This is a genomic window from Pseudomonas sp. yb_5, assembly GCF_043103865.1.
Classification (GTDB): domain Bacteria; phylum Pseudomonadota; class Gammaproteobacteria; order Pseudomonadales; family Pseudomonadaceae; genus Aquipseudomonas; species Aquipseudomonas putida_Y.
Genome location: NZ_JBICKE010000023.1, coordinates 1 through 56498 on the forward strand (window position 1 = coordinate 1; position 56498 = coordinate 56498).

Consider the following 56498-nt stretch of genomic DNA (forward strand, 5'->3'; position numbering starts at 1 on the left):
AGGCCGGCCCTGCTGGCCAATCTCTACCCGCCGTTCACCGATGCCGCCGCTACCGTATTCGCGGGTAAACCCGCTCCTACGCCCGATCGGGGTGGAGACACATCGGTGATTGACCACAGGCCCCTGTAGGAGCGGGTTTACCCGCGAAAGGGCCGGTACAAGCCACTACATGATCAGACCAGCTCCGCCCGCTTCAGCTCACTCTTCAGATAGGCATAGTAGATGGGCCCCGCCACGACACCAGGCAGCCCGAACGCCGCCTCGAATACCAGCATCGCCAGCAGCAATTCCCATGCCTTGGCACTGATCTGCCCACCCACGATCCGCGCGTTGAGGAAGTACTCGATCTTGTGGATGACGACCAGGTAACCCAGCGCCGCCGCCGCCACCCAGATCGACAGCGACAGGCCGACGATGGTGATCAAGGTATTGGACATCAGGTTGCCGATCACCGGCAGCAGGCCCAGCAGGAAGGTCAGCACGATCAGCGTCTTGGTCAGCGGCAGGTGCACGTCGAACAGTGGCATCACCACGGCCAGGAAAACGCCGGTGAAGATCGTGTTGAGCAGCGAGATCTTGATTTGTGCGAACACGATGTTGCGAAACGCCTTCACCAGCAGGCTAAGACGCTCGAACAGCGCCGCCGCCAGGGGCTTGCGCCGGGAAACATCGGGAATGCGCTGCAAAGCGATGATGGCGCCGAGGATCATGCCGATCAGCAGCGTCACGAACATGTGTGCCATGCCCTTGCCCACCAACTGCAAATCGCTCAGGTGACTCTTGATCCAGTCGCCGATGGCCACCTTGAACTCTGCGGCACTGGCCGGCAGGTAGCCCTCGATGAAGGGTGGCAACTGACCGCGGGCCTGCTCGACCAGGGCAATGAACTTGTCCAGCGAGGCACCGGGGTTTTCCGCCTCGTGCAGCAGGAAGCTGAAGGCACCGGCAATCAGCAGTGTCAGGGTGCTGACCACCAAAGTGCCGAGCAGCGCCACGGCCAGCCAGCGCGCACGCTGGCCAGCAAACAGCGGTTGCAGGCGCGGGGTCAGCATGTTGACCAGTTCGAACACCAGAAGACCGGCCAGCAGGCTGGGCAGCAACTTCAGGGGCAAAGCCAGCAGCAGCCCGGCCATGACGATGATCAGGCTGGCCAGGGTGATCTGACGGGGGGTAAAGGTCATACAGCCTCGACGGCAGACAGCGGGAATGCCGCAGTCTGCCAGCCTTGGCGGCGCAGGCATAGGCGCAGGTCATTTCTTCTTCAGGCAGTCACTCATGAACGCCTTGCGCTCGTCCCCCTTCAGGGCTTTGGTGGTGGCGTCAGCATTGCAGGTCTTCATTTTCTCTTGCTGGGTGTGTGGCACATCCTTTTTCAGGCAGGTGCTCATGAACGCTTTGCGTTCATCGCCCTTGAGGGCCTTGGCGGTGGCGTCGGCGTTGCAGGTTTTCATTTTTTCCTGCTGCGCGGTATTGGCAGCGAAACCTTGGGCACTGAACAACACCGCCAGCGCCAGTAACGGGATTTGCAGCACTTTCATGGAGTGGTCTCCTGGGCTCCGCGCCCGATGCACGGGGTCGAGCTGAGTGTAGCCAAGAATGTTCAGCGCCCCGCCCGCGCCTGCCGGCGGTACTGCTCGGGCGTACACCGGGCCTGGCGCTGGAACATGGCGATGAACGCCGAAGCGCTGCTGTAGCCAAGGTCGAAGGCAATGGCCTGAATCGGCAGGCCGGCTTCCAGCGCTTCGATGGCACGCAGAAAACGCAGGCGCAGGCGCCATTCGCCAAAGCTGATGCCCAGTTCGCGCAGAAACTGGCGGGCCAGGGTGCGTTCGCTGACGTGCACGCGGGCGGCCCAGTCGGCCAGCGGGCGGTTGTCCCCCGGCTCGGCGCTGAGCGCGCCGAGCACCTGGCGCAAGCCATCGCTGTGGGCAAACGGCAGGTAGCAGGCCAAGGTGGGCGCCAGCAGCAACTGGTCAAGCAGTACCTGTACCAGGCGCTGGTCACGCTCGTCCTCGGCCACCTTGAGATTGCGCCGGGCGAAGTCACCGAGGATGGCCTTGAGGATGTCACTGATCATCAGGCTGCACGGGCGCGCTGGCAGGGCTGCGCACAGGCTGCGGTCGAGGTAGATGGAACGATAGACGATGGCCTGGGGGTTGTAGCAGCCGTGCTCGGTGTCGGGCGGCACCCAAACGGCGTAGTGCGGCGGCGACAGGAAGCGCTGGCCGGCCACATCCAGATGCATCACGCCGTGGGCGGTGTAGTTCAGCTGGCCCCAGGCGTGTTGGTGCACGGCGCTGTGGGTGTCGGCAACGAACTCGTCGTGGCGGAAGTACACCGGGGCCGGCAGTTGGGTGAACTGGGGGATATCGAGGTATTTACGCGGCATGCTGTCTGCTTTGCAGGGTCGGTTGTCTGGATAGAAGTATAGGCTTGTAGACAGACATTCGATAATACAGGCCTATCGAGGGCCTGCCTTGCTGGCTTTCGCGGGCTCGCCCGCTCCCACAGGATCTGCGCCAGCCTCCAGGTCTGTGTATCCCCGTAGGAGCGGGTTCACCCGCGAAGGGCTGCAAAGCAGCCCCATTCCAGCCCCCAACGAGTACCCTGCTGCATGAATTACCTGTTCCCCCTCACCGCCATCCTCATCTGGGCCGGCAACACCGTGGTCACCAAGATGTCGGCTGGCGCCATCCACCCCGCGGAGATCGGCTTCTACCGCTGGCTGCTGGCCGCCTTGCTGTTCACCCCGTTCCTGCTGCCCGCCGTATGGCGCAACCGTGCAGCCATCCGTCCGCACCTGGCCAAGGTGTTCGTGCTCGGCGTGCTGGGCATGGCGATGTACCAGAGCCTGGCCTACTTCGCCGCTGGCATCACCAGTGCCACCAACATGGGCATCATCCTCTCGCTGATGCCGCTGATGTCACTGGCGCTGTCCATCGTCTGGCTGGGCCAGCGCCTGAGCTACGGTGCCTTGTTGGGCGCGGTGGTGTCATTCTTTGGCGTGCTTGAAGTGGTCAGCGCCGGCCACCCCGCCAGCCTGCTGCAGCAAGGGCTGAACAGCGGCGACCTGTTGATGCTGGTGGCCACCTTGGCCTATGCGCTGTACAGCTTCCTGCTGAAGAAATGGCAGCTGCGCCTGCCGCCGATGCAGCTGTTGTACCTGCAGATTCTGGTGGCCATCGTCGTGTTGCTACCGCTGTTCCTGCTGTCGGACAAGACCGGCCTGAACAGCCACAACATCGGCCTGGTCCTGTATGCCTGCGTACTGGCCTCGATGGTCGCGCCACTGGTGTGGATGCAGGCCGTGCACCGTCTGGGGCCCAGCCGCACCACGCTGTTCTTCAACCTGCTGCCGCTGGTCACTGCGCTGATCGCCGCCGTGGTACTCGACGAGCAACTGGCCAGTTACCACCTGGCTGGCGGCTTGCTGACCCTGGCCGGCGTAGTGCTGGCCGAACGCTGGACCACGCCGATCCGCCGCCAAGGCGCTTGAGCTAAAGCCCTGCCGCCTTGAGCCGGGCGGCATGTTCGGTGAACAGCCGCACCGGCTCGGCGCCTTTGCCCACTGCACCGAGTGACTGGTTGACGATGTCCAGGTGATCGAGCGGGTAATCGTCGCCGATCACCTGCCCCAGGTGCGAACTGAAACGCCCGACCATGCCATCGCAATGGCCCTTTTCCTTGATGAAGCTGCGTGCGAACAGGCGGCAGAAGCGGCTGCTGCCGTCGAAGCGGTTGCGCCCCTGGTCTGTCAGGCCCGGTTGCAAGGTGCCGGACCAGGAGTAATAGCGTACGCCATTGACCTCATAAGCCCCTTCCCCACCCCAGGTTTGCGGCAGGCCCTGTGGATAAGCCTGGTTGAACAGTGCCACCCCGGCGCTGGTCAGCGACTGGTGCGAGGCGTGCACATCTACCGGCAGCGGCTCACGACGCCAGCCGGTTTCCAGCCACACCAGCAGCACGGCAAACCCATGCAGCACAGCCTTGAGGATGCGCCCCTGGGGTGAATCGCCCGGTGCCGTGCGTTCCAGGTGGTCGGCCAGCTCGGAGCCATGGTTGGGCCCCGCCACCGAGGTGACCGACGCCACCCGCCCCGGCCGTTTGGCCGCTGCGTAACGCGCGCTCAGGGCGCCCTGGCTGTGGCCGATGAGGTTGACCTTGTCGACGCCGGTACGTTGGCAAATGTCGTCAATGATCGCCAGCAACTGTTCGCCGCGCACCTCGCTGGAATGCAGCGGCGAAACCTGCACCGGAAACACCTGCGCCCCGCCCTTGCGCAAGGCCGGCACAATGCCGAACCAGTAGGGGTAGAGCACCATCCGGACAAACCCGAGCATGCCCGGCACCAGCACCAGCGGGTATCGCGTGGCCAACTCCTGCTGCATTGCCGCAGCTCCTTTGCGTGGACGACGGGTCAACACTACAGCGGCCATGATGACCATCGCAATCGAACTCTTGGCGCGCGCTGTGGTTCAAAAACCACACAGACCCTTTGCAAGGAGCGGGACCATGTACAAGCAGACCCTGGCAATCCTTCTGGCAAGCGCCACCCTGGCCGCCTGCGGCAGCCGCCCGGAAAACCCGGTGGATTACGTTACCTACCGCGACGAGCCGCTGGTCAAACAGGTGGAGCACGGTATGACCATGCAGAAGGTCATCGCCATTGGCGGCAGCCCGTCGAGCGTGATCGACCTGCCGCACGGGGGCACCTGCAACGACTACATCCTCAACCACGCTGGCAATCAGCAACCCTACTACGTGCGCTTCGATGCCACCGGCCATGTCGATGCCAAAGGCTTCAAGACCTGCAAACAACGCCAAGAGGACAGCGACGCCCTGCATGGCGCGTAAGCCTGCGCTCCAACCTGACCCTGACCCCTGCTGGAGATAACCATGAGCAATGTTGAACTGACCGATGTGAAAACCCTGCGCGAGCGTGCACGCCAGCATGTGGAGCAAGGTGCAGTGACCGAGGGTTACCACGCCGACCGTGAGCAGATCCTGCGCCTGCTTAATGAATCGCTGGCCACCGAACTGGTCTGTGTGCTGCGCTACAAACGCCACTACTTCATGGCCAGCGGCATCAAGGCCGGTGTGGCTGCCGAGGAATTTCTGGAACATGCCAACCAGGAAGCCGAACATGCCGACAAGTTGGCCGAGCGCATCGTGCAACTGGGTGGGGAACCGGACTTCAACCCCGACAACCTGACCAAGAACTCGCATGCCCAGTACGTGGCCGGCAACTCGCTGAAAGAGATGGTGCTGGAAGACCTGGTGGCAGAGCGGATCGCCATAGACAGCTACCGGGAAATCATTCAGTACATCGGGGATAAAGACCCGACTACCCGTCGTATATTCGAAGACATCCTGGCGCAGGAAGAAGAGCACGCGGACGATATGTCCGACCTGCTGCAAGGCCTTTGATTTCTGACACTCTCCTGGGGCCGCTTGCGGCCCCTTGCTATTTCCGCGCGTTCACTGTCGCCGGCGCCTTGCCTGCCTTCATCTGCTGCAACAACGGCGTGCACTGGTTCGGGTCATCCCCGCTGCTGGGCGCGATCAGCGCCAGCAACCCTGCCGCCGGCCCTGCAACCACACCCAGCGCAACCATCCCTGCGCCACGTAACGCCAGCGGCAGCGCCTGCACACCGGCGTTCGGTCTGGCGAACGATCCGCGCACATACAACGGTGAACGCAGCGAGAACAACCGCAGCCCTTTCGATTCCGGGGTGATGTTCAAATCCAGTTGCTCGGAAGCGAAATTCGCCGTGCCGTCGATGTAGATGATCGCGTTCTCGGTATCGAAGATGAACAGCCGCGTAGTCGCCAGGCCATCCTTGATGCCAACATCGGCCGCCGCACAGTTGATCTTCACGTCCTCATCACCAAACAGCTTGCCGACCACATAGTTGCCCACGTTCAACCCGGCAATTTCCATCAGGCTGCGGCTGATGGCGCCATCGTTGATCAGCATGCGCAGGTCGCCATTGGCTGTCCCCAGCAAGGCGGCTACCGAGTTGCCACGGCCGCTGATATCGGCGTCGCCATTGAGCTCACCAAAGCTGGTCTGCATCGGTGCAAAGGTGGGGAACAGTTGTTTGAGCTTGAAGCCGCGAGCAGTCAACTTCGCACGCCCCTGCAAGGGCACACTGCGCCCGTCCAGGCGGATGTTGGAGGCCAGGCTGCCGCCGGCCACGCCAAAGCGCAGGGGCTCCAGGCGCAACAGGCCGTCTTCGAGCATCACATGGGCCGACAGATCATTGAACGGCAGTTGCGCGCTGTGCACGATGCGCTTGCCAGCGAAAGTGACGTCAGCATCCATCGCGCGCCAGCGCTCGGTGCGAAACGCCTCCACTGGCAGCACCTTGCCCACAGGCTGCTTGCTGGCACCGCCGCGGGCCTTCTGTTCGGCATTGGAGTCGGCGCCGATCAGCGGCGCCAGGTCCTTGAACAGCAACTGGTTCGATACCAGGTTACCGGACAGTCTGGGCCGTGGCTGGCTGGCAACGAAGGCCAGGTCCCCGTGGATATCGCTGTCGCCGATCTTGCCGTTGAAGCCCTGGTAATTGAACGTCGCCCCTGGCGCCGCACGCAGGTTGGCGCTGAGGCGACCGTCGGTGGAATAGGCCGGGGTGTCAGGCAAGGTGACCCCGGTCAAGGGGTAGAGGTTACCCAGGCTGGCACCCGACAAACGCAGGCGCAGGTCGAGGGCGCCAAGATTACGCGGGTCGGTGAGGGTGCCGGCGAGGACCACATGGGTGTCAGCGATGCGCACGTCAGCCTGCAGAGGGAACGGCTGGCTGGCGTCCTGCAGGGCCAGCAGGCCACCGATCTTGCCGGTGCCGGACACTGGCTGGCCTTTATAGCGGCCCTGGGCCTTGAGGCCGAAGGCATAGTCCTGCGCACCACCGACCTTCTCGGCGCTGGCCTTGCCGACAATCTCACTGAACGGGATTGGTTTGCCAAGCGGGTCGATCTGCACCTTCATGCTGGTTTTCAGGGTCTGGTCGTCGAAGCTGACATTGCCCTGATCGAAGCCGATGGCGCCGATGTCCAGCTGCCATTTGGAAGGTTCAGCGTTTTCATCCTTGGGGCCGAAGTCGAAGACCCAGTTGGCACGGCCATCGGCCAGGCGAGTGAGGCTGGCAGTGGGCTTGGTGAGGTTGATGCGGGGTATGCTGATTTGCTGGAGCACCAGCGGCAGCGGCGCCAGGCGAAACTCCACGCGCTCAAGGCCGACCATTTTCGGCTCCTTGAGCCACTCGGGGTTGCCCAACGTCAGGTCTTCGGCAATGAAGTGCGGCCAAGGCACCCAGGCACGCCAACCGCCCTCTTCGGGCTCGGTACGCCAGTGCACGGCGAGGTTGCCGTTGATCGCGAAGGGCCGATGCAAGGCTTCGGAGACCTTCTCGTTGAGCAGTGGCTTGACGCGGTTCCAGTCGAAGGTGGCAATCACTACCACCAGGATCGCCAGCACGGTAAGCAGGCTGGCGAGGGTCCAGACGAGGATTCTGGCGGGACGCGTCATTGCGTAAATCTCCTTGCGGCATGACAGAAAACAGGCGCAGCGATGGCCTCAATAACTCCGACTGATGAAAACCCGTGAGGTTTTATCGATGGCGCCATGATAGCGAAGTTTTTCCTGGCCTCTTGCTCAGGAATTCGGCGCACCAGGACGTACCTGTTACCCACCGCCAACAATGCCATGGGGTTTCCAGAACGCCTGTAATGTCCGGAATAGAGGCCTTTCCAACCTCTATCAATATGGTCGATTGTTACCATTACCCATATGAACTTCTCTCTGGCGTTACGCGGCGTAGCATTGGCTCCGTACCCACTTTCCAGCCCCCGAGAGGAGCACCGAAATCATGAAACGCCATCTGCTGACCCTGACCCTGTCCCTTCTGGCCGCCAACGCTTTCGCCCTGCCAGCGTCCGAGCAACACCTGACATCCGAAGCGCGCTCCAGCGCTGCCGAAATTGCCCAGCCGCTGAAAACCGTAGCTGAAGGTGGTTCCGATCGACTGATCGAACGTACTGGCCGTGTCGCCGAAGGTGGCTCGGATCGCTTGATCGAACGTACTGGCCGTGTCGCCGAAGGTGGCTCGGATCGCTTGATCGAACAAGCTGGCCGTGTCGCTGAAGGTGGCTCGGACCGCCTGATCGAACAAGCTGGCCGTGTCGCTGAAGGTGGCTCGGACCGCCTGATCGAACAAGCTGGCCGTGTCGCTGAAGGTGGCTCGGACCGCCTGATCGAACGTACTGGCCGTGTCGCTGAAGGTGGCTCGGACCGCCTGATCGAACAAGCTGGCCGTGTTGCCGAAGGTGGCTCGGATCGCCTGGTTAAACTCAGCCGTGTGAGCTGATCGCCATGGCCGAAAAGAACAACTTCTGTCACAACGCTTGCTCCCCTCCAGGCCCGGTCCATTGACCGGGCTTTGTTTTTTTATCTAGAGTGCCCAGCCTGACCGTTACAGAAGCCCGCACCATGCTGCCGCGCGCCGAACAGAAGCTACAGACCCGCCAGGCCCTGCTCGATGCCGCCTGCCTGCTCATGGAGAGTGGCCGTGGTTTCGGCAGTATCAGCCTGCGCGAAGTGGCGAAGACAGCTGGCATCGTGCCGACCGGCTTCTATCGGCACTTCTCCGACATGGACGCCCTGGGCCTGGCCCTTGTTGCCGAAATCGACACCACCTTCCGCCAGACCATCCGCCTGGTGCGCCAGAACGAGTTCGAACTGGGCGGCATCACTGACGCCTCGGTGCGCATCTTCCTCGACGTGGTAGCCGCTCACCGCGCGCAGTTCCTGTTCCTGGCCCGCGAGCAGTACGGCGGTGCACAGGCCGTGCGCCAGGCCATTGCCCGCCTGCGCCAGGATATCAGCGACGACCTGGCCACCGACCTTGCGCGAATGAAGCGCTGGCAACACCTGGACAGCGCAGCGCTGGCGGTGATGGCCGACCTGGTGGTCAAGACCGTGTTCGCCACCCTGCCCGAGCTTATCGACAACCCGGAAGCGGGTTATCCACAGGCCCTGACGCCTCAGGAAAAAATCACCCAGCAGTTGCGCTTCATCTTTGTCGGGGCACGGCATTGGCAGGGGCTCGGCAACCCAGGCTACTGAAAACCTCACTTCTGCTACCATGGCGCCCTGCCCGACAGCGACGAGCGCCTAAATGTCCGACCCCCGCCCCACCTTGCCCGAACTGGCCCGCTTCAACCAGCACTTCGCCGAACGTATCGTGCCGCTGTGGCAAGGCCCGGGCTGGAACGCCGACATGGCCCTGCCCTACGAAGCGCTGGACGCCCAGCACCATCCGTTGCCGGTGCAGCGCTACCGCGCCATGGCCTGTGCGCGCCAGCTTTACCTGTTCAGCAGCCGTATCGGTCAGCCGGGTGCCGCCGAGCGTGCCGCAGCCCTGTTTCGCTCGCTGCAAAAGCACTTCCACGATGCCGAGCACGGTGGCTGGTTCTACAGCATCGACGCCCACGGCAAGCCGCTGGACCGGCGCAAGGACCTGTATACCCACGCCTTCATCGTGTTCGCCTGCGCGCACTACTGGGGCAAAGTGCGCGAAAGCCTGGTGGAGTCCACGTTGAATGCCGCGCTGGCCATCATCGACCAGCAGTTCACCCGTGACGATGGTCTCTTCGAAGCCTGCCTGGGCGAAGACTGGGCCGACCTCGGCAGTGGCCCGCTGCAAAACCCGCAGATGCACCTGGCCGAAGCGTTCCTGCAGGTACTGGCTGTGCGTGGCGACGAACATGTCCGCCAGTCGTTGCTGCAACTGTGTCAGGCGCTCGAGGCACACTTCATTGAACCGGCCCATGGCCTGATGCTGGAAAAGCCACGCGGGGTTGTGGATAACTGGTTCGAGCCGGGGCACCAGTTCGAGTGGTTCTATCTGTTGCATACCTCCCCGCTGCTGCGTAACACGCCGCTACATGCCTCAATTGACCGGGCTTTCAGCTTTGCCGAGCAGTTCGGGGTGAAAGATGCGGCAGTGCTGGCAATGCTGAATGTGGATGGCCGGGTGCTCGATGCCTCCCAGCGCATCTGGGCGCAGGCCGAGTATCTGCGGGCGCTTGCGTTGCGCGCGGGTGGCGAGGCGAAGCTGACGGGGCAGTTACAGGCGCTGGAGGCGCGGTTCCTGCGTGACGCCGGCTGGTATGAATGCAGGGATGGTGAGGGGGCGGTTAGCCGGCACGATATGCCTTCTACTACGCCTTACCATTTAGCGACCTGCCTGGAAGGGTTGCTGCGCCCGAGCTGACGTATTTGGCAGGCAAGCCTGCTCCCACAAGCTGCACTGCCCTTGAAGCTGTTGGGTCTTTGTGGGGGCCTCCGCCAATGGGCCGCAAGGCGGCCCCAGCAACAATTATCAGCCCTTGGCCGAACGATCGATCGAGAACCCTGCCCAGTCCTGGCTCACCGGCATCAGTTCCAGGCTGTTGATGTTGATGTGTGCCGGCTGATTGAGGATCCAGAAGATGGTCTCGGCAATATCCTGTGGCTGGATCGGCTCCGCACCCGCGTAGGTAGCATCGTACTTGGCCTGGTCGCCCCCGAAGCGCACCAGCGAGAACTCGCTCTCGCACAGGCCCGGCTCGATGTTGCTCACACGCACGCCGGTACCGCGCAGGTCGCAACGCAGGCTCAGCGAGAACTGCCCGACGAAGGCCTTGGTGCCGCCATACACGTTGCTGCCCGGGTACGGATAATTGCCCGCCACAGACCCGACATTCAGGATCGTCGCGCCACGGCCATGGGCGATGAGCCGTGGCAGCAGCAAACGAGTGGTGAACATCAGGCCCTTGATGTTGGTGTCGACCATGGTTTCCCAGTCGTCCAGGCTGCAGTTCTGCGCAGCATCCACACCCAGCGCCAAGCCGGCGTTGTTCACCAGACCGCGAATCTTTTCAAAGCCGACCGGCAGATGGGCAATAGCCTGCTCCATGGCCTTGCGGTCACGCACATCCAGCACCAGGCCATGCACTTCGGTCTTGGTCGACAGTTCAGCGCACAGGGCATCCAGGCGCTCTTTGCGGCGCCCAGTGAGTACCAGCTTCCAGCCGGCTTCGGCGAAGCGGCGGGCGGTGGCCTCGCCGAAACCGGAAGTCGCGCCAGTGATGAATACGGTGGACGTCATGCTCTGTTCCTCACGGTAGGTTGTCATGGCAGCTTTGCAGCATGCCCGCGCACGGCGCAGGCAGCAAGCCGCTAAGGGGCTGTTCATTTTTTGTTCATACTCGTCAAACCCTTGCTGCAGAGGGCTCGCCGCCAGGTATGCGCATGTTATCCACAAGGCTTTCCCCACGGATTGGGGGCAACTTGTTCACTGCACGGAACCCTTTCAGCGCTCCGTGGTCGGTGGACATCTTTCAGGTGATGGCGCAAGGCTTTCAAGCATGCCGCCTGCAGCGGTCTGTCCAACGTTTTTTCACAGAGTTATCCACAGGCTTTGCGCTGCGCACGAAGTGCACGCAGGGCCTTTGAAAACTGGGGAAAACCATCCACTAAGGGGATATGAACAAAAAATGATCATATCGCTACAGGGCCTGAGTCTAAAGGCATCGAGCGATATGCCACCATGTTTTCCACAGGCGGCTCCACATTATCCGTGGAAAAGATATGGCCTGTGGAAACAATGGCTTGCGGGGGAATATTGGCGTGTGGCGAGAGAAGGGAACGACAAGTTTTCCACATTGGGAAGGGGCTGCATTGCAGCCCCTGCATACCACTCAGTGCCCACCAAGATAAGCGTTACGCACTTCCTCATTGACCAACAGTTCCTGCCCGGTCCCGGTCATGCGAATCTGCCCGTTGACCATCACATACGCCCGGTCCGACAGTTTCAGCGCATGGTTGGCGTTCTGCTCCACCAGGAAGATGGTCATCCCGGTCTTGGCCAACTCTCGCAGGGTAGAGAAAATCTGCTTGACCACGATCGGCGCCAGCCCCAGCGAGGGCTCGTCCAGCAACAGCAACTTCGGCCGGCTCATCAGTGCCCGGGCAATCGCCAGCATTTGCTGCTCGCCACCGGACATGGTCATGGCCCGCTGGTTACGCCGCTCCTTCAACCGCGGGAACAGCTCGTACATGCGCTGCATGTCTTCGTCGGCATGCTTGTCGCCAATGGGGATGGTCCCCATCATCAGGTTCTCTTCGACGGACATGTCGGGAAACACCCGGCGCCCTTCCGGCGACTGGGCAATGCCGTTGGAGGCGATGTAGTGCGAGGATTTGCGGGTGATGTCGGTGCCGCGGTACACGATACGCCCGGATGCAGCCCGCGGCTGGCCGAAAATCGACATCAGCAGGGTCGACTTGCCGGCACCGTTGGCACCGATCAGGCTTACAGTCTCGCCCTCGTTGATGTGCATCGAGACTTTCTTCAGCGCCTGGATCGGCCCATAGAAGACGTCCAGGTCCTTCAGCTCGAGAATGGGTGCACTCATACCAGTTCCTCTTCGTCTGCACCCAGGTAGGCGGCAATCACCGTCGGGTTGTGGCGGATGTCCTGCGGCGCACCTTCGGCAATCACAGTGCCGTGGTCCAGCACCACGATATGGTCGGAAATGCTCATGACCATACCCATGTCGTGCTCGATCAGCACCACCGTGATGTCGTGCTCGTCACGCAGCACACGGATCATGCGGCTGAGTGCCTCGGTTTCCTGCGGGTTCAGGCCCGCCGCCGGCTCGTCCAGGCAGATGATCTTCGGCCGCGTGCACATGGCCCGGGCAATTTCCAGGCGCCGCTGCTGGCCATACGACAGCTCGCCGGCCAGGCGGTTGGCGCAATCGACCAGGTCGACCACTTCCAGCCAATAGAAGGCGTGATCCAGTGCATCGCTTTCGGCCTTGCGGTAGGCCTTGGTGTTGAGCACCCCGGCCAGCAAGTTGCGGTTGACCCACATATGCTGGGCCACCAGCAGGTTCTCCACCACCGACATTTCCTTGAACAGGCGAATGTTCTGGAAGGTGCGCGCCAGGCCGGCGCGATTGACCAAGTGGGTACCACCGAACATCTTGTAGTACATACGGTTGGCAAAGCGCGCAGGCGATAAGAAGTCGGCCGCCTGGAAGCGTTCGCCGAGCAGTTGGATGACGTTGGTGTGGCTGCCACGCACGTTCAGCTCGATACGTCCGCCACTGGCCTTGTAAAAGCCGGTCAGGCAGTTGAACACCGTGGTCTTGCCGGCGCCGTTAGGGCCGATCAGGGCAAAGATCTGGTTGCGCCGGACCTTCAGGCTGACGTCGCTGAGCGCCTTGATGCCACCGAACTGCATCATCAGGTTGTCGACCGAGAGAATGATATCGTCGCTCATGGCGCCACTCCTTTACGCGGGGTCACACCGGCACGGCTGATGCGGATCAGCCCACGCGGTCGCCAGATCATCATCAGCACCATCAGCACGCCGAACAACAGCACGCGGTACTCGGAGAAGCTGCGCAGCAGCTCCGGCGCCACGGTCAGCACGAACGCGGCGATGACCACGCCCACGGTCGAGCCCATTCCGCCCAGCACGACGATGGCGAGGATCAGCGCCGACTCGAAGAATGTGAATGACGACGGGTTGACGAAGCCTTGGTAGGTGGCGAAGAACACCCCCGCCAGACCGGCAGTCGAGGCACCCAGAGTAAAGGCCGACAGCTTGACCAACACGTGGTTCAGGCCCATCGAACGGCAGGCGATCTCGTCTTCGCGCAGCGCTTCCCAGGCCCGGCCGACCGGCATGCGGGTCAGACGATGCTTGATGTACAGCACAGCCAGCACGACCATGAACAGCACCGCGTAGATGAACACGAACTTGAGGCTGGCGTTGTACTCGAAGCCGAAGAACTCGTGGATCGGCACGCCGCCATCCTTGGCCCGGCGGCCGAACTCCAGGCCGAAGAGAGTGGGTGAGGGCGCCGGCATGCCGTTGGGGCCACCGGTGAACGATAGCCAGTTGTTCAGCACCAGGCGGATGATCTCGCCAAAGCCCAGCGTCACGATCGCCAGGTAGTCACCGTGCATGCGCAACACCGGGAATCCGAGGATGCACCCCGCCAGCGCCGCAGCGATGGCCGCCAACGGCAGCACGCTCCAGAAGCCCAGCCCCAGGTATTGATAACCCAGCGCCAGGCCGTAGGCACCGATGGCATAGAACGCCACATACCCCAGGTCGAGCAGGCCGGCCAGGCCGACCACGATGTTCAGGCCAAGGCCCAGCAGTACGTAGATCAGGCCGAGGATGACCACGGTCAGCAGGTACTTGTTGGCGAAGATCGGGAAAACGATGGCAATCACGATCAGCGCAGGGATGATGTAGCGCAGGCGCGACTTGTAGTCCGGGGCGGTCACATGCACGCCCGAGCCACCGCTGTCGAAGCCCAGGAGCATGCGTTGCCCGGGGGCAGTCTGCAGGAACAGGCTGAGCAGGAAGCGCCCAACCATCACACCGCCGACCAGCCAGGCCACGCGGCGCGGCTCGGCATTGAAGGTGTAGCCGTCAAGTACCACGCCAACGACCGGACCGAACACGATAAGTGCCAGCAGGCCAGCGACAATGGTCTCCAGCAGGCTGCGTTTAAGGTCGAAACCCTTGGTTTCGCTAACAGAGGCAGTTTTGGCAACGGACATGTTCACACCTTAGCCACGAGCGGGCGACCCAGCAGGCCTTGTGGGCGGAAGATAAGGATCAACACCAGCAGCGAGAAGCTGAACACATCCTTGTAGTCGGAGTTGATCAGGCCTGAGAACAGCGACTCGGAAATACCCAGGATGATCCCGCCGAGCATCGCACCCGGCAGCGAGCCGATGCCACCGAGCACTGCGGCAGTGAACGCCTTGATACCGATGATGAAACCGGCGTAGAAGTCGAAGGTGCCGTAGTTCATGGTGATGAGCACGCCTGCCAGGGCGGCCATCACTGCACCGATGACGAACACGTAGGAAATCACCCGATCGGTGTTGATACCCAGGATCGAGGCCATCTTGCGGTCTTGCTGGGTGGCACGGCACATGCGGCCGAGCTTGGTGTACTTGATCACGTAGGTCAGCAGGCCCATGCCGACGAATGCCGCCACCAGGATAAAGATCTTGGTGTAAGTCAGTTGCACGAAGCCGGTTCCGACTTCGACACGCATGGCGCCTTCCAACAGGGTTGGCACGCCTTGCTGGCGGGCGCCCTGGCTGATCTGTGCGTAGTTCTGCAGGATCAGCGAAATGCCGATGGCACTGATCAGCGGTGCCAGGCGGGTGGAGTTACGCAGCGGTTTGTAGGCGATGCGCTCGATGGTGAAGCCATAAACGCCGGTGACGACGATGGTGAACAACAGGGTGCCCAGCATCAGCAGGGGGAACGATTCGACACCGAAGTAAGCCAGCAATGCCAGGCTGATCGCCGCGAGGTAAGCGGAGATCATGTACACCTCGCCGTGCGCGAAGTTGATCATGCCGATAATGCCATAGACCATTGTGTAGCCGATGGCGATCAGGCCATAGACCGACCCGAGGGTCAGACCGTTGACCAGTTGCTGCAGGAAAATACCATCCATAACGCAATCTCACCTGATTGAGATTGCACGAGCGCCGACCACGGCGCGGGCCACCTGTGCGGGGCCCTCGCAGCGCAGAACTGTGCAGATCTACGAATAAAGACAGGTACCGCGGGGCTTTGGGCCCGAGCAACAGCCCGGGCCGCGGGCCGTTGTTATTTTTGTTTTTCCAGCTGGTGGTATTTACCGGTCTTGTCCCACTGGTAGACCACGTAGTCGGAGACGGTCAGGTCGCCCTTGCTGTCCCACTTCTTCTCGCCCATGACGGTCTGCACCGGGTTGGCCTTGAGCCACTTGGCAGCGTCTTCGCCCTTGTTCGACTTCGCGCCGTTGAACGCGGCAGCCAGGGCCTGCAGCGAAGCGTAGGCGTACAGGGTGTAGCCCTCAGGCTCAGTGCCGGCCTTGCGGAACTCTTCCACCACCGCCTTGCTGTCTGGCAGCAGGCGCGGGTCGGCGCCGAAGGTCATGTACACGCCGTCCACGTATTGCGCGCCGCCGGCGGTGGACACCAGTTCGTCGGTGACGATGCCGTCATCGGACATGAACTTGACGTCCTTCAGGCCCTGCTCGCGCAACTGGCGAACCAGCGGGCCGGCTTCCGGGTGCAGGCCGCCGAAGTAGACCACGTCGGCACCGGTAGAGCGGATCTTGGTGACCACCGCGCTGAAGTCTTTCTCGCCACGGGTCAGGCCTTCGTACAGCACGGGCTTCACGCCGCGCTTTTCCAGCTGCGCCTTGGTCGCGTCAGCCAGGCCCTGGCCGTAGGTGTCCTTGTCGTGCAACACCGCGATCTTCTTGCCCTTGAGCACGTCGACGATGTAGTCGCCAGCGACGATACCCTGCTGGTCGTCACGGCCGCACATGCGGAACATGGCGCTCAAGCCGCGCTCAGTGACCGCTGGGTTGGTGGAGCCTGGAGTGATGGCAATCACGCCCGCCTCGTCATATACCTCGGACGCCGGGATCGTGTTGGAGGAACAGAAGTGGCCCACCACGCCGATCACCTTGTCCTGATCGACCAGGCGGTTGGCCACGGACACGGCTTGCTTCGGTTCACAGGCGTCATCGCCTTTGACCAGAACGATTTTCTCGCCATTCACGCCACCGGCGGCGTTGATCTTGTCGGCCGCTGCCTGCGCACCTTTCATGTACTGCTCGCCAAACGCTGCGTTTGCCCCGGTCATGGGGCCCGCTACACCGATCTTGACGTCGGCCTGAACATACGAAGAAACACCCAGGGCCGTAGCTACGGCCAGAGCCAGGAAACCTTTCTTGTAAAACGTCTGCGACATGAGGTGGTGCTCCTAGAGTTTTTTTGGTTGGCACTACAACTTCTCAGCCTGGTACTCCGAGCAAGGGTCGTGCCATCGGTTTTGTCTTCCGGGAAAACACACTGTGAAGGGTGCCTGTAGGCGACGGGCGGCCTTTTCTTTATTGAGCGTGCAACCGTCTGCCACGCGGCAGGCGCCACCATACATACAGACAAGGAGCAACCGTCGAGTGCCATCATTGCAACCCTGGCAAGTGTTTACGTGCAACCGACCTGTAACAGCGGGACGTCACCGAACTGCACACCGCTGGTGCACGATTGCTACAGGCGGCACCGTTTCAAGGCTAGCTTGTGCACGGAAAAACACCTCTGTTTAGGCCGTTCCGGCCTCTTCGCGGGCAAGCCCGCTCCTCGTCCCCGCACCGTGTAGGAGCGGGCTTGCCCGCGAAGAGGCCGGAACAGCCACACAAGGGGTAAAAGGCTGGCACAATGTCTGCCAATCGCCGCTTCCGGAGCCCCCTTGATGAGCGAAAGCGCATTCGCCGAGCGCATCGTGCACAACCTGCTCGACACCGACTTCTACAAACTCACCATGATGCAAGGTGTGCTGCACAACTACCCGGACGCCGACGTCGAATGGGAATTCCGCTGTCGCAACGGTGAGGACCTGCGCCCCTACCTCGGCGAAATTCGCAATCAGCTCGAACGGCTTGGCGACCTCACCCTGGACGATGGCCAGCTGACCTTCCTCGAACGCATCAGCTTCCTCAAACCCGACTTTTTACGCTTTCTGCGCCTGTTCCGCTTCAACCTGCGTTACGTGCACGTCGGCATTGAAAACGACCAACTGTTCCTGCGCCTGAAAGGTCCATGGCTGCATGTGATCCTGTTCGAAGTGCCGCTGCTGGCCATCATCAGCGAAGTACGCAACCGCAATCTGCACCCGCACATGCGCCTGGCCGAGGCGCGGGACCAGTTGTACCGCAAGTTCGACTGGCTGCGCGCGCATGCCAGCGATGACGAGCTGGCCGAACTGCAGGTGGCCGACTTCGGCACCCGCCGGCGCTTTTCCAGCCGCGTGCAGGCGGAGGTGGTACGGGTGCTGCGCGACGACTTCCCCGGCCGCTTTGTCGGTACCAGCAACGTCGACCTGGCATGGAAACTGGATATCAAACCGCTGGGCACCATGGCCCACGAGTGGATCATGGCCCACCAGCAGCTCGGCCCACGGCTGATCGACAGCCAAATTGCCGCGCTGGATTGCTGGGTACGCGAGTACCGTGGTCTGCTCGGCATCGCCCTGACCGACTGCATCACCATGGATGCCTTCCTCGGCGATTTCGACCTGTACTTCGCCAAGCTGTTCGACGGCCTGCGCCATGATTCGGGCGAGCCGGTAGCCTGGGCGGAAAAGGCCATTGCCCATTACCAGAAACTGGGTATCGACCCGATGACCAAGACCCTGGTGTTCTCAGACGGCCTCAACCTGACCCGCTCACTGGAAATTTTCCGTGCCCTGCGCGGCCGCATCAACGTCAGCTTTGGCATCGGCACCAACCTGACCTGCGACATCCCGGGCGTGGCACCCATGAGCATCGTGCTTAAAATGACCGACTGCAACGGCGCGCCGGTGGCCAAGATTTCTGATGAAGCCGCCAAGACCCAGTGCCGCGACGAGAACTTCGTCGCCTACATGCGTCACGTATTCAAAGTCCCCAGCAAGGAGTAACCCATGCAAGCGGTTCAGCAAGAGATTGCCCAGGCGCTGAAGGTACAGCCGCCGTTCGCCGACGCGGCAGCGCTCGAGGCCGAAGTCGCCCGGCGCGTGGCGTTCATCAAGGACTGCCTGGCCAACGCCCGGCTCAAGACCTTGGTGCTGGGCATTAGCGGTGGCGTCGACTCACTGACTGCCGCCCTGCTCGCCCAGCGTGCCATCAACGAGCTGCGTGCCGAGACCGGCGACAAGGCCTACACCTTCATTGCCGTGCGCCTGCCGTACCAGGTACAGCATGATGAGCATGACGCCCAGGCATGCCTGGAAGTGATCAAGGCGGATGAAGTTCACACTGTGGATATCGCCCCGGCAGTGCGTGCATTGGCGGCCGAAGTGGTGGAGTTGAAAAACGGCTCGCCGACGCTGGTGGACTTCGTGGTTGGCAACGTCAAGGCGCGTACCCGGATGGTCGCCCAGTACACCATCGCTGGCGCCCGCGCAGGTCTGGTGATCGGTACCGACCACGCGGCCGAGGCAGTAATGGGCTTCTTCACCAAGTTTGGTGATGGTGCCTGCGACCTGGCGCCGCTGAGTGGGCTGGTGAAGAATCAGGTGCGGGCGATTGCGCGTAGCTTCGGTGCGCCGGAATCACTGGTGGAGAAGGTGCCAACGGCCGACCTGGAAGACCTGGAGCCGGGCAAGCCGGACGAAGCGTCACATGGCGTGACCTACCAGCAGATCGACGCCTTCCTGCATGGGCAGCCGGTTGACCAGACAGCGTTCGACATCATCGTCGCCACCTACCGCAAGACCCAGCACAAGCGCGAACTGCCGTTCGCACCTTGATAAGGCTATAGAAAAACCTGTAGGAACGGGTTTTCCGCGAATACGATGGAGAACCCACCGACGCATTCGCGGGTGAACCCGCTCCTACAGGGTTCGCCGTCAGCCTTTGATTACTTGACCACGACCTTGCCTTTCATCATCGAGATGTGGCCCGGGAAGGTGCAGAAGAAGCTGTAGTCACCACCGGCTTCCAGCTTGGATGTGTCGAACTTCACTTCGGTTTCTTTCTCAGGCGCGCCGATCATCTTGGTGTGAGCGATGATCGCGGCGTTGTCAGCCTTCAGGTAGTCCTTATCCAGACCCTGGCTCATGCCTTCGGTGGCAATAGCCTGCATGTCGGCAGTCTTGCTGATCACCAGGTTGTGGCCCATGACGTTCTTCGGCAGGTTGCCGGAGTGGGTCAGTTTGACGGTGAATTCCTTGCAGCTCTTGTCGACAGTGAATTCCTTGCTGGTGTAGGACATCTGGTCAGTCGAGTCGACAGTGACCGAGCACTCGGCGGCGAAGACAGAAGCGCTGGCGAGGGTCAGCAGAGATACCGCTACAGCTTTCGCAAACATCATGAATCTCCTTGGCAGGGTTTTATCAATTGCGAGACTGCCTGAAACCGTTCAGCCCCTTGGTGATATGGGTCAAGGGGGCGTCAAGAGGCCAGCCAGTAAATTTGTTCAATGGATTGTATACAACAATTCTAACGGCACATCATGCCCTTTTATTGGACGATGAGACAACCTCTCATTTAGGAGCAATACCAAATGCCCATCTCCAACTTCCTCAATAGCCTGCTCGCTGCCTACGCCCACGGGGCCACAGGTGCAATCTGCGAATTCTCCCGGCCAGAATGAACCCGCCCTTGGAACTGACAGGCATGCGCCGTACCCTGTGCGCCTGAGTGACAGGAGATGAGCAATGCCCGTACGTTCCGTTTGTGTGTTCTGCGGCGCCAGCATGGGCGCCAACCCTGCCTACCGTGAAGCAGCCGTCGCGCTGGGCCAGGCCATTGCCCGCCGTGGTTTGACCCTGGTGTATGGCGGTGGCGCGGTCGGCTTGATGGGTGTGGTGGCAGATGCGGCCATGGCGGCCGGTGGCGAAGTGATCGGGATCATTCCGCAGAGCCTGCTGGACGCTGAGGTCGGCCACAAGGGCCTGACCCGCCTGGAAGTGGTGGATGGCATGCATGCGCGCAAGGCCCGCATGGCCGAGCTGAGCGATGCCTTCATTGCCTTGCCGGGTGGGCTGGGTACGCTGGAGGAACTGTTCGAAGTGTGGACCTGGGGGCAGCTGGGCTATCACGCCAAGCCGCTCGGGCTACTGGATGTGAACGGTTTCTATGACAAGCTGGGCGGGTTCCTCGACCATATCGTCGAAGAAGGTTTCGTGCGCCCGCAACACCGGGCGATGTTGCTGCTGGGGCAGCAGCCAGACGAGCTGCTGGACGGGATGGACAGCTTTGTGGCGCCGGTCGCGCCTAAGTGGGTCGACAAGCAGCCTGACTGATCCAGATGGATGGGCCGAACACTGCCCCTGTGGGAGCGGGTTCACCCGCGAATCGATAGTGGATCTACCGACGCATTCGCGGGTGAACCCGCTCCCACAGGGCTCTATGTAGCCTTCAAAATCAGCGGGGAATGACAGGCTGACGCGGCTTCTTGTTGCCCTTGCCGCCCTTGCTCGCCTCTTTGCGCTCCTTGGCCGCCTGCTGGTTACGCGCAAACGCCTCGGCCTTGGCCTTCTCGCGCTTGTCCCACGGCTTGCTGCCATCGCTGCCACGCGGCGGCAGGCCGGTGTGCTGGGTCAGGATCTTCTGGTCCTTGCCCACCTTGTGGCTCCCCGCCGGGGTCGAGTTCTTGCGGCGCGCGCTCTGGTAGCTGTCGGTCTGCGGCTGGTGCGCCGGAATCAGCTGGTGCTTGCCCGGCCCGATCAGGTCGGCGCGCCCCATCCGCTGCAGCGCTTCACGCAGCATCGGCCAGCCCTTCGGGTCGTGATAGCGCAAGAACGCCTTGTGCAGACGGCGTTGCTCGTCGCTCTTGACGATCTCCACCCCTTCGCTCTTGTAGGTCACCTTGCGCAGCGGGTTCTTGCCTGAGTGGTACATGGCCGTGGCCGAGGCCATTGGCGACGGGTAGAACGCCTGTACCTGGTCGGCGCGGAAGCCGTTGCCCTTCAGCCACAGGGCCAGGTTCATCATGTCTTCGTCGGTGGTACCAGGGTGCGCGGCAATGAAGTACGGGATCAGGTACTGCTCCTTGCCCGCTTCTTTCGAGAACTTCTCGAACATGCGCTTGAAGCGGTCGTAGGTGCCGATACCCGGCTTCATCATCTTGTCCAGCGGGCCACGCTCGGTGTGCTCCGGGGCAATCTTCAGGTAGCCGCCAACGTGGTGGGTGACCAGTTCCTTGACGTACTCCGGCGATTCCACCGCCAGGTCGTAGCGCAGGCCGGAAGCAATCAGGATCTTTTTCACACCCGGCAAGGCACGGGCCTTGCGGTACAGCTCGATAAGCGAGCTGTGGTCGGTATTGAGATTTTCGCAGATACCCGGGAACACGCACGACGGCTTGCGGCAGTGCTTCTCGATATCGGGGCTTTTGCAGGCGATGCGGTACATGTTGGCAGTCGGCCCGCCAAGGTCCGAGACCACGCCGGTGAAGCCCGGCACCTTGTCACGCATCTCTTCGATTTCGTGCAGGATCGACTCGTGCGAGCGGTTCTGGATGATGCGGCCTTCGTGCTCGGTGATCGAGCAGAAGGTACAGCCACCGAAGCAGCCACGCATGATGTTCACCGAGAAACGGATCATCTCGTAGGCCGGGATGCGCTCCTTGCCATAGGCCGGGTGCGGCACACGGGCGTAAGGCATGCCGAACACGTAGTCCATTTCCTCGGTGCTCATGGGGATGGGTGGCGGGTTGAACCACACATCCACTTCACCGTGCTTCTGCACCAGCGCGCGAGCGTTGCCCGGGTTGGTCTCCAGGTGCAGCACGCGGTTGGCATGGGCATAGAGCACGGGGTCGTTACGCACCTTTTCGAAGGATGGCAGGCGGATCACCGACTTTTCCCGGGTCACGGCCGGGCTGTCGAGAATCTGCACCACCTTGGCTTCGTTCGGATCCTCCTGGTCGCCCTTGGCCTGCTCGATGGCACAGGCCTGGGTGTCCTGGGTGTTCACGTACGGGTTGATGATCTTGTCGACGCGCCCCGGGCGGTCGATACGGGTGGAGTCGATCTCGTACCAGCCTTGCGGAGTATCGCGGCGCACGAAGGCGGTGCCGCGCACGTCGGTGATGGTCTCGATCTTCTCACCGTTGGACAGGCGCTGGGCCACCTCGACCACCGCACGCTCGGCGTTGCCGAACAGCAGGATGTCGGCGCTGGCGTCGATCAGGATCGAGTGACGAACCTTGTCCTGCCAGTAGTCGTAGTGGGCGATGCGGCGCAGCGAAGCCTCGATGCCGCCGAGCACGATCGGCACATGCTTGTAGGCCTCCTTGCAGCGCTGGCTGTACACCAGGCTGGCACGGTCCGGACGGCTGCCGGCCAGGCCACCAGGGGTGTAGGCATCGTCGGAACGGATCTTCTTGTCCGCGGTGTAGCGGTTGATCATCGAGTCCATATTGCCGGCGGCCACACCGAAGAACAGGTTCGGTTCGCCGAGCTTCATGAAGTCGTCTTTCGACTGCCAGTTCGGCTGGGCAATGATACCCACGCGGAAGCCTTGGGCCTCCAGCAAACGGCCAATGATGGCCATGCCGAACGACGGATGGTCGACGTAGGCATCACCGGTCACGATGATGATGTCGCAGGAATCCCAGCCGAGCAGATCCATCTCCTCCCTGCTCATTGGCAGGAAAGGTGCTGGCCCGAAGCATTCGGCCCAGTACTTGGGATAGTCGTAGAGTGGTTTGGCTGCTTGCATGTCAGTGACCGGTTCTGGTGTGCAGGGAAATCGCGGGCGCGGAATATAGCACAAATTTTGACCAAATCCGACTGGATTCGTGGGGATTGGTGGGCGGGGCGACGGTTGGGGGATGGACGTGGCAGGTGGTTGGCTTGAGGGGTGTAGTGGGGTTGCCAGGAGTTCATGCAACCTGAAGCCAACCCCTCACTGCCTCATCCACAGCTCAGCATCATCCATCAGCGCCTTGGCCATCGCACTCAGGTAATGGGCAGCCCAGATCATCATCGGCTTCTCACCCATCAACCCGGTGATGGTCAGTTCGCGCACATAGCCCATCAACTCCGAATACTGCTCGCGGGCGCCTCTACACTGGATCCCGGGCTCGATGCGGAACAACGGGTGGGGTAAACCCGCTCCCTCAGGTACGGTGCAACTCTTGAAGCCTATGGTGAACCTGTAGGAGCGGGTTCACCCGCGAAAGGGCCAGCCCAGGCAACACATCAACGAAGCCTTACAGCAGGCCCCTGCCCCTGCATCGGGTTGTCTTCAAGAAAAGGGGGATCGTGGGGTGGATCGGGGCAAGGCGATTACTCACAGGAAAACCTGAGCCTGCTTAGACCGATGGCGATCGCGCCCCCTGCTGAGCGATCGCAATTCCTGCAGATTTTTACCGAATGTTTAGCCTATCCAGCCCTGAGAAAGTGCTAACCAGCTAATTATTGGTGCTTTTTTCTTTATCTCTCAAGAATTGTAGGAATCGACCTTCTAGTCTTAGTAAAAAATCCTACATTAACTTTCCTCAACAAATCCCGAGAAGATCTTGAACCCCAAAAAAAACAAGTGCTACAACAGTGACGCGCTGAAAGGCACACTCAAACCAACTCTATAGGAGCACTAGCCACGGGACGTCGTCGTTCTGAAATCCACACTCTGCAGATCTCACGCGTGATGAACGACACATTCACCGATTCCGAGGTTGAATTTCTCAACCTTCTGTAAAGACAAACCAGAAGGGCCTTAGCTCCTTCTGGCTCTACCAAGGATCAGTACCCGCTTTTCACCCTCCGCATACCGATCTCAGCGTGCGCGGGCAAGTCAAGCGAACACTGATCAACTTGGAAAAACATAACAAGATCGCATTCTATCGCACACTTTATGAGCACCCGAATCTCGCTACAGTTGTTCAGGTGTTCATAACCGGACTTGAACGCTTCCACCTGATCAGATCAGGTATTCCAATCGCGCCACAGAGTGCACTCAAAGGCATAAGGCAATGACATGCAAATCTATAGAGGAATGCTCGCCGCCCTCGGCGCGACACTGTTCCTGAAAATCGCGACCGTCGTACCTGCTCTAGTCTTGGCCGACATCATTGACAACCTGGCCACCTCAGCCGCGTCTTCCCAGCTTCTGCTAGGAGCCTTCATATGCCTTGTCGCATTACAAGCCTCTATGACCCCTCTACAAGCCTGGTGCCTGGCGCGGCTTTGCCAGGAACGCGTGAAGCAACTTTCCATCCGCTGGTGCCGCGAATTGCTGGACAAGCGCTTCGAGGCCTATGGACAACTCCATGGCGGAACACTGGTAAAAGTACTGGATAGGGGCATTACCGCACAGGAGCGGTGGTTGGGCTTTCTGATTGGCTCGGCATGGCCGGTGCTAGCCGAAGCTGCAGTGCTGATAACGCTCTTCGCTTACCTGGGGGCTACTTCGGTATTGATCGGCCTCATCCCTTTGAGCCTGGCCTACCTGTGGGCCAACGATCGCCTGGTGCGCTGGCGCCGGCCACATATCGAGGCAGTGAACGCGCGCGAGGATGAACTGGCGGAACAATGGGTGGATACCTTCGCCAGCGCGGCAACGGTCAAACTGGAAAAGGCCGAGGATGCTGCAATGCTCCCGGTCAACCAGACACTTTCGCACTATGCCGACTCAGCAGTGCAGGTAGCTCACAGTGGGGGTTGGATTCAGAGCCTGCGCACCCTGTTCATAGGCCTGGGCAGTGGCGGTTTGCTCATGTGGGGTATCCATGATCAGGCTCTGGCAACACCGCAATTGAGCCTGGGCGAGCTGGTTGCTCTCTTCACCTTGGTGAGCGGATTGCTGGCAGGGGTTGCGCAACTTGCTGAGGCCTGGCGATTGCTAGACCAGTTTCGGCTAGACAAACGCAAACTCGAACACTGGCTCCAGTTCCCCTCGTTCGGCCCAGCATGCACTACTGAGGCGAAGTCCCAAGACAAGGACGCTGGCCTAAGCATCGCCCCGTGCCAGTTGAGCGCTCGAGATACTGTACAACTTCACATCGAAGAACCCTTGGTACTGCACAAAGGAGAACGGGTCGCACTGATCGGGCCCAGCGGATGTGGTAAGTCGACACTTCTGCATACGCTGGCGGGAACGATATTCCCGTTGCGCAAGGATGTGCACCTGCACGGCAGGTGCCTGGCGTCGCTCGACGCTAGTGAACAATTCAGTCGATTACGACTCTGCCCTCAGGATGCGCATTTCATACCCGGCCCCCTGCCCCGCGCGGTGCTGTTCGAGCAAGCTCATGATCGCGCTCAAATCGAACGATGGCTTGAACGGTTGGGCCTGAGCAAAGACTGGTACGAACTTGATCTGGATGCACGCGCAGAATCGATATCGGGCGGCGAAGCACGCAGGCTGACGCTGCTACGCCTTCTTAATCAGCCTGGGGAATTCAATTTCTTTGACGAGCCCACAGCAGGGCTCGATGCCGCGTCGGCAGAGCTTACCTGGGACCTGTTGTTCGAAGCATTTAAAGGGCGAGGGCTGATTTGCGTGACGCATGATCAGAGCGCACTGTCGCGGTTTGACCGGGTGATCACCCTGAGCGAGGGGCGGATCATCAGCCAAGGGCAAACGAACATCGCTCAGATTTCAGAGCTAGCAGGCGCACCGCAAACCTCGTAGGAGCGGCCTTGCTAGCTCAATGGGTTATTCATCATCATCAAAGTTGTACATCCCCGGCGCCAAGTTCTCGAACCGGGTGTACTTGCCGATAAACGCCAAACGCACGAAACCGATGGGGCCGTTACGCTGTTTACCGATGATGATTTCCGCCACGCCCTTGTGCTCGGTTTCAGGGTGGTACACCTCGTCGCGGTACACGAACATGATCACGTCGGCGTCCTGCTCGATTGCACCGGATTCACGCAAGTCGGAGTTGACCGGGCGTTTGTTCGGGCGCTGTTCCAGCGAGCGGTTCAGCTGCGAAAGGGCAATGACCGGGCAGTTGAATTCCTTGGCCAGGGCCTTGAGCGAGCGGGAAATCTCGGAAATTTCGTTGGTACGGTTGTCACCGGCCGACCCCGGGATCTGCATCAGCTGCAGGTAGTCGACCATGATCATGGCGATTTCGCCATGCTCACGGGCCAGGCGGCGGGTTCGCGCGCGCATTTCCGAGGGGCTGATACCCGCCGTATCGTCGATGAACAATTTGCGGTCGTTGAGCAGGTTCACTGCCGAGGTCAGGCGCGGCCAGTCGTCGTCGTCCAGCTGGCCGGAACGGACCTTGGTCTGGTCGATACGCCCCAGGGACGAGAGCATACGCATGATCAGCGACTCACCTGGCATCTCGAGGGAGAACACCAGCACCGCCTTGTCGGTACGCAGTACGGCGTTTTCCACCAGGTTCATGGCGAAGGTGGTCTTACCCATCGACGGACGACCCGCAACGATGATCAGGTCGGCTGCCTGCAGGCCGCTGGTCTTCTCGTCCAGGTCGGTGTAACCGGTGGAGATACCGGTGATGTCGCTGTCGGAGTTGAACAGCGTATCGATACGGTCGATGGCCATGGTCAACAGTTCGTTGACACCCACCGGGCCGCCGGTTTTTGGCCGGGCCTCGGCGATCTGGAAGATCTGCCGCTCGGCGTCGTCGAGGATTTCTTCGGCGTTGCGCCCTTGCGGGTTGAAGGCGTTGTCGGCGATGTCGGTACTGATGCTGATCAGTTGGCGCAACGTGGCCCGCTCGCGAATGATCGCGGCGTAGGCCTTGATGTTGGCTACCGAGGGAGTGTTCTTGGCCAGCTCAGCCAGGTAGGCCAGCCCGCCGACTTGCGAAGACAGGCCTTCCTTGTCCAGTTGCTCGTGCAGGGTCACCACGTCGAATGGCTGGTTGGCGTCGGCCAACTTGTGCACGGCACGGAAGATCAGCCGGTGGTCATGCCGGTAGAAATCGCCATCCGACACTTGGTCCAGCACCCGCTCCCAGGCGTTGTTGTCCAGCATCAGGCCACCGAGTACGGCCTGTTCGGCCTCGATGGAATGCGGCGGCACCTTCAGGGCTGCGGTTTGCAGGTCTAGCTGTTCGGAAGTGGTGATCTCGTTCATGGCCACGAAAGAATTCTGGAGGACGAAAAAGACAAAGGGCACGGCCTGTCGAAAACAGGACCGTGCCCGATGTTAACCGCCTGACTCGCAAGGAGCCAGCCAGTTAGCGCAGCTTAGGCAGCTACGACGACCACGCGTACGGTGGCTTCAACGTCGCTGTGCAGGTGCACGGCTACGTCGTATTCGCCAACCTGACGGATGGTGCCGTTCGGCAGACGAACTTCAGCTTTGGCCACTTCAACGCCGGAGGCGGTCAGGGCGTCAGCGATGTCGTGGGTGCCGATCGAACCGAACAGCTTGCCTTCGTCGCCAGCGGTGGCAGTGATGGTCACTTCCAGCTCGGCCAGTTGGGCAGCGCGGCTTTCAGCCGAAGCTTTCTTGTCAGCGGCTGCTTTTTCCAGCTCGGCACGACGCTCTTCGAACGCAGCCAGGTTGGCGGCGTTGGCAACGGTGGCCTTGCCGAATGGCAGCAGGAAGTTACGGCCGTAACCAGCCTTAACTTTTACTTTGTCGCCCAGGTTGCCCAGGTTAGCGACTTTTTCCAGCAGGATCAGTTCCATTTGGTAAAACCTCTTAACTTTTAACCTTCACCGTTCGCGGAGTCTTTCCCCGGAGGGGACTTGCGACCGCGAAAATCAATCAGGCTGTCGACAATGGCCAAAACCATCAGCAACGGATAAATCAGCTGCATGATCAGCGGCAGCGTCACGTACATCCCCACTAGCCAGAAACCGGCCAGTCGGCCCTGTGCCACCAGCCCGTGCATCAAGGCGATGCCGGCCAGCACCAGTACCAGGCTCGAGGCAGATGCCAGGATGATGAACTGCGGCCCGATAAACGGAGCCACCACCATCACTGCCACCAAGGCCGCCGTGGCCTGTTTCGGCAACTTCAGCGCGCGAAACTCGCGACCGAAGCCTCCAGGGTTGTACAACGCTGCCTGCCAATAGCGCGCCAGCACCAAGGCCAACACACTGAACAATTGCACCGTCACTGCAGTAGAAGCGACCAGCACAGGGCGGATCAGCTCATCGGAGAGTACCGGTTGCCCCTCGATTTTCGGCATGGCTTCGGCAAACGCCTTGGCCAGCACGTCGAAGGTTTGCGCCAGCGCCAGATCGAGCACGAGGCTGAAAGCCACGGCGAACACGGCACTGAGCAGCAACACCCGGCTCCACGGATGCTCGGCACGCAACATGGCGGCCAGGGCCAGGGCACCCGCAATCACCAGAAAGGTGATGGGATCGCCCATGACCCACACGGCCAGCCCGGCCAGCAGGCCGCCAGCGATGACCGTTGTAGCATCCTTGAACCCACGCCGCAGCAGCACAAGGCTGCACGCAGCGGCACTCAACCAGAACAGCAGCGGCAGTACCGCACTGATGACCACCACCAGGGTGGCCTGCACACGACCGCGCATGATGAAACTTGCTAACGCTCGCATGCTAACCCCTTACTGCTTGTCGACGACCCGGTCTCAGCGGCCGTGGCTGTCGGTGTAGGGCAGCAGGGCCAGGAAGCGGGCGCGCTTGATAGCGGTAGCCAGCTGACGCTGATAACGAGCTTTGGTACCGGTGATACGGCTTGGAACGATCTTGCCGGTTTCGGATACGTAAGCTTTCAGGGTGTTGAGATCTTTGAAGTCGATCTCTTTCACGTCTTCAGCAGTGAAGCGGCAGAATTTACGACGACGGAAGAAACGTGCCATTTAATAGGCTCCTCTAAAGGTCCGTGGATTACTCGTCAGCGTTATCGCTGGAGTCGCTGTCATTGCTGTCATCGCCTTCGGCGGATTCAGCATGCTCAGGACGCTCACGACGCTCACGGCGCTCGCTGCGGTTTTCTTCAGCCTTCAGCATCTCGGACTGGCCGGTAACGGCTTCGTCGCGACGGATGACCAGGTTACGGATAACGGCATCGTTGTAGCGGAAGTTGTCTTCCAGCTCGGCCAGGGCCTTGCCGGTGCACTCAACGTTCAGCATCACGTAGTGAGCCTTGTGAACATTGTTGATTGCGTAGGCCAGTTGACGACGGCCCCAGTCTTCCAGGCGGTGGATCTTGCCACCATCTTCTTCGATCAGCTTGGTGTAACGCTCAACCATGCCGCCGACTTGCTCGCTCTGGTCCGGGTGAACCAGGAAGATGATTTCGTAATGACGCATGAATGCTCCTTACGGGTTAGTAGTCTGCCAGCGAATCTGGTCAGACAAGGAGTGAATGACACTGTATGTCTTGCACGGAGGGGAGGCACATGAGCGCCTGCCAGCTCGGCAAGGGGCGCAATTGTAGAGAAGGCGTGCCGCACACGCAAGGCAATTGGCGAATATTTGAACAGCCTGAGATATTCAGAATGTGTCAGCCCCTATTCGCGGGCACGCCCGCTCCCACAGGCTCACTGCTGCCTCTGGCATTGCAGATTACCTGTGGGAGCGGGCGCGCCCGCGAATAGGCCGATACAGGCTGAAGATCAGCGCTTGGCCTGGCGCTGACGCACGGCTTCGAACAGGCAAACCCCGGTCGCCACCGACACGTTGAGACTGCTGACACTACCCGCCATCGGCAACTTCACCAGGAAGTCGCAATGCTCGCGGGTGAGCCGGCGCATGCCCTTGCCTTCCGCCCCCATGATCATCACCAGTGGCCCGGTCAGGTCTTGCTGGTAGATCTCCTGCTCGGCCTCGCCAGCGGTACCCACGACCCACAGGCCACGCTGCTGCAACTTCTCAAGCGTACGCGCCAGGTTGGTCACAGCCACCAGCGGAATGACTTCTGCCGCGCCACAAGCCACCTTTCGCACAACCGGCGTCAGCGTTGCGGACTTGTCCTTGGGCACGATCACTGCCGTGGCACCGGCCGCATCGGCGGTACGCAGGCAGGCGCCGAGGTTGTGCGGGTCGGTCACGCCGTCCAGCACCAGGATCAGCGGCGGGGTTTCTGTGCGCTCAAGCAGCTCTTCGAGCATCAGCTCGCCCCACACCTGGCTCGGGCTGACCTCGGCAACAACACCTTGGTGCACGCCTTCGACCCAGGCATCCATCTCACGGCGCTCGGCCTGGCCGACCGGCACGCGGTTTTCCGCGGCCAGCGCCAGCAAGGTCTCGAGGCGTGGCTCGCTACGCCCTTCCGACAGCCAGATCTGCTTGACCCGCTTTGGATGGTGCTGCAGCAATGCCTGCACGGCGTGTACGCCGTAGATCTTTTCCAGCTGACTCATGAATTGCTCTTGCTTTTGCGTGGCGCGCCGGACTTCGGCGGGCCTTTACGGTGCTTGGTCGGTTTGCCGGACGGCTTGCCACCTTTCTCGGATTTGCTGCCAGCACTGCTGCGCGCGTCGGTCATCAACGCTTTCTTCATCTCGCGGCTTTTACGCACTTCAGCGTTACGCTGCACAGCATCCTTGGGGAAGTACGCTTCGGACGCTTCGCTTTTGCGGCTGCGCGGCTTGGGCGTGGCTTTCGCTTCAGTTACCGGCTGCTGCTCGGCTTTTTCGGCAGCCGGCGCGGCGCCACGCTGCTTGCGGCCAATCGGTGCGGCGAGGGTCTTTTCCGACACTTCGAAGTCGATCTTGCGCTCATCCAGATCAACACGCATGACCTTGACTTCGATGGTGTCGCCCAAGCGGAAGGTGCGACCGGTACGCTCGCCGGACAGGCGATGGTGTACCGGGTCGAAGTGGTAGTAGTCCCCCGGCAACGCACTGACGTGCACCAGGCCCTCTACATAGATATCGGTCAGCTCGACGAACAGGCCGAAACCGGTCACTGCCGTGATCACACCCGGGAAGGTCTCGCCAACGCGGTCTTTCATGAACTCGCACTTGAGCCAGTTGACCACGTCACGGGTGGCTTCGTCAGCCCGGCGCTCGGTCATCGAGCACTGCTCGCCGAGTTGCTCCAGGGTGTTTTCGTCGTACGGGTAGATACGCGCCTTGGGGATGCTCATGGCGCCGGCACGCTTGACGTGCGGGGTATCGACCTTGGAGCGGATGATGCTGCGGATGGCGCGATGCACCAGCAGGTCCGGGTAACGACGAATCGGCGAGGTGAAGTGGGTGTACGCCTCGTAGTTCAGGCCGAAGTGGCCGTTGTTCTCGGTGCTGTACACGGCCTGGCTCAGCGAGCGCAGCATCACCGTCTGAATCAGGTGGAAGTCCGGGCGACCGGCGATGCTCGCCAGCAGGGCCTGGTAATCCTTCGGCGACGGGTCCTTGCCCTTGTGCAGGCTCAAGCCCAACTCCCCAAGGAAGGCACGCAGTTTTTCCAGGCGCTCCGGTGGAGGGCCGTCGTGCACGCGGTACAACGCCGGTACACCGTGCTTCTGCAGGAATTCGGCAGTGGCCACGTTGGCCGCCAGCATGCATTCCTCGATCAGCTTGTGGGCGTCGTTGCGCACGGTCGGGCGGATTTCAGCGATCTTGCGCTGATCACCGAAAATGATGCGGGTTTCCTGGGTTTCGAAGTCGATGGCGCCCCGCGTGTGACGCGCGTCCACCAGCACCTTGTACAGGTTGTACAGGTTCTTCAGGTCCGGCACGACGTCCTTGTACTCTTCGCGCAGCGCCTTGCCCTCACGGGTACGCGAGTGCTCGAGCATGCTGCTGACCTTGTTGTAGGTCAGGCGGGCATGGGAGTGGATCACGCCTTCGTAGAACTGATAGTCGACCATCTGGCCGGCTTTGTTCATGGTCATTTCACAGACCATGGCCAACCGATCGACGTGCGGGTTCAGCGAGCACAGGCCGTTGGACAGCTCTTCGGGGAGCATCGGCACCACGCGCTCGGGGAAGTACACCGAGTTGCCGCGCTGCTGGGCTTCGACATCCAGGGCAGAGCCCAGACGCACGTAGCTGGACACGTCAGCAATGGCCACGTACAGGCGCCAGCCACCGGAGAACAGACGCAGCTTGCCCAGCGGTTCGCAATAAACGGCATCGTCGAAGTCGCGGGCGTCTTCACCATCGATGGTGACGAACGGCAGGTGGCGCAGGTCGACACGCTTCTCTTTGTCCTTCTCCTCGACTTCGGAGCGGAACTTGCGCGCTTCCTTGACCACCTCATTGGGCCACACATGCGGAATGTCGTAGCTGCGCAGGGCAACGTCGATTTCCATGCCCGGCGCCATGTAGTTGCCGATGACCTCGACCACATCGCCTTGCGGCTGGAAGCGCGGCGTTGGCCAGTGGGTGATCTTGATCTCGACGAACTGGCCGATCTTGGCACCGCCGTTACGTCCGGCAGTCACCAGCACTTCCTGCTGGATCTTCGGGTTGTCCGGGGTTACGTAACCGATGCCGCCTTCTTCGAAATAGCGGCCGACCACGCTTTCGTGGGCACGGGAGATGACTTCGACCAGCACGCCTTCACGGCGGCCACGGCGGTCGACACCGGAGACGCGGGCCAGGCCACGGTCGCCGTCGAACACCAGTCGCATCTGCGACGGACTGAGGAACAGGTCTTCGCTGCCGTCATCGGGAATAAGGAAGCCGAAGCCGTCGCGGTGGCCGGAGACTCGACCGCAGATCAGGTCCAGCTTGTCTACCGGGGCATAAGTGCCGCGCCGGGTATAGATAAGCTGGCCATCGCGCTCCATGGCACGCAGGCGGCGGCGCAGGGCTTCGATCTGGTCTTCTTCATACAGACCGAACTCTTTTGCCAGCTCCTCGCGGGCAGCAGGTTCGCCTCGGTCGGCGAGACGCTGCAGGATCAGCTCACGGCTGGGAATGGGGTTGTCGTATTTTTCCGCTTCGCGAGCGGCCTCGGGATCGAGGGATTGCCAATCGGCCATCAGAAGGGGTTCACCTTGGGGTATATAGATAGGAATTCTGGCATAGGCGTATTGAAACCGGAAATGTCTGCCTTGGACAGCCCCCGCTGCAATGCATAAACAGCAGAAATAGGCTCGTGGAATCAACGAGTTGAATTTTTTGAATTTTTTTTCGATTGGGGGCTTTACAGCCCTGGGTAGCGTCCGTATAGTGCGCACCACAACGACGGACAACCCCGAAGTTGTAGTAGAGATGAACGACGCTGTAAAGCATCAAGTAACCTCGAATGTGTGCCCAGGTGGCGGAATTGGTAGACGCGCTGGTTTCAGGTATCAGTGACCGCAAGGTCGTGGAAGTTCGAGTCTTCTCCTGGGCACCAAGTATTTTCAAGTAACAGATGACCAAGGATCTGTTACTACTGCGTGAAAGCGAACGATAGTCGCCTTCTGCAGATGATGTAAAGCTTTGCCCAGGTGGCGGAATTGGTAGACGCGCTGGTTTCAGGTATCAGTGACTTAACGGTCGTGGAAGTTCGAGTCTTCTCCTGGGCACCATACAAAAACCCACTAGCTTGCTAGTGGGTTTTTTCTTGCCTGCGATTTTTGTGCCTCCCCCTCCCCGATACGCGCACGTTGCAGGAGCGGGTTCACCCGCGAAGAGGCCCCTGCAGGCAACCCCTCCCAACCCCTTGCACCATGGTCTGACCATGAATTTCTCGTCACCCGGCCACTTGAGAAACAATTTCGTTTACCATTGTTTCCAAATATGTAGCCGTAAGCGAGGAAGTACCCGCATGACGATCCGCCCGCAACCGCTGATGCGTACCCTGGCCGCCGCAGTGCTGAGCCTGGTCATCGGCGCTCCGGCCGCCATGGCAGACGCACCGGTCGCGCTGACCATGTACAACGGTCAGCACAAGGAAATCGGCGAAGCCATTGCCAAGGCCTATGAGGCCAAGACCGGCATTCACATCGACATCCGTAAAGGCAGCAGCAACCAGCTGGCCAGCCAGATCATCGAGGAAGGCGACCGCTCGCCGGCCGACATCATCTACACCGAAGAGTCCCCGCCTCTGAACAACCTGGGCGAACTGGGCCTGCTGGCCAAGATTGACGACGCTACGTTGAACATGATGCCCAAGGAGTACGCTGGCGCCAACGGCACCTGGATGGGTATCACCGCCCGTACGCGCATCGTGGTGTACAACCCGAAGAAAGTCGACGAGAAAGACCTGCCGACCACGGTGATGGACTTCGCCAACCCTGAGTGGGAAGGCCGCGTCGGCTACGTACCCACCAGCGGTGCGTTCCAGGAGCAGGCCGTGGCCATTCTGAAGATGCACGGGCGCGAAGCCACCGAAGAATGGTTGACCGGTCTGAAAGCCTTCGGCAAGACCTACACCAACAACATGGTCGCCCTCAAAGCCGTGGAAAAAGGTGAAGTGGCTGCGGTACTGGTGAACAACTACTACTGGTACGCGCTTGAACGCGAACGCGGCAAGCTGGACACCAAGCTCTATTACCTGGCCGACGGCGATGCTGGCAACCTGGTCACTATCTCCGGCGCGGCCGTGGTCAAGGCCAGCAAACACCCGAAAGAAGCCCAGGCCCTGCTCAACTGGATGGCCAGCGAAGAAGGCCAGCGCGTGATCACCCAGACCACCGCCGAGTACCCGCTGCACAAGGGTATGGTTTCTGACCGCGGCCTGAAGCCGTTCGACGAACTGCGCCCGCCGAAGATCTCGCCAGCTGACTTGGGCAATGCCGAGGAAGCCATCGAACTTGAGCGTGAGGTCGGCCTGCTCTGATGACTGCCGCCCTGTCCGAACCGGTGCCGGTACGCTTCGTACCGCGCCGCAAGCGCCCTTCCATCTGGGTAGTGCTGCCTGTGCTGTTCCTTGTGGCAATGAGCTTGCTGCCACTGGCTTATGTTGCCATCAAAGCCTGGGAGGCCGGCTGGCGCGAAGCTTTGCACCTGTTGTGGCGGCCCTTTGTCTGGGGGCTGATGCGCAACACCCTGATGCTGATGGTCGGGGTGACGCTGACCTGCATGGTGGTCGGCCTGGCACTGGCCTGGCTGCTGGAGCGCAGCAACCTGGCCGGCCGCCGGTTGTGGGGCGTGGTGCTGTGCCTGCCATTCGCCGTGCCGTCGTTCGTCAGCAGCTTCACCTGGGTGTCGCTAAGTTCGGACTTTGAAGGCCTGGGCGGCGCGATCATGGTCATGGCCCTGTCCAAGTACCCGCTGGTGTTCCTGCCCGTTGCCGCGACCCTGCGCAACCTCGACACGTCGCTGGAGGAGTCGGCACGCACCCTGGGTTGCAGCCGCTGGGGGGTGTTCAGCAAAGTCACCCTGCCGCTGCTGTGGCCGTCGATGCTCGGCGGTGCGCTACTGATTGCCCTGCATATGCTGGTAGAGTTTGGCGCATTGTCGATCCTCGGCCTGCAAACCTTTACCACGGCGATCTACCAGCAGTTCGAACTGGAGTTCAGCAACGCCAACGCGGCCATGCTGTCTGCCGTGCTGCTGGCGATGTGCCTGGCAATGCTGTGGCTGGAACTGCGGGTGCGCGGCAAAGCCCGCCATGTACGTATCGGCCAGGGCGTAGCGCGCCGTGCGCAACCGGTGCGGCTGCGCGGCTGGGCGGTACTGGCGCAACTGTTCTGCGTGGGCCTGGCGGTGCTGGGCAGCGGCATTCCGCTGGCGATGCTCGGTTACTGGCTGAGCGTGGGTTCGTCGGCGGCATTCCCGGTGGCGGCCATCTCGAAGGCGTTGTTCACCTCGCTGTCGGTGTCGCTGGGCGGTGCCGGCTTTTGTGTGCTGCTGGCTCTGCCTATCAGCTTCCTGGTGGTGCGCTACAAGGGCCGCCTGGCGATTTGGGCTGAGCGTCTGCCCTACCTCCTGCACGCCCTGCCCGGCCTGGTGATTGCCCTGACCCTGGTGTTCTTCGCCCTGCACTACGTGCCGGCGCTGTACCAGACCACGGCGCTGCTGCTGCTGGCCTACGCGCTGCTGTTCCTGCCGCTGGCCCAGTCGCCGGTGCGCACCGCGCTTAACAAGGCTTCGCCGACGCTGGAAGAAGCCGCACGCACCCTGGGCGCCAGCAGCTTTGCCGCATTCTGCCGGGTGACCTTGCCGATCATCTTCCCGGCCATGGCGGCGGCCTTCGCCCTGGTGTTTCTGGATGCCATGAAGGAGCTGACGGCTACCCTGCTGCTCAGCCCGACCGGCATGACCACCCTGGCCACCGAAGTGTGGGCGCACACAGCCAATGTCGAGTTCGCGGCAGCGGCGCCGTATGCGGCGTTGTTGATTGTGGTGTCAGGGTTGCCGGTGTATTTGCTGACTACGCGGATGTATTTGAACAAGGCTTGAAAGCTTGCCCAGGCCGCCATGTGGCCTGGGCACAAGCCTGAGTGCCTAGACTTCATCACAAGTTCACTTTAAAACTCCCACTAGCCAGTTGAAAGCAAAGAACAAGGTCGTAGATACTACAAGCCCCACCCAAGAGGGTAACAAAACTCTTTCCATAGACCTTGGGAAACTCTCTAGATCTGAAATATCTGCCACACCTTTTCGAACAAACAACCCTGGAATCATGAGCATATTTGCCGCCAGGCAAGTGCGCATTAATTTTCCAGCAAGGCCAGCCGCTAAAAAGCCCCCTATTATCCTGAATATACTTGCATTTCGCTAAAGCTTTTTCGATAGTTTCTATAGATCGACAAGAAAAGTAAATCATCACACACACGCTGATTGACATACAAGCGAGCAGGATAGATGCGATTATCGTCAATGCTTCGGTACTCATTTTCGCACTCTCATAAATCACTACGCATCAGTTGGTACGTCTGGTGTACAGCCTGTTAACCAAGAAGCAGGCTTATGTTGAACAAGGTCTTGAAGAGTTCGGAACCGAGACCGGCAGGTCAGGGCTTTGCTTCGCAAAGCCCGAAAACTGGGGTATCAATTGGTGACTGCTTGAGTGCTTAAAAAGCAATGGGTTGCATTCTGTTTGACCAGAGCTTACCTCAAGCACTCTATCCAAACAAAAAAAAGAACAATCAGTGCAATCAGCAAAATTTGTACAGTCCACAAGCGCACTAACAGCCTTTGCAGGTCGGCGGAAACCTTAGCAATATCATTGCGATCTAATAGACCCTTTCGAACGCTAAAATATTTCATAGACAGCATTGCAGAAATTGATCCTAGCCGCATGACTTTCCCAAGCAGCCCAGCATGAGAATATATTTCTCTGTTCACAGCCACCATTCGGCTATTTGACAAGATTGATTCGATACGATCCAGATATCGATACGCAACGAATACCCACACACCAAACATCAAAAACGGCGAGATAATTACAAACACACCAAGCACTGCCAGGTGCAAGTTACTCATCGCACTGCCTCATACAAAATCTCCCCCACGCTTTCTCCCAATACCTCACCAAACTCACCGCCAGCAATACCTCCAGCCGCTCCCCCCTAATACCGCACATGCGAAAGTTGCCGTTCCACCGGTGGGAATACCTACAGCAACACATGCTATTGGCCCCAATAGGCCCCCGACATGTCCACCCATTCCTCCTAGCCCCAAGCTCGCAACTAGCGAACTCCTCTCGACATACTCAGCCTTTCTGCACTCCTCCTCCCGCCCAAGCACGCAAGCGTTACGAATTGACAGTTCGGTTGACGCCACATCAAGCGCCATCCCTAAATACGTCCCTTTTTTTATCCAATTAGCCGCCTTCGCTACGCCAGATATTTTTTCTGCATACCCTTTAATCTCACCACCGTGAAGAAATCTTTTGGTGGATATATCCAGCGCATGCTTGATTTTACCCCCATTGCGCAGCCCCGCCCCATACGCAGCCATACTATCAAGCTGCGCCTCCAACTTTAAAAACAGCGCTGTGCGCTTCGAGTAGAATTCATCACGCGCTTTCAACGTACCTTTAAGCAAATAATCTCGATGTAGCTGCTCTATCTCCTCTAACGTTTTCTTGATAGCTTCAAGATGCTTACTCCAAGCGTCACTAGCAGTACCAGCCCCGATGGAAGCACGGGCCAGTAAGCTCTGCAGCAGCTCAAAATTCTCCAGAAGGAACCCGTCAAACCCACCGCCGTTCAATTCGATGTCAAGGTGTATACCTAACGCCTTACCCATGAGAAATGCCTCATGAGCAGTACAGGACGGCGTGCTTGGGTCACCCACAATTATCAGCTCGCCAGGGAATACGACAGTGTTGACGACATGCGCATTCAGCACATCAAACTTGGCCCGCTGATTCGCGTTCATGGGTGTACCGGCCTTCAGCGACTCATACGACTGCGCATGCGGATTAATGAAGCTGCGCGCCTCGGACATGGTAGTACCTCACGCATACTTCTTGTTGTTGATGCGGTCCCATCCGCCCGTGACGTTGCCGCCAGCGCTGCCGTCGAGGCGTTTCTGCAGCGTGTAGGTTGTCTTGATGCGCCCGTAGTTCAGCTGCACGACTTCCACTGGCACCCCAGCGCTGGCGCTTTGGGCGTAATCGGCAATGATCACTTCTTCCAGGACGACTTCGTAGTACTTGAGCTTGTCGCCACCCGCACGACACAGCACGAGCTTCACTTCCTTCAGGTGCTGCCCGGCACAGTTCGCCTCCAGCAGCTTGCAGCTGGCACTGTCCAGGTACTTAGTGAAGGTGAAGTTGGTGAGTGTGGTGCGGCCTGACGATGCGCCGCCCGCGGAGCTTGCGGTGGCAGAGGTGCTCTGGTTGGCACCGAACTTGTAGCCGATGATTTCGATCCAGTTGGCGTACTGCTCATCCAGTGCTTCGCCAGTGATTTCCCCGATATGAACATAAGCATCGAAAGCCATGCTTACCTCTCCCTGGTAAAGGTTCGGCTGATAACGACGATGTTCAGACATCGTCATCCTGAGGTTGCTCCCGAAGTAAAACGGCGGCCGGTACCGACCGCCTTCAGGCTCAATACAACACTAACCCCTGTGTCAGCCCTTGCAACAGCAAACGCCCTATCAAGGAATATTTGGGAAATCTCCTACAGATTCGACGATGATGACGATGATGACGATGATGACGATGATGACGATGATGACGATGATGACGATGATGACGATTTGGTCAGTTTCGATGCTGCTTAAAGCTTCTCCAGCATTTTCCTTACGATCAGGCCATGCACCATGCCGACCGGCAGCATGTACAACCGGCCAAAAGTATTGAGGCACAGCACCGATGTGGTCACGCTTAAGCTTTGCCCGTACACATCCATGCAGACCATCACCGCCAAGTGCGTGTCGCGCGAAGTCAGCACCAGCTGCTGGTCGCTGATGGTCTCGACAGTGAAGAAGTCCAGGCGCTCACCGACGGCTGGCACAGGCGTTGGATCGCCGCGAGTGAAGCCGTGGATATCGGCGACATTGAAACGGCGTGAGATGAAGTCGCGAATGCGGAAGGCCCGGGCCAGCCAGCAGGTGACGTCCGAGGTCATAGCGCAGTAGGCTTGCAGGGCGGTCATCGGGTCAGTGAGCTGTACACTGTCACTGTGCAGGAAATTCAGGTCGGCCTGGGCGGCGATTAGCTGGGCGGACATTAGCAACTCCTTTTGCCATGTGTCGCCGACAGCATAGCAACACCGCTCAGGTGTGGGAGCGGCCTTGTGTCGCGAAAGGGCCGCATAGCGGCCCCGGCAATTTCCGCATTTATGCAACAAACCTGGGGCTGCTATGCAGCCCTTTCGCGACACAAGGCCGCCCCCGCAAGGGACCGCGCAGGATTCAGGCCCGGAACTGGCCCAGGCTGGCGCGCAGCTGAGCCGCCAGATCATCCAGCACCTTGCTACTGGCCGTGGTCTGCATCACCACCTCAGCCGAGCGTTCGGCCTGGGCATGGATGTTCTCCACCCGCCCCCGCACCGCCTGTGCGCCATGGGCCTGTTGTTCGGCAGCGCGAGTCGCCAAACCAATGGCCGCGTGCACCTGCTCCACCGCAGCCTGCACCGACTGCTGGCGGCGCTCGTTGTCACGCAGCACCAACAACCCTTCACTGGCCTTGAGCCCAGCCTGACTGATGGTGGCCACTGCTTCCTTGGCACCTTTTTGCAGCGCGGTAATGTGCGCCTGAATGTCGCCGGTAGAGCTTTGCGTCTTGCTCGCCAGCGCCCGCACTTCATCGGCCACTACAGCGAATCCGCGGCCAGTCTCACCAGCGCGTGCGGCTTCGATTGCAGCGTTGAGGGCCAGCAGATTGGTCTGCTCGGCAATGCCATGGATAACGGTCAGCACCACTTCAATCTGTTCGCTCTGCTTGGCCAGGCGCTCGATCACCTGAGAGCCCGTTTCGACCTGCCCGGCAAGGTTCTCGATCAGGCTCGCCAGTTGCGTCGAGGAACGGCTGTTCTCATCGGTCGCCTGGCGAATGTCCACCACCTGCTGCAACGCCGCCTGCATAGCATGGCTTTCAGCCTGAGCCTCGTCAGCCATGCTCGACAGGTCGCGCAGGCTGGCGGCCACTTCGTCACGCTGCAACGCCGCCGCGGCATCGGCACCGGCATTGCGCTGGGCCATGGTGCCGATCTCGACGCCGGTACGCTGGGCCACCTCGCCAGCCTCGCGGACGATGGGCTGCAGCTTGTCGACAAAGCGATTGACCGCCGACGCCATGTCGCCGATCTCGTCGCGGCTGTCGAGGGTCACGCGCTTGGTCAGGTCGCCTTCGCCAGCGGCAAGGTCGTTGAGCGCTGCGATCAGCAGGCGCAGTTTGCTGAGCACGCGGCGGCCTAACACCAAAGCGACCACCAGCAGCACACCCAGGCCCACCACCACCAGGCCCAGACCAATCCGCCAGCGCAGCTCGGCAGCCGCATCGCGCACGGTCTGTGCAGTGTTGGCCTGCATCGCGGTGGCGCTAGCCTGCGCGACTTCCAGGCGCTCGCGCAGGGCCTTGCCACTGTCGGCAGCCGCCGCGCCCAGGCTATCGCCAACCAGTTGCTCGCCACTGGCGATCAGGGCACTGAAGCGCTGGTCGAGCGCCTTGAGTTCCTGGTCAATGCCGGCTGTAGAAACCCCCATCAGGACTTTGCCGATCTCGGCGCCATTGGGGTTGATGGAGGCTTCGACGAAATACACCGACGGATCACGACGCGCGGCATCGAGCACCTTGTCCAGCGCACGCTCGCCCTGGCCTTTTTCCAACAAGGCCTGGTTGATCGGGTTTTGCCGGTTGAGATAGCGAGTCAGATGCTGACCCTGAGCGTCGTCGTACACCACGAACAACACGTTCGGGTTACGCTGAGCGCGTCGCGCGAAATCCGAGAGCACCGGCACGTCGTTGTCCCAGATCGCCCGCGGCGCAACCGAAGCCAGCAGTTCAGCCATGTCGTTGGCGGAATCCTTGAGGTTTTTTTCCAAGGTGCTGCGCAGTTGCTGCTGTTCGCTTTGCAGGCGCTCCGACAACCCTGCACTCAGGCGCTGGCGGGTACTGCTGGACAGGCCGTCGAGCCCAGAGCGTACATCTTGTCCGGCTTGCTCCAGTTCGCTTGCCAGTTGGCGACTGTCATTACCCAGTCGCTCGCCAAGATCAGCCTCCAGGGCGGTGACTGTGCTTCGGGTGAGCGCAACGGCAACCAGCACTTGCACCAAAAGAGCGATACCAAGGGCAACAAACACAGGCCGCAAGAGGCGGCTTCGTAACAGTGAGAGGATGGCAGACACGGTGTAACCCTCGTGTTTTCTGGCGCCACTATATTGATGGCATCTACAGAAACTTCTTACAGCAAGGGTTGTGCCGTAGGCAGCAGGGAAATGCGCCAAGGTCTAGCAATGGGGTTTCGTGTGTAGGCCCATTCGCGGGTAAACCCGCTCCTACAACGGCCTTGGCCCCACCACCATTGTGTGCCCACGTAGGAGCGGGTTTACCCGCGAATACGGTAGCGGCGGCAACGGTGGATTGCCGGTGGATATTGGCCAGCACAGACATGCCCACAAATGAAAACGCCGCAGCCCTTTTCAGGGCCACGGCGTCAGATCAGCCTGGCGGGCAGATCAGGCGAACGGATGACGCAGCACGATGGTCTCGTTGCGGTCCGGGCCGGTCGAAATGATGTCGATCGGCGCGCCAACCAGCTCTTCGATGCGCTTGATGTAGTCACGCGCAGCTTGCGGCAGCTCTTCCAGGGTTTTCACACCCAGAGTCGACTCGCTCCAGCCTGGCATCTCTTCGTACACCGGCTCCAGGCCGATGTAGCTGTCGGCATCGGAAGGCGCGTCGATGACGGCACCGTTCTCGTTCTTGTAGCCAACGCAGATGTTGATGGTTTCCAGGCCGTCCAGTACGTCCAGCTTGGTCAGGCAGATGCCCGAGATGCTGTTGACGTCGATGGCGCGACGCAGGATGACGGCGTCGAACCAGCCGCAACGACGGGCACGGCCGGTGGTGGAACCGAACTCGTGACCACGCTTGGCCAGGGTAGCGCCGGTCTCGTCGAACAGTTCGGTCGGGAACGGACCGGAACCCACGCGAGTGGTGTAGGCCTTGGTGATACCCAGGATGTAGTCCAGGTACATCGGGCCAACGCCGGAACCGGTGGAAATACCGCCAGCAGTGGTGTTGGAGCTGGTGACGTACGGGTAGGTGCCGTGGTCGATGTCCAGCAGCGAGCCCTGGGCACCTTCGAACATGATGTCCTTGCCGGCGCGACGCAGGTTGTGCAGCTCGGCGGTGACGTCGAGCATCATCGGCTTGAGCTGTTCGGCGTAAGCCATGCACTCGTCCAGCGTCTGCTGGAAGTCGATGGCTGGCTCTTTGTAGTAGTTCACCAGCTGGAAGTTGTGGTAATCCAGCAGCTCACCCAGCTTGGCAGCAAAACGCTCGCGATGGAACAAATCACCCACGCGCAGGCCGCGACGTGCCACCTTGTCTTCGTAGGCTGGGCCGATACCACGGCCGGTGGTGCCGATCTTGGCTTCGCCACGGGCTTTTTCGCGGGCCTGGTCCAGGGCCACATGGTACGACAGGATCAGCGGCGCAGCCGGGGAAATACGCAGACGCTCGCGCACCGGTACGCCTTTCTCTTCCAGCTTGGTGATTTCACGCATCAGTGCATCCGGGGCAACGACCACGCCGTTACCGATCAGGCACTGTACGCCTTCACGCAGGATGCCGGACGGAATCAGGTGCAGAACGGTTTTTTCACCGTTGATCACCAGGGTGTGACCCGCATTGTGGCCACCTTGGTAGCGCACTACGGCGGCAGCATGTTCGGTCAGCAGATCGACGATCTTGCCTTTGCCCTCATCACCCCACTGGGTGCCCAGGACGACGACATTCTTACCCATTACATTGGTCCTCATTCACGCAAACTTGGTTGCCGGCCTGTTGCCGACGCAGAAACTCACTGGGCCAGCGGCAGAACCTGCCAGCGCCCGTCTTGCTGAATCAATTGCCGATCACAATCCGCCTCGAGAGCAGCACTCAACGGCTGGCCAGGCAGAGCCTGAACCACACGCTGGCCCTCGTTGCGCAACTGGCAGACTTGCTGCCAGAGGGCCGCGTCGCCACTGTCCGGCATCCAGATGCCGCCAGTTGGCAATACGACCTCCGCTCGCCCCAGTGTGACCAGGGTCTTCAAATCCGTGGAGAAACCAGTGGCCGGGCGCGCCCGGCCAAAATCGGCGCCAATATCGTCGTAGCGCCCGCCTTGGGCGATCGATTGGCCTTCGCCCGGCACGAACACGGCGAACACCACGCCGGTGTGATAGTGGTAACCACGCAGCTCGCCGAGGTCGAAGTACAGCGGCAGGTCCGGGTAGCGAGACGCCAGGCGATCAGCGATCGCCAGCAGGTCGTCCAGCGCCGCCAGTACGCTGGCCGGGGCGCGACCGAGGCGCACGCGGGCTTCAGCCAGTACTTCACGACCACCGCACAGTTCGACCAGGGCGCGCAGCATGCTGCCCAGGTCTTTCGGCAGGTCGGCGGTCAGCGCCTGCACTTCATCGACAGCCTTGCGCTGCATGGCGTCGAACAGCTGCTGTTCGACCGCGCCAGACAGGCCGGCGGCACGGGCCAGGCCGCGGTAAATACCGACATGGCCCAGGTCCATGTGCACATCCGGCACATCGGTCAGCTGCAGCGTGGCGAGCATCAGGCTGATGACCTCGACGTCACTGGTAGGGCTGGCATCGCCGTACAGCTCGGCACCCAACTGGATCGGGCTGCGCGAGGTGGACAGGGCACGCGGCTGGGCGTGCAGCACGCTGCCGGCATAGCACAGGCGGCTCGGGCCTTCACGGCGCAGTGTGTGCGCATCGATACGCGCCACCTGCGGGGTGAAGTCGGCGCGGAAGCCCATCAGGCGGCCGGACTGCGGGTCCACTACCTTGAAGGTACGCTGATCCAGGTCCTGGCCGGCGCCGGTAAGCAGCGACTCCAGGTACTCGATATGCGGGGTGACGACCAGTTCGTAGCCCCAACTCTGGAACAGGTCCAACACCTGGCGACGCGCGATCTCGATGCGCGCAGCCTCAGGTGGCAGTACTTCCTCGATGCCATCTGGCAGCAGCCAGCGGTCTACCGTTGCCATTACGCCATTTCCCCTCTGGTCCGGGCGGCTTGCCAGCAGGCAAGCCGTCAGAAAAGCCGGTATCGCGCACAGCAGCGGGCAGCACTGATCCCAGCGCAGCCACCGTACCCGACACCCTCAAATTGCCTTGCGAGCTGACCAAACTGTCGACCGGCGCTGTGCCAATCAACCTTGCAGACGCAAAAAAGCCGGGAAATTTCCCGGCTGCCTCATCATACACCCCTTTTCATTCAGGATGCACCCCGCCTGGTGCATTAGCTGCCAGGCGGGGTGCCGCTGCATGAAAATCAGGGCCTGAGCATCAAGGCCTGCTCTTGTCCAGGTAACGGAAGAACTCGTTCTTCGGATCCAGGACCATCACGTCGCTCTTGCTCGAGAAGCTCTCGCGGTATGCCTGCAGGCTACGGTGGAACGCATAGAAATCAGCGTCCTGGCTGTAGGCCTTGGCATAGATAGCGGCCGCCTGGGCGTCACCATCACCGCGGGTTTCTTCTGCTTCGCGATAAGCCTCGGCCAGCAGCACACGGCGCTGACGGTCGGCATCGGCACGGATACCTTCGGCCAGCTCGTTACCCTTGGCACGGTGCTCGCGGGCTTCACGCTCACGCTCGGTGCTCATGCGATCGAACACGCTGCGGTTGACTTCCTTCGGCAGGTCGATGGCCTTGACGCGCACGTCGACCACCTCGATGCCCAGCTCCTTGCTCGCCATGCGGTTCAGCGATGCAGTGATGTCAGCCATCAGCGCGTCACGTTCACCGGAAACCACTTCGTGCAGGGTACGTTTACCGAACTGGTCGCGCAGGCCACTTTCCAGACGGCGCGACAGACGCTCGTCGGCGATCTGCTTCATGCCGGACGTGGCGGTGTAGAAGCGTTCAGCGTCCTTGACGCGCCACTTGGCGTAGGCGTCGACCATCACCGCTTTCTTTTCCAGGGTCAGGAATCGCTGGGTAGGAGCATCGAGGGTCATCAGTCGGGCGTCGAACCTGCGCACCTGGTTCACGTACGGAATCTTCACGTGCAGGCCGGGCTGAACATCCGCCTCGACCACCTTACCGAAGCGCAGCAGTACCGCACGCTCGGTCTGGGACACGATGTAGAAGCTGTTCCAGGCCACGATGGCCAGGACCACGGCGGCGATCAGGGCGATCAGCGATCTATTGCTCATCAGCGGCTCTCCCTAGTACGCAGTTGCTGCTGTTGCTGTTGCATGTCCTGCGCGGCACGGGCGGCCGCATCGTTGGCCGATGGCGACACGCTGGTGGTTGGCATGGACGGCCTGCGGCTGCCTTCGACCATCTTGTCCAGCGGCAGGTAGAGCAGGTTGTTCTGCCCGTCCTTGGTTGCCACCATGACCTTGCTCGAGTTGCTGTAGACCTCTTGCATGGTCTCCAGGTACAGACGCTCACGGGTTACGTCAGGTGCCTTGCGGTACTCGACAAGCAGCTTGGTAAAGCGGTCTGCCTCACCCTTGGCGCGGGCGATGACTTCGTCGCGGTAACCATTGGCGTCCTCGATGATGCGCTGCGCCTGACCACGGGCTTCCGGCACCACGCCGTTGGCATAGGACTCGGCCTGGTTGCGGGCACGCTGCTCGTCTTCGCGGGCTCGGATCACGTCGTCGAAGGCTTCCTGCACTTCACGCGGGGCTGCCGCGCTCTGTACGTTGACCTGGGTAACGGTGATACCGGTGCGGTAGTTGTCGAGGAAGCGCTGCAGGCGTTCGCGAATATCCACGGCCATCTGCTCACGACCCTCGGTCAACACCTGGTCCATCGAAGTGGAACCGACCACGTGGCGCAGAGCACTCTCGGTGGCGTGCTGCAAGCTCACCTCAGGCTGGTCGACGTTGAGCACGAAGTCCTGCAGGTTGCTGATCTTGTACTGGACGGTCAGCGGCACCTCGACGATGTTCTCGTCTTCGGTCAGCATCTGGCCCTGCTTGGTGTAGGCACGCTCACGCGTGACGTTTTCCATGTACTTGCGATCAATCGGCGGGAAGTAGATGTTCAGGCCGGGACCGACCGTCTCATAGTACTTGCCGAAGCGCAGCACAACCGCCTGCTCCTGCTCGTCGACCACATACACGGCGTTGTACAGCCAGATTGCAGCCAGCACCGCCAGGCCGATGCCCAGCAGGCCCAGGCCACCGCCCTTGCCGACATTGCGGTCACCGCCGCCACGTTTCTTGCTGCCGCCGAACATGCCATTCAGGCTGTCCTGCAGTTTGCGGAAGGCCTCGTCCAGATCCGGTGGACCTTTCTTGTCACCACCGCCGCCACCGCCACCACGGCGGCCGCCCCAGGGATCCTGATTGTTCGAGTTGCCACCCGGCTCGTTCCAAGCCATAGCGCTCTCCATCTGATAAAGCAAAGACGCGCCCACGGCGCGCCGTCCAATGCTACAGAATGCCTGTCACTGCTGCCCGGCGACCTCGACGAGCATTTATTGCAAAGTGTGTTGCTCGACAAACACTTGCGGCTCCATGCCTTCGCGGCTGACCAGGCGATTCAGTTCGACCATGGGCAGTCGCACGCTCAGCAGGCTGCGCCCTTCTTCATCATGCTCTTCACTCTGCACGGCCCCCAAGGCAAAGAATTGCGCGCGCAAGCGGGCAAAACGCTGCTCCAGACACAGGGTACCGACAAACAGATCATCCCCCAGCAACTCGGCAACCGCCTGGCCAACCAGCTCCAGGCCACGCCCATCGCGTGCCGATACCCAGACCCGTTCCGGCTTGCCATCGGCATTGCGCTGGATCTGTGGCTCGACATCTTCGAGCAAGTCGAGTTTGTTGTACACCTCAAGGATCGGCAACCCCTCGGCACCAATCTCGCCCAACACCGCCAGCACCTGCTCGATCTGCTCCATGCGCTCAGGCTCATGGGCGTCGATCACATGCAGCAACAGGTCGGAGTTGCTCGACTCTTCGAGCGTAGCCCGAAATGCCTCGACCAGCTTGTGCGGCAGGTGGCGAATGAAGCCTACGGTATCGGCCAGCACGATCGGCCCCAGGTCGTTGAGCTCGAGCCGGCGCAGGGTCGGGTCGAGTGTGGCGAACAGCTGGTCCGCGGCATACACCTCGGACTCGGTCAGGGCGTTGAACAGCGTGGACTTGCCGGCGTTGGTATAACCCACCAGCGACACCGACGGAATATCCGCGCGCTTGCGCCCGCGACGCGCCTGCTCGCGCTGACTGCGCACTTTCTCCAGGCGTGACTTGATCTGGCGTATCCGCACCCGCAACAGGCGGCGGTCGGTTTCCAGCTGGGTTTCACCCGGGCCGCGCAGGCCAATACCACCTTTTTGTCGCTCAAGGTGAGTCCAGCCGCGCACCAGCCGCGTGCTCATGTGCTCCAGCTGGGCCAGTTCGACCTGCAGCTTGCCTTCATGGGTACGCGCCCGCTGGGCGAAGATATCGAGGATCAGCCCGGTACGGTCGAGCACACGACACTCGAACACACGTTCAAGGTTGCGCTCCTGACTGGGCGTAAGGGTGTGATTGAAAATCACCAGATCTACCTGTTCGGCATGGACCAGGTCGTGCAACTCTTCGACCTTGCCACTGCCAATCAGGTATTTGGCGGAAGGCTGATGCCTTGTCACCGTGACCAGCGAGACGATGTCGGCCCCGGCCGACAATGCCAACTCCTGAAACTCCTGCGGGTCTTCGCGCGCCTCAGGGTTCTGACCTTCCAAGTGAACGAGCAACGCCCGCTCACCACCACCGTGGCGCTCAAAGAACAATGCAGGCTCCTATCAGGCGTTGCCTGGCTCGCTGTCGCCGTGCTCGCTGTCGGTCGGGCTTGGCAGGCGGACCGGACGGGCCGGAACTACGGTCGAGATGGCGTGCTTGTAGACCATCTGGCTGACGGTGTTCTTCAGCAATACCACGAACTGGTCGAACGACTCGATCGAGCCCTGCAGTTTGATACCGTTGACCAGATAAATGGATACCGGGACCTTTTCTTTTCTCAAGGTGTTCAAGTAAGGGTCTTGTAGCGAATGCCCTTTTGACATATGCCGCACTCCTGTAAGGATAAATAATAGAAAATCAATAAAATCGATAAATTAGGCCGCCCCTTCGCAAGAATAGACGGCAATCAGCAGGGACTCAGCTCAATATGGAGATGGCCCCAAGGTATTTCAAGGTGCGGGACAGATTGTCGCAGGCCAGGCTGTCAAGCCAGTGCACTTCAGGCCAGCCACGCAACCAGGTGAACTGCCGCTTGGCCAGCTGCCGGGTAGCAATGATACCGCGTTCACGCATCTCATTCTCAGTCAGCTTGCCATCCAGGTAATCCCACACTTGCCGATAACCCACTGCCCGTATAGACGGCAGCCCGGCGTGCAAGTCACTTCTGGCTCGCAGCGATCGGACCTCGTCAACGAAGCCCTGTTCCAGCATCTGCGAAAATCGTAACGCAATTCGCTGATGCAAAATGTGACGATCTGTAGGAGCAATCGCCAAACTGGCGACAGTATAGGGCAAATGTCCGCCAGCGCCTGCGTCTGCGCCGCGACTTTCCGCGAATTGACGCCGACGATGAACTGTCATGCTCTCGCCGCTCACCCGGTATACCTCCAACGCCCGGATCAACCGCTGCGGGTCATTGGGGTGGATACGCGCCGCGGACTCCGGATCAACTTCGGCCAACTGGCGGTGCAGCTCGGCCAGGCCCAGGGCTTCAGCCTGTGCCTCCAGCTCGGCGCGCACCGCCGCATCGGCCGCTGGCATGTCGGCCAAGCCATCGATCAACGCCTTGTAATAGAGCATGGTGCCGCCAACCAGCAGCGGGATCTTGCCGCGCGCGGTGATCTCGGCCATGGCCTCCAGGGCGTCGGTACGGAACTGCGCGGCCGAATAGCTCTCGGCCGGGTCGCGAATGTCGATCAGCCGGTGCGGGTGGGCGGCAAGTATTTCTTTCGACGGCTTGGCCGAACCGATATCCATGCCACGGTAGACAAGTGCCGAATCGACGCTAATCAGCTCACACGGCAGCACTGTGGTCAGTTCGATGGCAAGGTCGGTCTTGCCGGCCGCCGTCGGACCCATCAGGAATATTGCAGGGGGCTTGCCGCTCATTTCATCGACCGCGCAGGAAAAGTTTGTCCAGATCGTCCAGGCCCATCTGGGTCCAGGTAGGACGGCCATGATTGCACTGGCCGCTGCGCTCGGTGTTTTCCATGTCGCGCAGCAGGGCGTTCATCTCGGGAATTGCCAGGCGCCGGTTGGCGCGTACGGCACCGTGACAGGCCATGGTGCCGAGCAGTTCGTTGAGGTGCGCCTGAATGCGATCACTGGTGCCGTATTCCATAAGGTCGGCAAGCACGTCCTGCACCAGGCGGTTGGCTTCGGCCTGCTTGAGCAAGGCCGGGATCTGGCGAATCGCCAAAGTTTCGGGGCCCAGGCGCTGCAATTCGAAGCCCAGCCGCTGGAACCACTGTGCATGCTCTTCGGCACAGTCGGCCTCACGCTGGCTCAGGGCCAGGGTTTCCGGCACCAGCAGCGGCTGGCCGCTCAGGCCCTCGCTGGCCATGGCCACCTTGAGGCGCTCGTACATTATCCGCTCGTGGGCGGCGTGCATGTCCACCAGCACCAGGCCAACGGCGTTCTCGGCCAGGATGTAGATGCCCTTGAGCTGCGCCAGCGCGTAGCCTAGCGGGGGAATGTCGCCCTGGCTTTCGGGCAGGGCCGTCGCAGGCGCTGCACCGGTTTCCAGCGGCTTGTAGAACTCACGATACACCGCCTGTGCCTCTGCGGCCGGCAGCGGCTGCGAGGGGCGTGGGGTGTACTGATACTGGTAACCGGCGCCACTGCCACCATTGGAAAATGGCTGCTGTGGGGCTCGAGGCTGTTCAAGCACCGGCGAGGCCAGGCGCATTTCACCCTGGGGCCCGAACTCACCGGCCTGCTGACCAGTCGGGCGCACCAGCTCAGGCACGGCAGCAGGTGCGGCCAGCTGATCTTCCGGGCGTACGTCGGCCAAGGCACGGTGCAAGGTGCCATACAGGAAGTCATGCACCGAGCGCCCTTCACGGAATCGCACTTCATGCTTGGTAGGGTGCACGTTCACATCGACGCCGTTGGGCTCCAGCTCCAGGAACAGCACGAAAGTGGGGTGGCGGCCGTTGAACAGCACGTCCCGGTAGGCCTGACGCACGGCATGGGCGACCAGTTTGTCGCGCACTGCCCGGCCATTGACGAAGAAGTACTGCAGGTCTGCCTGGCTGCGCGAGAACGTGGGCAAACCGACCCAGCCCCAAAGGCGCAGGCCGTTGCGCTCGACGTCGATCGGCAGCGCCTGCTCCATGAACCCCGGGCCACAGATGGCACCTACCCGCCGCGCACGGGCGACTTCGTCGTGGGCCTCATGCAGGCTGAGGATGCTCTTGCCGTTGTGGCGCAGGTGGAAGCCGACATCGAAACGGGCCAGTGCCAGCCGGCGGATCACTTCCTGCAAGTGATCGAATTCGGTTTTCTCGGCCTTGAGGAACTTGCGCCGGGCCGGGGTATTGAAGAACAGGTCGCGCACTTCCACAGAGGTACCGACCGGGTGCGCCGCCGGCTGCACCCGCGGCGTCATGTCTCGGCCTTCGGTTTCAACTTGCCATGCCTCGCTGGCACTGGCAGTACGCGAGGTCAGGGTCAGGCGCGCCACCGAACTGATCGAGGCCAAAGCCTCGCCACGGAAGCCCAGGCTCAATACCCCTTCAAGGTCTTCCAGCTCGCGGATCTTGCTGGTGGCGTGTCGGGCGAGCGCCAGCGGCAGGTCGTCGGCAGAAATGCCGCTGCCGTCGTCCCGCACCTTCAGCAGCTTGACGCCGCCCTGCTCTACTTCGACATCGATGCGCCGGGCACCGGAGTCCAGGCTGTTTTCCAGCAGTTCCTTGGCTACGGATGCCGGCCGTTCTACAACCTCGCCGGCAGCAATCTGGTTGGCCAGCCGCGGGCTGAGCAGCTGAATTCGTGAACCGCCACTCATTATTGCGCGGCCAAGGTTGTGGCGGGCACATCGAGGCGCTGGCCAACCTTCAGTTCATCGGTCTTCAGCCTGTTGGTGCTGCGCAGGCTGGCCACACTGACCTGGTAACGCACGGCGAGCATCGCCAGGGTTTCGCCAGGGCGCACGGTGTGTTCACGCGGGCCGGCGGCAATCTTGCCGGTGTCACGCAGCCAGGCGATATAGGTGCCAGGTGGCGGGTTCTGCTGGAAGTACTGGCGCACCCCGGTGCGGATCGAGCGGGCCAGTGCCTGCTGGTGGCTGGGCGAGGCCAGCTTGGCTGCTTCGTTGTTGTTCGAGATGAACCCGGTTTCAACGAGAATCGACGGAATATCCGGTGACTTCAGCACCATGAAGCCGGCCTGCTCCACGCGCTGCTTGTGCAACGAGGTGACGCGCCCCATGTTGCCCAATACCTTCTGCCCCACGTTGAGGCTGGAGCTGAGCGTAGCTGTCATCGACAGATCAAGCAGCACGCCAGCGAGCATGCGGTCCTTGTCGTCGAGGCTGACATTACCCGCACCACCGATCAGGTCGGAACGGTTTTCCGTGTCGGCCAGCCAGCGCGCAGTCTCGGAGGTGGCGCCACGATCGGACAGGGCGAACACCGAAGCGCCAAAGGCCGCACGCGACGGAGCCGCGTCGGCGTGAATCGAAATGAACAGGTCGGCGCCTTTCTTGCGGGCAATTTCGGTACGCTTGCGCAGTGGGATGAAGTAATCACCGGTGCGGGTCAGCTCTGCGCGGAAACCTTTTTCGCTGTTGATCTGACGCTGCAGTTCTTTGGCGATCTGCAACACGATGTCTTTTTCGTGCTGGCCACGCGAGCCGGAAGCGCCAGGGTCTTCGCCGCCATGCCCGGCATCGATGGCAACCACGATGTCACGCTTGCCACTGGGTACCGGTGGCAGCTTGATCGCCGGCTGGGCCGGCGTCACTGGCACCGCCGGCGTGGTCGCAGGCGTTTGCACCGGGGCCCGTGCAGGCGGCGGCGCGCTGGCCGCGATAGCGTCAGCTTCCTGGTCATAAAGGTCGACCACCAAGCGGTTGCCGTACTGTGCATTGGGCGCCAGGGTGAAGCTTTTCGGGGTTACCGACTTTTTCAGATCGACCACAACCCGAAGGTCGGTTGGCGTACGCTGGGCCGAACGCACATTGCTTATCGGCGTGTTGGAGGTGGCCACATTCAGTGGCGCGGCCAGTGTTGCGCCATTGATGTCGATGACCAGGCGATCGGGCGCGCTCAGGGTGAAGACACTGTGCTGCACGGGGCCAGACAGGTCGAAAACCAGCCGCGTGTTGTCCGGTGCGCGCCACAGGCGCATGCTCTTGACTTGAGTGACGGCCAGAGCCTCAACGGTCACCGTTGTCAGCAGCAGCCCAACGATGGCGACCAGTGCGCGTATGCGCATACCTACCCCACTTACTGTTTATAGTGTTCGGCCAGTGCCACGCACCAGGCCTCGCCGCGAGCCCCCTGCGGCGAAAGGTTCAGCGAGCGTCCACTCGCTTGGGGGCTTATGGTAATGGTCAGGTCAGGCTTTGGCAAAACGCCCGCACCCTTTTGTGGCCATTCGAACAAGCACAGCGGGTCGCCTTCGAAATAGTCACGAATACCCATGAACTCAAGCTCCTCCGGGTCGACCAGGCGATACAGGTCGAAGTGAAAGGCTCGGACCTCGCCGATTTCATAGGGTTCGACCACGGTGAACGTCGGGCTTTTCACAGCACCAGTATGGCCCAGACCGCGGATCAGGCCACGCGACAGGGTAGTTTTACCCGCACCCAGGTCGCCTTCAAGGAAAATAACACCGCGACCACCGGTCACTTCGGCCAGTGCTGCACCGAATTTGACCGTGGCCTCTTCATCGGCCAGAAACAAATTTAAGCCAGACACGCAGAATGCTCCTCCAACAACTCACGAATGACCGGCGCCAGATCACTGGCCGCCAGGCCTCTACCTTTTATCCCAAGGCGCTCGCCGGCACAGGCGTGCAACCATACCCCCAGACAGCCCGCACCCCAGGCATCCAGGCCTTGGGCCACCAGTGCCGCCAACACGCCAGTCAGCACATCGCCCAGACCGGCGCCGGCCATCGCCGGGTGCCCGCGCTCGCACACCGCCAGTTGCCCGCTCGGAGCTGCCACCAATGTGCCAGCACCTTTGAGTACACAGACGCTGTTATAACGGCGCGCCAGCTTGCGTGCGGCGCCAGGGCGGTCTGCCTGCACCGCCTCGGTGGAAATGCCCAGCAGCCGTGCCGCCTCCCCCGGGTGCGGGGTAAGGATGCTGCCACTGGGCAGGGCCAGCGGGGTGCGCGCCAGCAAATTCAAGGCATCGGCATCCCACACTTGCGGCCGCTCGGCGTTGGCCACCGCCGACAACAGGCTGCAGCCCCACGCCGCCTGCCCCAGGCCGGGCCCGACCACCAACACCGAGGCGCGCTCCAGCACGCCCATCAGCTGGTTGGCCGAACGGGCCCCCAGGCACATGACCTCGGGCAGGCGCGCCAGGCTGGCCGACACGTGCTCGGGCCGGGTTGCCACGCTGACCAGCCCGGCGCCGCAACGCAGGGCGGCTTCAGCGCTGAGCAATACAGCGCCTCCGGTACCAAGGTCGCCACCGACCACCAGTACATGGCCAAAGTCGCCCTTGTGGGCATGCGCATGCCGTGCCGGCAGGCGGGCAACCGTCACGCTGCTGAGCAATTGAGGGGCATTACTGGGGTGTTTGGTCTGCGGCATGGGGTCAAAGGCTCCAATGTCTGGCAGAATTATACGCACCTGAGCCCGTATTGCCTTGCCCATCCATGCCTGCCTCCACACCTGACCTCGCCCAACTGGCCCAATCGATCAAGATGTGGGGCCAGGAACTCGGTTTTGCCCATGTCGGCATCGCCGGGGTCGACCTTGGCGAACACGAACACCACCTGCAGCGTTGGCTCGACGCCGGCTATCAGGGTGAAATGGAATACCTGGGCGCCCACGGCAGCAAAAGGTCACACCCGGACCAACTGATCCCCGGCACGGTACGCGTGGTCTCGCTACGCATGGACTACCTGCCCGGCGACACGCAGATGGCACAGCGCCTGGCCCAGCCGGAGAAGGCCTACGTGTCGCGCTATGCGCTTGGCCGGGACTACCACAAGCTGGTGCGCAAGCGCGTTCAGTTTCTTGCCGACCGCATCCAGGAAGCCATCGGCCCGTTCGGCTACCGCGCCTTTGTAGACAGCGCCCCGGTACTGGAAAAAGCCCTGGCCGAACAGGCCGGGCTGGGCTGGATCGGCAAGAACACGCTGTTGCTCAACCGCAAGGCAGGTAGCTATTTCTTCCTTGCCGAACTGTTCGTCGACCTGCCGCTGCCGGTGGACGAAGCCACCACCAGCGAACACTGCGGGCGTTGCCAGGCCTGCCTGGACATCTGCCCGACACAGGCGTTCGTCGGGCCTTATGTGCTGGATGCCCGGCGCTGCATCTCGTACCTGACCATCGAGCTGAGAGGCGCGATCCCTGTCGAGTTGCGCGCAAAGATGGGCAACCGGGTGTTCGGTTGCGACGACTGCCAGATCGTCTGCCCGTGGAACCGCTTTGCCAAGCACAGCCAGGAGCAGGATTTCCAGCCACGGCACGGGCTGGAAAATACCGATCTGGCAGCGATGTTCCTGTGGGATGAACGCACCTTCCTGCGCAAGACCGAAGGCGGGCCGTTGCGGCGGGCCGGGTACGAGCGTTTTTTGCGCAACCTGGCGGTAGGTTTGGGCAATGCGCCGTCGACGATTCCGGTGATCGAGGCGCTGAAGGCCCGGCGCGACGATGAATCGGATCTGGTGCGCGAGCATGTGGAATGGGCGCTGGCCCGACACGACATTTCCTAGCCACACAATCTTTGTAGGAGCGGGTTCACCCGCGAATGCTGTGGCAGTGGCAAAATTGAACGCCTGGTAGAAATTGGCCGACAGGCCCGGCCCTTTCGCGGGTAAACCCGCTCCTACAGGGCTGCATCAGCCTATTGCTGGTCGTTGTAGTGGAACTTGGGCATTTCCCAGTGGAAGCGAATCGCCAACAGGCGCACCAGGAAACCGCCAAACAGTGTCAGCAACATCGCCTGCTCCGCCGGCACCTTGAAATACACGCAACCCAGATAGAACCAGGCCGCCGCAAATGACACGCTGGCATACAGCTCTCGGCGGAACACCAGCGGGATATCGTTGCAGAAGATATCCCGCAGGATCCCGCCAAACACCCCGGTGATCACCCCGCTGATCGACGCCACCAGCATGCCCTGCCCCATCTCCAGCGCCGTCATGCAGCCAATCAGGGTAAATGCCACCAGCCCCAGGGCATCGAGCACCAGGAACAGCGAGCGAAGGCGGCGCATCATTGGCGCGATGAAAATGGTCAGCAGCGCCGCAAAACTGGTCAGCACCAGGTACTCCGGGTGCTTCACCCAGGTCAGCGGGTAGTGCCCGAGCAGCACATCACGCACCGAGCCGCCCCCAAGCGCAG

51 protein-coding genes, 2 tRNA genes and 3 pseudogenes (1 of these 56 running past the window's edge) are annotated in these 56498 nt (G+C 61.1%); 17 read left to right on the plus strand and 39 right to left on the minus strand.

The annotated features are described in order from the left end of the window. Positions 1-173 precede the first annotated feature (173 nt). The 3 genes from ACF8GF_RS03225 to ACF8GF_RS03235 form a co-directional block, all read right to left on the minus strand. Positions 174-1181 carry an AI-2E family transporter gene (locus tag ACF8GF_RS03225; protein WP_176683173.1) on the minus strand — a complete coding sequence of 336 codons (1008 nt, stop codon included), beginning with the start codon at positions 1179-1181 and terminating at the stop codon, positions 174-176. A 69-nt stretch (positions 1182-1250) separates the two neighbouring features. Next, on the minus strand, positions 1251-1538 hold the full coding sequence (locus tag ACF8GF_RS03230) for a PsiF family protein (protein ID WP_176683172.1): 288 nt from the start codon (positions 1536-1538) through the stop codon (positions 1251-1253). A 62-nt stretch (positions 1539-1600) separates the two neighbouring features. Continuing rightward, complete coding sequence (locus ACF8GF_RS03235) at positions 1601-2389, minus strand: AraC family transcriptional regulator (protein WP_392460341.1); 789 nt, start codon at positions 2387-2389, stop codon at positions 1601-1603. Positions 2390-2614: 225 nt separating this feature from the next. On the opposite strand from ACF8GF_RS03235, the gene ACF8GF_RS03240 reads away from it, so the two are divergent. Next, positions 2615-3496, plus strand: a complete 882-nt coding sequence (locus ACF8GF_RS03240; RefSeq protein ID WP_176683170.1) for a DMT family transporter — start codon at positions 2615-2617, stop codon at positions 3494-3496. 1 nt (position 3497) lies between these two features. Here the strand turns inward: ACF8GF_RS03240 and ACF8GF_RS03245 are convergent, their stop codons facing one another. Next, positions 3498-4388 (minus strand): triacylglycerol lipase, encoded by an 891-nt coding sequence (locus ACF8GF_RS03245; protein ID WP_209963162.1) that lies wholly within the window; start codon positions 4386-4388, stop codon positions 3498-3500. A 124-nt stretch (positions 4389-4512) separates the two neighbouring features. Here ACF8GF_RS03245 and osmE point away from each other — a divergent pair, with 124 nt between their 5' ends. Both osmE and ACF8GF_RS03255 read left to right on the plus strand, forming a co-directional pair. Further along, positions 4513-4854: an osmotically-inducible lipoprotein OsmE gene (gene osmE, locus ACF8GF_RS03250; RefSeq protein WP_176683168.1), complete on the plus strand. Its 342-nt coding sequence runs from the start codon at positions 4513-4515 to the stop codon at positions 4852-4854. 42 nt (positions 4855-4896) lie between these two features. Further along, positions 4897-5427, plus strand: a complete 531-nt coding sequence (locus ACF8GF_RS03255) for a bacterioferritin (RefSeq protein ID WP_209963156.1) — start codon at positions 4897-4899, stop codon at positions 5425-5427. A 37-nt stretch (positions 5428-5464) separates the two neighbouring features. Here the strand turns inward: ACF8GF_RS03255 and ACF8GF_RS03260 are convergent, their stop codons facing one another. Then, the gene (locus ACF8GF_RS03260; protein WP_392488478.1) at positions 5465-7531 is read right to left on the minus strand and encodes an AsmA family protein; all 2067 of its coding nucleotides are present in this window, start codon (positions 7529-7531) and stop codon (positions 5465-5467) included. Between the two features lie 340 nt (positions 7532-7871). Here ACF8GF_RS03260 and ACF8GF_RS03265 point away from each other — a divergent pair, with 340 nt between their 5' ends. The 3 genes from ACF8GF_RS03265 (at position 7872) to ACF8GF_RS03275 (ending at position 10277) form a co-directional block, all read left to right on the plus strand. Next, positions 7872-8369, plus strand: a complete 498-nt coding sequence (locus ACF8GF_RS03265; RefSeq protein WP_392488479.1) for a phage infection protein — start codon at positions 7872-7874, stop codon at positions 8367-8369. 122 nt (positions 8370-8491) lie between these two features. Further along, positions 8492-9127, plus strand: a complete 636-nt coding sequence (locus ACF8GF_RS03270; RefSeq protein ID WP_003249603.1) for a TetR family transcriptional regulator — start codon at positions 8492-8494, stop codon at positions 9125-9127. 52 nt (positions 9128-9179) lie between these two features. Continuing rightward, complete coding sequence (locus tag ACF8GF_RS03275) at positions 9180-10277, plus strand: AGE family epimerase/isomerase (RefSeq protein ID WP_392488480.1); 1098 nt, start codon at positions 9180-9182, stop codon at positions 10275-10277. A gap of 108 nt (positions 10278-10385) precedes the next feature. Here ACF8GF_RS03275 and ACF8GF_RS03280 read toward each other — a convergent pair whose 3' ends face one another. From ACF8GF_RS03280 to ACF8GF_RS03305, 6 genes are all read right to left on the minus strand, one after another. Further along, on the minus strand, positions 10386-11153 hold the full coding sequence (locus tag ACF8GF_RS03280; RefSeq protein WP_176683164.1) for an SDR family oxidoreductase: 768 nt from the start codon (positions 11151-11153) through the stop codon (positions 10386-10388). Positions 11154-11745: 592 nt separating this feature from the next. After that, a complete protein-coding gene (locus tag ACF8GF_RS03285; RefSeq protein WP_176683163.1) occupies positions 11746-12462 on the minus strand; it encodes an ABC transporter ATP-binding protein in 717 nt (238 codons plus the stop codon). After that, positions 12459-13334, minus strand: a complete 876-nt coding sequence (locus tag ACF8GF_RS03290) for an ABC transporter ATP-binding protein (RefSeq protein WP_176683162.1) — start codon at positions 13332-13334, stop codon at positions 12459-12461. The genes ACF8GF_RS03285 and ACF8GF_RS03290 overlap by 4 nt, the downstream gene beginning before the upstream one ends. Then, complete coding sequence (livM, locus tag ACF8GF_RS03295; RefSeq protein WP_176683161.1) at positions 13331-14632, minus strand: high-affinity branched-chain amino acid ABC transporter permease LivM; 1302 nt, start codon at positions 14630-14632, stop codon at positions 13331-13333. The genes ACF8GF_RS03290 and livM overlap by 4 nt, the downstream gene beginning before the upstream one ends. Before the next feature lie 2 nt (positions 14633-14634). After that, the gene (locus ACF8GF_RS03300; RefSeq protein WP_176683160.1) at positions 14635-15549 is read right to left on the minus strand and encodes a branched-chain amino acid ABC transporter permease LivH; all 915 of its coding nucleotides are present in this window, start codon (positions 15547-15549) and stop codon (positions 14635-14637) included. Positions 15550-15704: 155 nt separating this feature from the next. Further along, complete coding sequence (locus ACF8GF_RS03305; protein ID WP_176683159.1) at positions 15705-16841, minus strand: branched-chain amino acid ABC transporter substrate-binding protein; 1137 nt, start codon at positions 16839-16841, stop codon at positions 15705-15707. A 501-nt stretch (positions 16842-17342) separates the two neighbouring features. On the opposite strand from ACF8GF_RS03305, the gene pncB reads away from it, so the two are divergent. Then, positions 17343-18548, plus strand: a complete 1206-nt coding sequence (pncB, locus tag ACF8GF_RS03310) for a nicotinate phosphoribosyltransferase (RefSeq protein WP_176683158.1) — start codon at positions 17343-17345, stop codon at positions 18546-18548. Positions 18549-18551: 3 nt separating this feature from the next. Further along, positions 18552-19379, plus strand: a complete 828-nt coding sequence (gene nadE, locus ACF8GF_RS03315; protein WP_176683157.1) for an ammonia-dependent NAD(+) synthetase — start codon at positions 18552-18554, stop codon at positions 19377-19379. Between the two features lie 110 nt (positions 19380-19489). Here the strand turns inward: nadE and azu are convergent, their stop codons facing one another. Continuing rightward, the gene (azu, locus tag ACF8GF_RS03320) at positions 19490-19939 is read right to left on the minus strand and encodes an azurin (RefSeq protein WP_129933869.1); all 450 of its coding nucleotides are present in this window, start codon (positions 19937-19939) and stop codon (positions 19490-19492) included. Positions 19940-20288: 349 nt separating this feature from the next. Here azu and ACF8GF_RS03325 point away from each other — a divergent pair, with 349 nt between their 5' ends. Beyond that, positions 20289-20876, plus strand: coding sequence for a TIGR00730 family Rossman fold protein (locus ACF8GF_RS03325; protein WP_176683156.1), 588 nt, complete (start codon positions 20289-20291; stop codon positions 20874-20876). Positions 20877-20997: 121 nt separating this feature from the next. On the opposite strand, the gene ACF8GF_RS03330 is transcribed toward ACF8GF_RS03325, so the two are convergent. Both ACF8GF_RS03330 and ACF8GF_RS03335 read right to left on the minus strand, forming a co-directional pair. After that, positions 20998-23298: a YgiQ family radical SAM protein gene (locus ACF8GF_RS03330; RefSeq protein ID WP_176683155.1), complete on the minus strand. Its 2301-nt coding sequence runs from the start codon at positions 23296-23298 to the stop codon at positions 20998-21000. Between the two features lie 186 nt (positions 23299-23484). Continuing rightward, positions 23485-23727 carry a DUF3077 domain-containing protein gene (locus ACF8GF_RS03335; protein ID WP_392488486.1) on the minus strand — a complete coding sequence of 81 codons (243 nt, stop codon included), beginning with the start codon at positions 23725-23727 and terminating at the stop codon, positions 23485-23487. An 831-nt stretch (positions 23728-24558) separates the two neighbouring features. Here ACF8GF_RS03335 and ACF8GF_RS03340 point away from each other — a divergent pair. After that, positions 24559-26214 carry an ATP-binding cassette domain-containing protein gene (locus ACF8GF_RS03340; RefSeq protein WP_392488481.1) on the plus strand — a complete coding sequence of 552 codons (1656 nt, stop codon included), beginning with the start codon at positions 24559-24561 and terminating at the stop codon, positions 26212-26214. A 24-nt stretch (positions 26215-26238) separates the two neighbouring features. On the opposite strand, the gene dnaB is transcribed toward ACF8GF_RS03340, so the two are convergent. The 7 genes from dnaB to rnr form a co-directional block, all read right to left on the minus strand. Then, positions 26239-27636, minus strand: a complete 1398-nt coding sequence (gene dnaB / locus ACF8GF_RS03345) for a replicative DNA helicase (RefSeq protein ID WP_021783887.1) — start codon at positions 27634-27636, stop codon at positions 26239-26241. Between the two features lie 113 nt (positions 27637-27749). Then, positions 27750-28196: a 50S ribosomal protein L9 gene (gene rplI, locus ACF8GF_RS03350; protein WP_003249568.1), complete on the minus strand. Its 447-nt coding sequence runs from the start codon at positions 28194-28196 to the stop codon at positions 27750-27752. Positions 28197-28216: 20 nt separating this feature from the next. Beyond that, positions 28217-29080: a hypothetical protein gene (locus tag ACF8GF_RS03355; RefSeq protein ID WP_176683153.1), complete on the minus strand. Its 864-nt coding sequence runs from the start codon at positions 29078-29080 to the stop codon at positions 28217-28219. Positions 29081-29113: 33 nt separating this feature from the next. Next, positions 29114-29344, minus strand: coding sequence for a 30S ribosomal protein S18 (gene rpsR, locus ACF8GF_RS03360; protein ID WP_003249563.1), 231 nt, complete (start codon positions 29342-29344; stop codon positions 29114-29116). Positions 29345-29372: 28 nt separating this feature from the next. After that, complete coding sequence (gene rpsF / locus ACF8GF_RS03365) at positions 29373-29798, minus strand: 30S ribosomal protein S6 (protein WP_021783885.1); 426 nt, start codon at positions 29796-29798, stop codon at positions 29373-29375. A gap of 305 nt (positions 29799-30103) precedes the next feature. Further along, a complete protein-coding gene (gene rlmB, locus ACF8GF_RS03370) occupies positions 30104-30850 on the minus strand; it encodes a 23S rRNA (guanosine(2251)-2'-O)-methyltransferase RlmB (RefSeq protein ID WP_003249554.1) in 747 nt (248 codons plus the stop codon). Beyond that, positions 30847-33420, minus strand: coding sequence for a ribonuclease R (gene rnr, locus ACF8GF_RS03375; protein WP_176683152.1), 2574 nt, complete (start codon positions 33418-33420; stop codon positions 30847-30849). The genes rlmB and rnr overlap by 4 nt, the downstream gene beginning before the upstream one ends. Positions 33421-33692: 272 nt before the next feature. Between rnr and ACF8GF_RS03380 the strand changes: the two genes are divergently transcribed. The 5 genes and pseudogenes from ACF8GF_RS03380 to ACF8GF_RS03400 form a co-directional block, all read left to right on the plus strand. Continuing rightward, positions 33693-33779: transfer RNA gene (locus tag ACF8GF_RS03380), tRNA-Leu, on the plus strand. 88 nt (positions 33780-33867) lie between these two features. Beyond that, positions 33868-33954 (plus strand) — tRNA-Leu (locus ACF8GF_RS03385). Between the two features lie 239 nt (positions 33955-34193). Next, on the plus strand, positions 34194-35207 hold the full coding sequence (locus tag ACF8GF_RS03390; protein ID WP_392460324.1) for an extracellular solute-binding protein: 1014 nt from the start codon (positions 34194-34196) through the stop codon (positions 35205-35207). Further along, positions 35207-36772: an iron ABC transporter permease gene (locus tag ACF8GF_RS03395; protein WP_003249548.1), complete on the plus strand. Its 1566-nt coding sequence runs from the start codon at positions 35207-35209 to the stop codon at positions 36770-36772. Before ACF8GF_RS03390 ends, ACF8GF_RS03395 begins: the two co-directional genes overlap by 1 nt. Positions 36773-37227: 455 nt before the next feature. Next, positions 37228-37382: pseudogene (locus ACF8GF_RS03400) on the plus strand (IS110 family transposase); the annotation flags it as partial. Positions 37383-37423: 41 nt separating this feature from the next. Here ACF8GF_RS03400 and ACF8GF_RS03405 read toward each other — a convergent pair. The 3 genes and pseudogenes from ACF8GF_RS03405 to ACF8GF_RS03415 all read right to left on the minus strand — a co-directional run bounded on the left by ACF8GF_RS03405 (position 37424) and on the right by ACF8GF_RS03415 (position 39265). Further along, positions 37424-37798, minus strand: a complete 375-nt coding sequence (locus ACF8GF_RS03405) for a hypothetical protein (RefSeq protein WP_176683150.1) — start codon at positions 37796-37798, stop codon at positions 37424-37426. Next, a pseudogene (locus ACF8GF_RS03410) lies at positions 37795-38767 on the minus strand (hypothetical protein). The gene ACF8GF_RS03405 and the pseudogene ACF8GF_RS03410 overlap by 4 nt, the downstream one beginning before the upstream one ends. Before the next feature lie 9 nt (positions 38768-38776). After that, the gene (locus ACF8GF_RS03415) at positions 38777-39265 is read right to left on the minus strand and encodes a type VI secretion system tube protein Hcp (RefSeq protein ID WP_176683149.1); all 489 of its coding nucleotides are present in this window, start codon (positions 39263-39265) and stop codon (positions 38777-38779) included. Here ACF8GF_RS03415 and ACF8GF_RS03420 point away from each other — a divergent pair. Beyond that, positions 39242-39550 (plus strand): hypothetical protein, encoded by a 309-nt coding sequence (locus ACF8GF_RS03420; protein WP_392488482.1) that lies wholly within the window; start codon positions 39242-39244, stop codon positions 39548-39550. The genes ACF8GF_RS03415 and ACF8GF_RS03420 overlap by 24 nt on opposite strands. Here the strand turns inward: ACF8GF_RS03420 and ACF8GF_RS03425 are convergent. From ACF8GF_RS03425 to ACF8GF_RS03490, 14 genes and pseudogenes are all read right to left on the minus strand, one after another. Continuing rightward, positions 39547-39999: a DUF2867 domain-containing protein gene (locus ACF8GF_RS03425; protein ID WP_392488483.1), complete on the minus strand. Its 453-nt coding sequence runs from the start codon at positions 39997-39999 to the stop codon at positions 39547-39549. The two genes, ACF8GF_RS03420 and ACF8GF_RS03425, sit on opposite strands and share 4 nt — an antisense overlap. A gap of 184 nt (positions 40000-40183) precedes the next feature. Beyond that, on the minus strand, positions 40184-41068 hold the full coding sequence (locus tag ACF8GF_RS03430) for a methyl-accepting chemotaxis protein (protein ID WP_392460334.1): 885 nt from the start codon (positions 41066-41068) through the stop codon (positions 40184-40186). Beyond that, positions 41042-41782 (minus strand): annotated as a pseudogene (locus ACF8GF_RS03435) (HAMP domain-containing protein); the annotation flags it as partial. The pseudogene ACF8GF_RS03435 and the gene ACF8GF_RS03430, both read right to left, overlap by 27 nt. Before the next feature lie 666 nt (positions 41783-42448). Then, positions 42449-43741, minus strand: coding sequence for an adenylosuccinate synthase (locus ACF8GF_RS03440; protein ID WP_003249542.1), 1293 nt, complete (start codon positions 43739-43741; stop codon positions 42449-42451). A gap of 56 nt (positions 43742-43797) precedes the next feature. Further along, positions 43798-44985 carry an ATP phosphoribosyltransferase regulatory subunit gene (locus ACF8GF_RS03445; RefSeq protein WP_176683146.1) on the minus strand — a complete coding sequence of 396 codons (1188 nt, stop codon included), beginning with the start codon at positions 44983-44985 and terminating at the stop codon, positions 43798-43800. 301 nt (positions 44986-45286) lie between these two features. After that, the gene (gene hflC / locus ACF8GF_RS03450; protein WP_014592592.1) at positions 45287-46156 is read right to left on the minus strand and encodes a protease modulator HflC; all 870 of its coding nucleotides are present in this window, start codon (positions 46154-46156) and stop codon (positions 45287-45289) included. Then, on the minus strand, positions 46156-47337 hold the full coding sequence (gene hflK / locus ACF8GF_RS03455; RefSeq protein WP_176683145.1) for an FtsH protease activity modulator HflK: 1182 nt from the start codon (positions 47335-47337) through the stop codon (positions 46156-46158). Before hflK ends, hflC begins: the two co-directional genes overlap by 1 nt. Positions 47338-47433: 96 nt before the next feature. Continuing rightward, positions 47434-48735: a ribosome rescue GTPase HflX gene (gene hflX, locus ACF8GF_RS03460; protein ID WP_012274456.1), complete on the minus strand. Its 1302-nt coding sequence runs from the start codon at positions 48733-48735 to the stop codon at positions 47434-47436. 12 nt (positions 48736-48747) lie between these two features. After that, positions 48748-49008, minus strand: a complete 261-nt coding sequence (gene hfq / locus ACF8GF_RS03465) for an RNA chaperone Hfq (protein WP_003249532.1) — start codon at positions 49006-49008, stop codon at positions 48748-48750. 94 nt (positions 49009-49102) lie between these two features. Further along, complete coding sequence (gene miaA, locus ACF8GF_RS03470) at positions 49103-50074, minus strand: tRNA (adenosine(37)-N6)-dimethylallyltransferase MiaA (protein WP_176683144.1); 972 nt, start codon at positions 50072-50074, stop codon at positions 49103-49105. 1 nt (position 50075) lies between these two features. Next, entirely contained in the window at positions 50076-51974 is a 1899-nt protein-coding gene (gene mutL, locus ACF8GF_RS03475) for a DNA mismatch repair endonuclease MutL (protein ID WP_392488484.1), read from the minus strand. After that, positions 51974-53404: an N-acetylmuramoyl-L-alanine amidase gene (locus ACF8GF_RS03480; RefSeq protein WP_176683143.1), complete on the minus strand. Its 1431-nt coding sequence runs from the start codon at positions 53402-53404 to the stop codon at positions 51974-51976. The genes mutL and ACF8GF_RS03480 overlap by 1 nt, the downstream gene beginning before the upstream one ends. An 11-nt stretch (positions 53405-53415) precedes the next feature. Next, positions 53416-53889 carry a tRNA (adenosine(37)-N6)-threonylcarbamoyltransferase complex ATPase subunit type 1 TsaE gene (gene tsaE, locus ACF8GF_RS03485; RefSeq protein WP_003249523.1) on the minus strand — a complete coding sequence of 158 codons (474 nt, stop codon included), beginning with the start codon at positions 53887-53889 and terminating at the stop codon, positions 53416-53418. Continuing rightward, positions 53877-54737 (minus strand): NAD(P)H-hydrate dehydratase, encoded by an 861-nt coding sequence (locus ACF8GF_RS03490; protein WP_392488485.1) that lies wholly within the window; start codon positions 54735-54737, stop codon positions 53877-53879. Before ACF8GF_RS03490 ends, tsaE begins: the two co-directional genes overlap by 13 nt. A 65-nt stretch (positions 54738-54802) precedes the next feature. Here ACF8GF_RS03490 and queG point away from each other — a divergent pair, with 65 nt between their 5' ends. After that, positions 54803-55867: a tRNA epoxyqueuosine(34) reductase QueG gene (gene queG, locus ACF8GF_RS03495; protein ID WP_209963120.1), complete on the plus strand. Its 1065-nt coding sequence runs from the start codon at positions 54803-54805 to the stop codon at positions 55865-55867. A gap of 131 nt (positions 55868-55998) precedes the next feature. On the opposite strand, the gene ACF8GF_RS03500 is transcribed toward queG, so the two are convergent. Next, positions 55999-56498: the 3' portion of a trimeric intracellular cation channel family protein gene (locus ACF8GF_RS03500; protein ID WP_003249516.1), read on the minus strand. It continues 112 nt past the right edge of the window; only the last 500 of its 612 coding nucleotides appear in the window; its start codon lies beyond the right edge, outside the window; the stop codon is at positions 55999-56001.

Bases quoted from the DNA above. Each gene is read 5' to 3' on its own strand.
- ACF8GF_RS03225 (WP_176683173.1), bottom strand. From the start codon at position 1,181: ATGACCTTTACCCCCCGTCAGATCACCCTGGCCAGCCTGATCATCGTC.
- ACF8GF_RS03230 (WP_176683172.1), bottom strand. From the start codon at position 1,538: ATGAAAGTGCTGCAAATCCCGTTACTGGCGCTGGCGGTGTTGTTCAGT.
- ACF8GF_RS03235 (WP_392460341.1), bottom strand. From the start codon at position 2,389: ATGCCGCGTAAATACCTCGATATCCCCCAGTTCACCCAACTGCCGGCC.
- ACF8GF_RS03240 (WP_176683170.1), top strand. From the start codon at position 2,615: ATGAATTACCTGTTCCCCCTCACCGCCATCCTCATCTGGGCCGGCAAC.
- ACF8GF_RS03245 (WP_209963162.1), bottom strand. From the start codon at position 4,388: ATGCAGCAGGAGTTGGCCACGCGATACCCGCTGGTGCTGGTGCCGGGC.
- osmE (WP_176683168.1), top strand. From the start codon at position 4,513: ATGTACAAGCAGACCCTGGCAATCCTTCTGGCAAGCGCCACCCTGGCC.
- ACF8GF_RS03255 (WP_209963156.1), top strand. From the start codon at position 4,897: ATGAGCAATGTTGAACTGACCGATGTGAAAACCCTGCGCGAGCGTGCA.
- ACF8GF_RS03260 (WP_392488478.1), bottom strand. From the start codon at position 7,531: ATGACGCGTCCCGCCAGAATCCTCGTCTGGACCCTCGCCAGCCTGCTT.
- ACF8GF_RS03265 (WP_392488479.1), top strand. From the start codon at position 7,872: ATGAAACGCCATCTGCTGACCCTGACCCTGTCCCTTCTGGCCGCCAAC.
- ACF8GF_RS03270 (WP_003249603.1), top strand. From the start codon at position 8,492: ATGCTGCCGCGCGCCGAACAGAAGCTACAGACCCGCCAGGCCCTGCTC.
- ACF8GF_RS03275 (WP_392488480.1), top strand. From the start codon at position 9,180: ATGTCCGACCCCCGCCCCACCTTGCCCGAACTGGCCCGCTTCAACCAG.
- ACF8GF_RS03280 (WP_176683164.1), bottom strand. From the start codon at position 11,153: ATGACGTCCACCGTATTCATCACTGGCGCGACTTCCGGTTTCGGCGAG.
- ACF8GF_RS03285 (WP_176683163.1), bottom strand. From the start codon at position 12,462: ATGAGTGCACCCATTCTCGAGCTGAAGGACCTGGACGTCTTCTATGGG.
- ACF8GF_RS03290 (WP_176683162.1), bottom strand. From the start codon at position 13,334: ATGAGCGACGATATCATTCTCTCGGTCGACAACCTGATGATGCAGTTC.
- livM (WP_176683161.1), bottom strand. From the start codon at position 14,632: ATGTCCGTTGCCAAAACTGCCTCTGTTAGCGAAACCAAGGGTTTCGAC.
- ACF8GF_RS03300 (WP_176683160.1), bottom strand. From the start codon at position 15,549: ATGGATGGTATTTTCCTGCAGCAACTGGTCAACGGTCTGACCCTCGGG.
- ACF8GF_RS03305 (WP_176683159.1), bottom strand. From the start codon at position 16,841: ATGTCGCAGACGTTTTACAAGAAAGGTTTCCTGGCTCTGGCCGTAGCT.
- pncB (WP_176683158.1), top strand. From the start codon at position 17,343: ATGAGCGAAAGCGCATTCGCCGAGCGCATCGTGCACAACCTGCTCGAC.
- nadE (WP_176683157.1), top strand. From the start codon at position 18,552: ATGCAAGCGGTTCAGCAAGAGATTGCCCAGGCGCTGAAGGTACAGCCG.
- azu (WP_129933869.1), bottom strand. From the start codon at position 19,939: ATGTTTGCGAAAGCTGTAGCGGTATCTCTGCTGACCCTCGCCAGCGCT.
- ACF8GF_RS03325 (WP_176683156.1), top strand. From the start codon at position 20,289: ATGCCCGTACGTTCCGTTTGTGTGTTCTGCGGCGCCAGCATGGGCGCC.
- ACF8GF_RS03330 (WP_176683155.1), bottom strand. From the start codon at position 23,298: ATGCAAGCAGCCAAACCACTCTACGACTATCCCAAGTACTGGGCCGAA.
- ACF8GF_RS03340 (WP_392488481.1), top strand. From the start codon at position 24,559: ATGCAAATCTATAGAGGAATGCTCGCCGCCCTCGGCGCGACACTGTTC.
- dnaB (WP_021783887.1), bottom strand. From the start codon at position 27,636: ATGAACGAGATCACCACTTCCGAACAGCTAGACCTGCAAACCGCAGCC.
- rplI (WP_003249568.1), bottom strand. From the start codon at position 28,196: ATGGAACTGATCCTGCTGGAAAAAGTCGCTAACCTGGGCAACCTGGGC.
- ACF8GF_RS03355 (WP_176683153.1), bottom strand. From the start codon at position 29,080: ATGCGAGCGTTAGCAAGTTTCATCATGCGCGGTCGTGTGCAGGCCACC.
- rpsR (WP_003249563.1), bottom strand. From the start codon at position 29,344: ATGGCACGTTTCTTCCGTCGTCGTAAATTCTGCCGCTTCACTGCTGAA.
- rpsF (WP_021783885.1), bottom strand. From the start codon at position 29,798: ATGCGTCATTACGAAATCATCTTCCTGGTTCACCCGGACCAGAGCGAG.
- rlmB (WP_003249554.1), bottom strand. From the start codon at position 30,850: ATGAGTCAGCTGGAAAAGATCTACGGCGTACACGCCGTGCAGGCATTG.
- rnr (WP_176683152.1), bottom strand. From the start codon at position 33,420: ATGGCCGATTGGCAATCCCTCGATCCCGAGGCCGCTCGCGAAGCGGAA.
- ACF8GF_RS03390 (WP_392460324.1), top strand. From the start codon at position 34,194: ATGACGATCCGCCCGCAACCGCTGATGCGTACCCTGGCCGCCGCAGTG.
- ACF8GF_RS03395 (WP_003249548.1), top strand. From the start codon at position 35,207: ATGACTGCCGCCCTGTCCGAACCGGTGCCGGTACGCTTCGTACCGCGC.
- ACF8GF_RS03405 (WP_176683150.1), bottom strand. From the start codon at position 37,798: ATGAGTAACTTGCACCTGGCAGTGCTTGGTGTGTTTGTAATTATCTCG.
- ACF8GF_RS03420 (WP_392488482.1), top strand. From the start codon at position 39,242: ATGAACATAAGCATCGAAAGCCATGCTTACCTCTCCCTGGTAAAGGTT.
- ACF8GF_RS03415 (WP_176683149.1), bottom strand. From the start codon at position 39,265: ATGGCTTTCGATGCTTATGTTCATATCGGGGAAATCACTGGCGAAGCA.
- ACF8GF_RS03425 (WP_392488483.1), bottom strand. From the start codon at position 39,999: ATGTCCGCCCAGCTAATCGCCGCCCAGGCCGACCTGAATTTCCTGCAC.
- ACF8GF_RS03430 (WP_392460334.1), bottom strand. From the start codon at position 41,068: ATGGCGTCGGCGGTCAATCGCTTTGTCGACAAGCTGCAGCCCATCGTC.
- ACF8GF_RS03440 (WP_003249542.1), bottom strand. From the start codon at position 43,741: ATGGGTAAGAATGTCGTCGTCCTGGGCACCCAGTGGGGTGATGAGGGC.
- ACF8GF_RS03445 (WP_176683146.1), bottom strand. From the start codon at position 44,985: ATGGCAACGGTAGACCGCTGGCTGCTGCCAGATGGCATCGAGGAAGTA.
- hflC (WP_014592592.1), bottom strand. From the start codon at position 46,156: ATGAGCAATAGATCGCTGATCGCCCTGATCGCCGCCGTGGTCCTGGCC.
- hflK (WP_176683145.1), bottom strand. From the start codon at position 47,337: ATGGCTTGGAACGAGCCGGGTGGCAACTCGAACAATCAGGATCCCTGG.
- hfq (WP_003249532.1), bottom strand. From the start codon at position 49,008: ATGTCAAAAGGGCATTCGCTACAAGACCCTTACTTGAACACCTTGAGA.
- miaA (WP_176683144.1), bottom strand. From the start codon at position 50,074: ATGAGCGGCAAGCCCCCTGCAATATTCCTGATGGGTCCGACGGCGGCC.
- mutL (WP_392488484.1), bottom strand. From the start codon at position 51,974: ATGAGTGGCGGTTCACGAATTCAGCTGCTCAGCCCGCGGCTGGCCAAC.
- ACF8GF_RS03480 (WP_176683143.1), bottom strand. From the start codon at position 53,404: ATGCGCATACGCGCACTGGTCGCCATCGTTGGGCTGCTGCTGACAACG.
- ACF8GF_RS03490 (WP_392488485.1), bottom strand. From the start codon at position 54,737: ATGCCGCAGACCAAACACCCCAGTAATGCCCCTCAATTGCTCAGCAGC.
- queG (WP_209963120.1), top strand. From the start codon at position 54,803: ATGCCTGCCTCCACACCTGACCTCGCCCAACTGGCCCAATCGATCAAG.